General features: G+C 39.9%; 61 protein-coding genes and 1 tRNA gene (2 of these 62 only partly in view). 19 read left to right on the forward strand and 43 right to left on the reverse strand.

Going from position 1 to position 57671, the window contains the following annotated elements:
• A protein-coding gene (locus CKV69_RS09940) for a DMT family transporter (RefSeq protein ID WP_015702683.1) crosses the window boundary here: on the reverse strand, nt 1–488 show its 5' portion. Its footprint begins 418 nt before the window's first position; only the first 488 of its 906 coding nucleotides appear in the window; its start codon is at nt 486–488; its stop codon lies off the left edge, out of view.
• On the reverse strand, nt 485–841 hold the full coding sequence (gene folB / locus CKV69_RS09945) for a dihydroneopterin aldolase (RefSeq protein WP_015702684.1): 357 nt from the start codon (nt 839–841) through the stop codon (nt 485–487). Before folB ends, CKV69_RS09940 begins: the two co-directional genes overlap by 4 nt.
• Before the next feature lie 105 nt (nt 842–946).
• Between folB and plsY the strand changes: the two genes are divergently transcribed.
• On the forward strand, nt 947–1552 hold the full coding sequence (gene plsY, locus CKV69_RS09950) for a glycerol-3-phosphate 1-O-acyltransferase PlsY (protein WP_005718674.1): 606 nt from the start codon (nt 947–949) through the stop codon (nt 1550–1552).
• A gap of 55 nt (nt 1553–1607) precedes the next feature.
• Here the strand turns inward: plsY and zipA are convergent, their stop codons facing one another.
• Nucleotides 1608–2630, reverse strand: a complete 1023-nt coding sequence (zipA, locus tag CKV69_RS09955; protein WP_370470654.1) for a cell division protein ZipA — start codon at nt 2628–2630, stop codon at nt 1608–1610.
• Nucleotides 2631–2750: 120 nt separating this feature from the next.
• On the opposite strand from zipA, the gene cysZ reads away from it, so the two are divergent.
• Both cysZ and cysK read left to right on the forward strand, forming a co-directional pair.
• A complete protein-coding gene (gene cysZ / locus CKV69_RS09960; RefSeq protein ID WP_025248558.1) occupies nt 2751–3554 on the forward strand; it encodes a sulfate transporter CysZ in 804 nt (267 codons plus the stop codon).
• A gap of 109 nt (nt 3555–3663) precedes the next feature.
• The gene (gene cysK, locus CKV69_RS09965; RefSeq protein ID WP_005724573.1) at nt 3664–4611 is read left to right on the forward strand and encodes a cysteine synthase A; all 948 of its coding nucleotides are present in this window, start codon (nt 3664–3666) and stop codon (nt 4609–4611) included.
• Nucleotides 4612–4686: 75 nt separating this feature from the next.
• On the opposite strand, the gene hemB is transcribed toward cysK, so the two are convergent.
• The 34 genes from hemB to murJ form a co-directional block, all read right to left on the reverse strand.
• Entirely contained in the window at nt 4687–5712 is a 1026-nt protein-coding gene (gene hemB, locus CKV69_RS09970) for a porphobilinogen synthase (protein WP_015702685.1), read from the reverse strand.
• A gap of 71 nt (nt 5713–5783) precedes the next feature.
• Nucleotides 5784–6521 carry a twin-arginine translocase subunit TatC gene (gene tatC / locus CKV69_RS09975; RefSeq protein ID WP_005724568.1) on the reverse strand — a complete coding sequence of 246 codons (738 nt, stop codon included), beginning with the start codon at nt 6519–6521 and terminating at the stop codon, nt 5784–5786.
• On the reverse strand, nt 6521–7096 hold the full coding sequence (gene tatB / locus CKV69_RS09980; protein ID WP_005724566.1) for a Sec-independent protein translocase protein TatB: 576 nt from the start codon (nt 7094–7096) through the stop codon (nt 6521–6523). Before tatB ends, tatC begins: the two co-directional genes overlap by 1 nt.
• Nucleotides 7096–7326, reverse strand: coding sequence for a Sec-independent protein translocase subunit TatA (gene tatA, locus CKV69_RS09985; protein ID WP_005755277.1), 231 nt, complete (start codon nt 7324–7326; stop codon nt 7096–7098). The genes tatB and tatA overlap by 1 nt, the downstream gene beginning before the upstream one ends.
• Nucleotides 7327–7434: 108 nt before the next feature.
• Entirely contained in the window at nt 7435–9018 is a 1584-nt protein-coding gene (ubiB, locus tag CKV69_RS09990) for a ubiquinone biosynthesis regulatory protein kinase UbiB (RefSeq protein WP_015702686.1), read from the reverse strand.
• Between the two features lie 17 nt (nt 9019–9035).
• A complete protein-coding gene (locus CKV69_RS09995) occupies nt 9036–9668 on the reverse strand; it encodes a ubiquinone biosynthesis accessory factor UbiJ (protein WP_005755273.1) in 633 nt (210 codons plus the stop codon).
• Nucleotides 9669–9828: 160 nt separating this feature from the next.
• On the reverse strand, nt 9829–9984 hold the full coding sequence (locus CKV69_RS10725) for a hypothetical protein (protein ID WP_005755272.1): 156 nt from the start codon (nt 9982–9984) through the stop codon (nt 9829–9831).
• 18 nt (nt 9985–10002) lie between these two features.
• On the reverse strand, nt 10003–10809 hold the full coding sequence (ubiE, locus tag CKV69_RS10000; RefSeq protein WP_005718653.1) for a bifunctional demethylmenaquinone methyltransferase/2-methoxy-6-polyprenyl-1,4-benzoquinol methylase UbiE: 807 nt from the start codon (nt 10807–10809) through the stop codon (nt 10003–10005).
• A gap of 74 nt (nt 10810–10883) precedes the next feature.
• Nucleotides 10884–11585: a pirin family protein gene (locus CKV69_RS10005; protein ID WP_015702687.1), complete on the reverse strand. Its 702-nt coding sequence runs from the start codon at nt 11583–11585 to the stop codon at nt 10884–10886.
• Between the two features lie 129 nt (nt 11586–11714).
• The gene (gene nhaA, locus CKV69_RS10010) at nt 11715–12896 is read right to left on the reverse strand and encodes a Na+/H+ antiporter NhaA (RefSeq protein ID WP_005724556.1); all 1182 of its coding nucleotides are present in this window, start codon (nt 12894–12896) and stop codon (nt 11715–11717) included.
• Nucleotides 12897–13075: 179 nt separating this feature from the next.
• A complete protein-coding gene (locus CKV69_RS10015; RefSeq protein WP_015702689.1) occupies nt 13076–15025 on the reverse strand; it encodes an LTA synthase family protein in 1950 nt (649 codons plus the stop codon).
• Nucleotides 15026–15256: 231 nt separating this feature from the next.
• Nucleotides 15257–16618, reverse strand: coding sequence for a sulfatase-like hydrolase/transferase (locus CKV69_RS10020; protein ID WP_005752203.1), 1362 nt, complete (start codon nt 16616–16618; stop codon nt 15257–15259).
• A gap of 13 nt (nt 16619–16631) precedes the next feature.
• Nucleotides 16632–18128 carry a tripartite tricarboxylate transporter permease gene (locus tag CKV69_RS10025; protein ID WP_015691118.1) on the reverse strand — a complete coding sequence of 499 codons (1497 nt, stop codon included), beginning with the start codon at nt 18126–18128 and terminating at the stop codon, nt 16632–16634.
• An 8-nt stretch (nt 18129–18136) separates the two neighbouring features.
• Entirely contained in the window at nt 18137–18589 is a 453-nt protein-coding gene (locus tag CKV69_RS10030) for a tripartite tricarboxylate transporter TctB family protein (protein ID WP_005724548.1), read from the reverse strand.
• A 64-nt stretch (nt 18590–18653) separates the two neighbouring features.
• Nucleotides 18654–19613, reverse strand: a complete 960-nt coding sequence (locus CKV69_RS10035; RefSeq protein ID WP_005724546.1) for a tripartite tricarboxylate transporter substrate binding protein — start codon at nt 19611–19613, stop codon at nt 18654–18656.
• 129 nt (nt 19614–19742) lie between these two features.
• Nucleotides 19743–20834 carry an anaerobic sulfatase maturase gene (locus CKV69_RS10040; protein WP_005752200.1) on the reverse strand — a complete coding sequence of 364 codons (1092 nt, stop codon included), beginning with the start codon at nt 20832–20834 and terminating at the stop codon, nt 19743–19745.
• 307 nt (nt 20835–21141) lie between these two features.
• A complete protein-coding gene (paeA, locus tag CKV69_RS10045; RefSeq protein WP_014668520.1) occupies nt 21142–22446 on the reverse strand; it encodes a polyamine export protein PaeA in 1305 nt (434 codons plus the stop codon).
• Between the two features lie 90 nt (nt 22447–22536).
• Complete coding sequence (locus CKV69_RS10050; protein WP_015702690.1) at nt 22537–23061, reverse strand: DUF1523 family protein; 525 nt, start codon at nt 23059–23061, stop codon at nt 22537–22539.
• Between the two features lie 44 nt (nt 23062–23105).
• Nucleotides 23106–23888 carry a YchF/TatD family DNA exonuclease gene (locus tag CKV69_RS10055; RefSeq protein WP_005718583.1) on the reverse strand — a complete coding sequence of 261 codons (783 nt, stop codon included), beginning with the start codon at nt 23886–23888 and terminating at the stop codon, nt 23106–23108.
• Nucleotides 23889–23891: 3 nt separating this feature from the next.
• Complete coding sequence (locus tag CKV69_RS10060) at nt 23892–24875, reverse strand: DNA polymerase III subunit delta' (protein ID WP_014668519.1); 984 nt, start codon at nt 24873–24875, stop codon at nt 23892–23894.
• A gap of 4 nt (nt 24876–24879) precedes the next feature.
• Nucleotides 24880–25509: a dTMP kinase gene (tmk, locus tag CKV69_RS10065; protein ID WP_015702691.1), complete on the reverse strand. Its 630-nt coding sequence runs from the start codon at nt 25507–25509 to the stop codon at nt 24880–24882.
• Between the two features lies 1 nt (nt 25510).
• Complete coding sequence (gene mltG, locus CKV69_RS10070) at nt 25511–26557, reverse strand: endolytic transglycosylase MltG (RefSeq protein ID WP_015702692.1); 1047 nt, start codon at nt 26555–26557, stop codon at nt 25511–25513.
• Between the two features lie 132 nt (nt 26558–26689).
• Entirely contained in the window at nt 26690–27922 is a 1233-nt protein-coding gene (gene serA / locus CKV69_RS10075; protein WP_005718573.1) for a phosphoglycerate dehydrogenase, read from the reverse strand.
• Between the two features lie 17 nt (nt 27923–27939).
• The gene (gene rpiA / locus CKV69_RS10080; RefSeq protein WP_005718572.1) at nt 27940–28599 is read right to left on the reverse strand and encodes a ribose-5-phosphate isomerase RpiA; all 660 of its coding nucleotides are present in this window, start codon (nt 28597–28599) and stop codon (nt 27940–27942) included.
• Between the two features lie 151 nt (nt 28600–28750).
• The gene (gene hemW, locus CKV69_RS10085; RefSeq protein ID WP_170349461.1) at nt 28751–29899 is read right to left on the reverse strand and encodes a radical SAM family heme chaperone HemW; all 1149 of its coding nucleotides are present in this window, start codon (nt 29897–29899) and stop codon (nt 28751–28753) included.
• Between the two features lie 5 nt (nt 29900–29904).
• Nucleotides 29905–30228, reverse strand: a complete 324-nt coding sequence (locus CKV69_RS10090; RefSeq protein ID WP_005718569.1) for a YbjQ family protein — start codon at nt 30226–30228, stop codon at nt 29905–29907.
• 9 nt (nt 30229–30237) lie between these two features.
• Complete coding sequence (locus CKV69_RS10095; RefSeq protein ID WP_015702694.1) at nt 30238–30918, reverse strand: hypothetical protein; 681 nt, start codon at nt 30916–30918, stop codon at nt 30238–30240.
• Between the two features lie 2 nt (nt 30919–30920).
• The gene (gene rdgB, locus CKV69_RS10100; RefSeq protein ID WP_005724531.1) at nt 30921–31529 is read right to left on the reverse strand and encodes an RdgB/HAM1 family non-canonical purine NTP pyrophosphatase; all 609 of its coding nucleotides are present in this window, start codon (nt 31527–31529) and stop codon (nt 30921–30923) included.
• Between the two features lie 120 nt (nt 31530–31649).
• Nucleotides 31650–31997 carry a ComEA family DNA-binding protein gene (locus tag CKV69_RS10105; RefSeq protein ID WP_005752194.1) on the reverse strand — a complete coding sequence of 116 codons (348 nt, stop codon included), beginning with the start codon at nt 31995–31997 and terminating at the stop codon, nt 31650–31652.
• Nucleotides 31998–32275: 278 nt separating this feature from the next.
• Complete coding sequence (gene ispH, locus CKV69_RS10110) at nt 32276–33220, reverse strand: 4-hydroxy-3-methylbut-2-enyl diphosphate reductase (protein WP_010907279.1); 945 nt, start codon at nt 33218–33220, stop codon at nt 32276–32278.
• A gap of 12 nt (nt 33221–33232) precedes the next feature.
• The gene (gene lspA / locus CKV69_RS10115; RefSeq protein ID WP_005724521.1) at nt 33233–33730 is read right to left on the reverse strand and encodes a signal peptidase II; all 498 of its coding nucleotides are present in this window, start codon (nt 33728–33730) and stop codon (nt 33233–33235) included.
• A gap of 110 nt (nt 33731–33840) precedes the next feature.
• The gene (ileS, locus tag CKV69_RS10120; RefSeq protein WP_015702696.1) at nt 33841–36639 is read right to left on the reverse strand and encodes an isoleucine--tRNA ligase; all 2799 of its coding nucleotides are present in this window, start codon (nt 36637–36639) and stop codon (nt 33841–33843) included.
• 33 nt (nt 36640–36672) lie between these two features.
• Entirely contained in the window at nt 36673–37608 is a 936-nt protein-coding gene (gene ribF / locus CKV69_RS10125) for a bifunctional riboflavin kinase/FAD synthetase (RefSeq protein WP_015702697.1), read from the reverse strand.
• A gap of 88 nt (nt 37609–37696) precedes the next feature.
• Nucleotides 37697–39271 carry a murein biosynthesis integral membrane protein MurJ gene (murJ, locus tag CKV69_RS10130; RefSeq protein WP_005757846.1) on the reverse strand — a complete coding sequence of 525 codons (1575 nt, stop codon included), beginning with the start codon at nt 39269–39271 and terminating at the stop codon, nt 37697–37699.
• 311 nt (nt 39272–39582) lie between these two features.
• Here murJ and rpsT point away from each other — a divergent pair, with 311 nt between their 5' ends.
• The gene (gene rpsT / locus CKV69_RS10140; protein ID WP_005718552.1) at nt 39583–39846 is read left to right on the forward strand and encodes a 30S ribosomal protein S20; all 264 of its coding nucleotides are present in this window, start codon (nt 39583–39585) and stop codon (nt 39844–39846) included.
• A 56-nt stretch (nt 39847–39902) separates the two neighbouring features.
• Here rpsT and CKV69_RS10145 read toward each other — a convergent pair whose 3' ends face one another.
• Nucleotides 39903–40583, reverse strand: a complete 681-nt coding sequence (locus tag CKV69_RS10145; RefSeq protein WP_005755258.1) for a YtjB family periplasmic protein — start codon at nt 40581–40583, stop codon at nt 39903–39905.
• Between the two features lie 79 nt (nt 40584–40662).
• Here CKV69_RS10145 and serB point away from each other — a divergent pair, with 79 nt between their 5' ends.
• Complete coding sequence (serB, locus tag CKV69_RS10150; RefSeq protein WP_005755255.1) at nt 40663–41625, forward strand: phosphoserine phosphatase; 963 nt, start codon at nt 40663–40665, stop codon at nt 41623–41625.
• A 6-nt stretch (nt 41626–41631) separates the two neighbouring features.
• The gene (locus tag CKV69_RS10155; RefSeq protein WP_005718544.1) at nt 41632–42123 is read left to right on the forward strand and encodes a YajQ family cyclic di-GMP-binding protein; all 492 of its coding nucleotides are present in this window, start codon (nt 41632–41634) and stop codon (nt 42121–42123) included.
• An 83-nt stretch (nt 42124–42206) separates the two neighbouring features.
• On the opposite strand, the gene CKV69_RS10160 is transcribed toward CKV69_RS10155, so the two are convergent.
• The 5 genes from CKV69_RS10160 to CKV69_RS10180 all read right to left on the reverse strand — a co-directional run bounded on the left by CKV69_RS10160 (nt 42207) and on the right by CKV69_RS10180 (nt 46172).
• Entirely contained in the window at nt 42207–42470 is a 264-nt protein-coding gene (locus tag CKV69_RS10160; RefSeq protein WP_005718542.1) for a GlsB/YeaQ/YmgE family stress response membrane protein, read from the reverse strand.
• A gap of 475 nt (nt 42471–42945) precedes the next feature.
• A tRNA-Ile gene (locus CKV69_RS10165) sits at nt 42946–43022 on the reverse strand.
• 299 nt (nt 43023–43321) lie between these two features.
• The gene (locus CKV69_RS10170; protein ID WP_005752188.1) at nt 43322–44602 is read right to left on the reverse strand and encodes a TRAP transporter large permease; all 1281 of its coding nucleotides are present in this window, start codon (nt 44600–44602) and stop codon (nt 43322–43324) included.
• Entirely contained in the window at nt 44599–45159 is a 561-nt protein-coding gene (locus tag CKV69_RS10175; protein ID WP_005724517.1) for a TRAP transporter small permease, read from the reverse strand. The genes CKV69_RS10170 and CKV69_RS10175 overlap by 4 nt, the downstream gene beginning before the upstream one ends.
• Before the next feature lie 23 nt (nt 45160–45182).
• Nucleotides 45183–46172: a DctP family TRAP transporter solute-binding subunit gene (locus tag CKV69_RS10180; RefSeq protein WP_016504390.1), complete on the reverse strand. Its 990-nt coding sequence runs from the start codon at nt 46170–46172 to the stop codon at nt 45183–45185.
• A gap of 352 nt (nt 46173–46524) precedes the next feature.
• Here CKV69_RS10180 and CKV69_RS10185 point away from each other — a divergent pair, with 352 nt between their 5' ends.
• The 13 genes from CKV69_RS10185 to tkt all read left to right on the forward strand — a co-directional run.
• Entirely contained in the window at nt 46525–47538 is a 1014-nt protein-coding gene (locus tag CKV69_RS10185; protein ID WP_005718533.1) for a 4-hydroxythreonine-4-phosphate dehydrogenase PdxA, read from the forward strand.
• Nucleotides 47539–47558: 20 nt separating this feature from the next.
• A complete protein-coding gene (locus CKV69_RS10190) occupies nt 47559–48563 on the forward strand; it encodes a dihydroxyacetone kinase subunit DhaK (RefSeq protein WP_015702700.1) in 1005 nt (334 codons plus the stop codon).
• Nucleotide 48564: 1 nt separating this feature from the next.
• Nucleotides 48565–49191 carry a dihydroxyacetone kinase subunit DhaL gene (dhaL, locus tag CKV69_RS10195; RefSeq protein ID WP_014668511.1) on the forward strand — a complete coding sequence of 209 codons (627 nt, stop codon included), beginning with the start codon at nt 48565–48567 and terminating at the stop codon, nt 49189–49191.
• Nucleotides 49192–49369: 178 nt separating this feature from the next.
• The gene (locus tag CKV69_RS10200) at nt 49370–50230 is read left to right on the forward strand and encodes a sugar phosphate isomerase/epimerase family protein (RefSeq protein WP_015702701.1); all 861 of its coding nucleotides are present in this window, start codon (nt 49370–49372) and stop codon (nt 50228–50230) included.
• Nucleotides 50223–51176 carry a sugar-binding transcriptional regulator gene (locus CKV69_RS10205; protein WP_005718523.1) on the forward strand — a complete coding sequence of 318 codons (954 nt, stop codon included), beginning with the start codon at nt 50223–50225 and terminating at the stop codon, nt 51174–51176. The genes CKV69_RS10200 and CKV69_RS10205 overlap by 8 nt, the downstream gene beginning before the upstream one ends.
• Nucleotides 51177–51197: 21 nt before the next feature.
• The gene (gene rpiB, locus CKV69_RS10210) at nt 51198–51653 is read left to right on the forward strand and encodes a ribose 5-phosphate isomerase B (RefSeq protein ID WP_005718521.1); all 456 of its coding nucleotides are present in this window, start codon (nt 51198–51200) and stop codon (nt 51651–51653) included.
• A gap of 48 nt (nt 51654–51701) precedes the next feature.
• Nucleotides 51702–52679, forward strand: coding sequence for a TRAP transporter substrate-binding protein (locus tag CKV69_RS10215; protein WP_005718520.1), 978 nt, complete (start codon nt 51702–51704; stop codon nt 52677–52679).
• Nucleotides 52680–52732: 53 nt separating this feature from the next.
• Nucleotides 52733–53209 carry a TRAP transporter small permease gene (locus tag CKV69_RS10220; RefSeq protein WP_005718519.1) on the forward strand — a complete coding sequence of 159 codons (477 nt, stop codon included), beginning with the start codon at nt 52733–52735 and terminating at the stop codon, nt 53207–53209.
• Nucleotides 53209–54501, forward strand: a complete 1293-nt coding sequence (locus tag CKV69_RS10225; protein ID WP_005752182.1) for a TRAP transporter large permease — start codon at nt 53209–53211, stop codon at nt 54499–54501. The genes CKV69_RS10220 and CKV69_RS10225 overlap by 1 nt, the downstream gene beginning before the upstream one ends.
• 10 nt (nt 54502–54511) lie before the next feature.
• Nucleotides 54512–55183: a cyclase family protein gene (locus CKV69_RS10230; RefSeq protein WP_005718518.1), complete on the forward strand. Its 672-nt coding sequence runs from the start codon at nt 54512–54514 to the stop codon at nt 55181–55183.
• Between the two features lie 12 nt (nt 55184–55195).
• On the forward strand, nt 55196–56245 hold the full coding sequence (gene tpiA, locus CKV69_RS10235) for a triose-phosphate isomerase (protein ID WP_005724499.1): 1050 nt from the start codon (nt 55196–55198) through the stop codon (nt 56243–56245).
• Nucleotides 56246–56262: 17 nt separating this feature from the next.
• Nucleotides 56263–57213 (forward strand): transaldolase, encoded by a 951-nt coding sequence (gene tal / locus CKV69_RS10240; protein WP_005724498.1) that lies wholly within the window; start codon nt 56263–56265, stop codon nt 57211–57213.
• Nucleotides 57214–57240: 27 nt separating this feature from the next.
• On the forward strand, nt 57241–57671 hold the 5' portion of the coding sequence (gene tkt, locus CKV69_RS10245; RefSeq protein WP_015702702.1) for a transketolase. The gene runs 1576 nt beyond the window's last position; the window shows 431 of its 2007 coding nt (coding positions 1–431); its start codon is at nt 57241–57243; its stop codon lies beyond the right edge, outside the window.

Raw genomic sequence — 57671 nt, forward strand, 5'->3', positions numbered from 1 at the left:
CCGAGTGCCCATAAATCCCCTTGATTCACTTCTAATTGAGTTAGACGTTGTATATCGCCTTGGCTAAGTAGCCAAAGAACTCCAACAAAACTAAACAATGCACCAGTCAATCCCGTAAAATCAATAGGATCACCAAAGACAAGGCGGTTGAGAAATAAGACAAAAATAGGGACTACCGCGAGGTAAATACTGGCATTGAGCGACGTTGTGGTTTGTAAACCCTGATATAAAAATACTGGGAAAATCACAATACCCAGCAGAGAAAGTGCGATCAAAATTCGCCAATGTTGACGGATCACGGGCGTAAATTGGCAGCTACGTTTACTAAATAATAGCAATAAGATTAAGGCAGCCGGAAACCAACGAGCATAATTTAACACAATGGGTGGAATGTCCGTGCTGAGTATTTTGCCAAATAGGTAGTTACTGCCCCAAAAGAGGGTGGCTAACAGTAAGCAAAAATAGCCATAACCTTGTTTGTTCGTCATCGTATTCCGCGCTCAATAATGATGCCGACATTACGTGCTTGTGCCACGGCTTTCGGTTTACTCAATTTTAAACGTAACCAGCGGATGCCAAAGCGTTGTTGTAATTGCTCCGCCATTTCATATGCCACGCGTTCAATCAATAAGAAGGGTTTTGATTGCACATAATCAAGAATAAACGCACTCACTTCAGCATAATTTAAACAATATTGCACATCGTCAGTTTCTGCCGCTTGACGGCAATCCCATGCCATTTCCAGATCAAACACTAATTTTTGTTTAATTTGCTGTTCCCAGTCATATACCCCAATTTGAGCGAAAACGGTCAGTTCCTCAATGAAAATGTGATCAATCATTCATTTATTCCTTCCAATATGAAATTTCATTAGGCTTATGCTATCAACTTTATGTACAATAGACGAATAAAATTTTTCCATGCCGACCACTCTAAAGGACAAAAAATGAGCCTATTTGCGATTTTCTATCTGTTCCTGGCGTATTTATTAGGATCTGTTTCTAGTGCAATTTTATTGTGTCGTTTAGCGGGGTTGCCTGATCCAAGAGAAAGTGGTTCTCATAATCCCGGTGCAACCAATGTCTTGCGTATTGGTGGGCGTTGGGTGGCATTGAGTGTACTCCTGTTTGATATGCTCAAAGGTATGTTACCTGTTTGGTTAGGCTATTATCTTGGTTTGACTCATTTTGAATTAGGGATGGTGGCATTAGGTGCTTGTTTAGGGCACATTTTCCCAATCTTCTTTAAATTTAAAGGCGGAAAAGGGGTGGCAACGGCATTTGGTGCTATTGCGCCGATCTCATGGGGTGTCGCTGGCAGTATGCTGGGCACTTGGTTATTGATTTTCTTCGTGAGTGGTTATTCTTCGCTCAGTGCAGTGATGACCGCGCTTCTGGTACCTTTCTATGTGTGGTGGTTTAAGCCCGAGTTTACTTTCCCTGTCGCTTTAGTGTGTTGCTTGTTGATTTATCGCCATCATGACAATATTCAGCGTTTGTGGCGTGGGCAAGAAGACAAAGTGTGGAATAAACTGAAAAACAAAAAAGATTAAGTTAGCTAAGTAACAAAAAAGGACCAGACGGTCCTTTTTTATTGCGCGTTTTAGGTTATCTGACTTTATCAAGATAGGCTTTTTCCGCTTGGTCATCAAAAATGGCTTGTTGATCAGTTAAGACAAAGCCGCCAAGATCTTCCGCAATACTTTTCGCTGCACGGATCATCATGCGTAAATTCATCAGATCATTGCCTTCTGATGGCAACTGCATAAAGAGGGCGATCCCAACGGTACTAAAGTCATGCATATTGTAATCAAATGTCCCAGGTTGTTCGATGTTGGCAACACTAAATAAGACTGGGCTGTTGACACTTAAATCAGAATGGCGGTGATAAATATTATGTTCACCAAATAAGAAACCTAATTCATCTAAAATTTTAGCCAGTCTTGCGCCTTGGAATTGATAATTTTCAGGTGCAACGACGTACATCATAATAAAAGTGGCATCCGTGTCTTGGCTTACATTTTCGCTTGCTTGTTGCTGAGCTTGACTTTCCATTAAGGCTTGTTCTTCCTGTAATGCAGCTAATGTCACGGAAGGTGATTGTTGTGCGAGATCAGCCAATTGTTGGCGTAATTGTTCGGAGTGAGTATCGATCCCTTCTTCTTGATTTGCATAATTCTCAACCTCTGCAATGGTGGTTAACGCGGGAGAGGTTGGTGGGGTATCGGGTTCAATTTTAGCTTGATAAGGTTGCTCTTCTTTAGGCAAAGTAATTTTGATATTTTCAATCGCTTGTTCAACGGCTTGTTGTTCATGGGCGAATTGTTTTTCTGCTTCAAAAGCAAAGGTACGTTGTGCCGGAGAAACCTCGGCGGTAGGTGTACTGGTGTTCGCATCCTTTTTTTCTTCTGATGCTGATTGGATATGCGCCGGAGGTTCTCTTAGACGAGAATCTCGCGTAAAGGTATTCGCACTTTTAAAGTATTGTGACTTTTCGCGGCGATTGGCCCATAAGCCATGAACCACCAAAATAATTAATGCGATAATGCCTAAAATAATTAAAATTGTATTCAAATCCATTATCCATTCCTCATCATTATTAAAAGGATAAAACTCGCATAAGCTTATCATATTTTCTAGGGCTTGTTGATCATTTGTTATGACAATCCAAGGATGAAAAAAACAGCAAAAAATTGCTTTTTGAGTGCTCGCTTTGTATGCTAGCGCTTTGTTAATTTATCGGGAGAACTTATGTTATCGCATGCTGAACTGAAGCAAGGCTTTCATTATTTTATGATGGGGTGGCATTTAATTACTCAGAAAGGGCTACGCCGTTTTGTGATTATGCCAATCCTACTAAACATCGTGTTACTAAGCGGATTATTTTGGCTTTTTATTACACAAATTGAAAAAATGATTGGAATGCTCATGCTCTCGATTCCAGATTGGTTAAGTTGGTTGAGTAGCATTTTGCTGATATTTGCTATTTTGATGATTTTAGTCCTGTTTTATTTTGTCTTCACGACCTTGTCAGGCTTTATTGCTGCACCTTTTAATGGTTTGTTAGCGGAGAAAGTCGAAAAAATGCTGACAGGTGAAAATCTGGTGGAGGGCAGTGTATGGGATTTTATGAAAGATATTCCACGGATGCTTGGGCAAGAATGGCAAAAGTTAGTGTATAGTTTACCAAAACTGATTATTTTATTTTTATTAGGTTTTGTGCCGGTTTTAGGGCAAAGCGTTATTCCGATTATTGTGACATTATTTACGGCATGGATGATGGCAATTCAATATTGTGATTATCCTTTTGATAACCATAAAGTGCCTTTTTTTGTGATGAAAGCAGAATTAGCAGAAAAGAGAGCACTTAGCTTAAGTTTCGGTGGTTTGGTAATGCTGTGTACTTTTATTCCTTTAGTGAATTTGGTGGTGATTCCTGTTGCTGTTTGTGGTGCGACGGCGATGTGGGTGACACATTTTCGCGAGCATTTAGCCATGAAACCGGTTAATCAGGAAGGCGTAAGTCGAGCGAGTACAGTCAGCATTGTAAAATAGTATTTTGTTATAAAATATAGCAAATGGCTATTTTTGTGGGGATTGGAATTATGGTAGAACTAAGCTATGGCTTAATTACTCAATGGATTGAACACAGAAGGAATACAAGATGACCATTTACTCAGATAATTCTTATTCAATTGGTAATACACCACTTGTGCGCTTGAAACACTTTGGTCAAGGCAATATTGTGGTCAAAGTGGAAGGGCGTAATCCCAGTTTTAGTGTGAAGTGCCGTATTGGGGCGAATATGGTATGGCAAGCAGAAAAAGACGGCATTTTGACGAAAGAAAAAGAAATTGTCGATGCTACCAGTGGGAATACTGGGATCGCCTTAGCCTATGTGGCAGCTGCACGCGGTTATAAAATCACTTTAACGATGCCAGAAACCATGAGTGCAGAACGTAAACGTTTATTACGTGGATTGGGCGTCAATTTAGTTTTAACGGAAGGTGCATTGGGCATGAAAGGGGCAATTGCCAAAGCAGAAGAAATTGTCGCGTCTGATCCACAACGCTATGTGATGTTAAAGCAGTTTGAAAATCCGGCTAATCCAGCCATTCACCAACAAACAACTGGACCGGAAATTTGGCGTGATACGGATGGTCAAATTGATGTGCTGGTTGCCGGTGTTGGCACCGGCGGGACGATTACAGGGATTAGCCGTTATATTAAACAAGATAAAGGTAAAGCGATTCTCTCTGTGGCAGTTGAACCTGCGGAATCACCGGTGATTAGTCAAACTTTAGCCGGTGAAGAGATCAAGCCTGCCCCACATAAAATTCAAGGCATTGGCGCGGGCTTTATCCCTAAAAATTTAGACCTTGCATTAGTGGATCGTGTTGAAACCGTGAGTAGTGAGGAAGCCATGCAAACTGCACGTCGATTAATGGCAGAAGAAGGCATTTTAGGGGGGATTTCATCAGGAGCGGCGGTGGCTGCCGCAGATCGTTTGGCAAAATTACCTGAATTTGCCGAGAAATTAATCGTAGTTATTTTACCGTCTGCGTCAGAACGCTATTTAAGTACGGCATTATTTGAAGGCATTGAGGCTTAATTCCTTCCCTTTATTACAAGCAAAGTGCGGTCAAAACGTATGAAATTTTGACCGCACTTTTTATTGCAAGAGACATTATTGATGTTGTTTGTCCCAATATAGCCATTCTGCTACTTGTTTGGCGTAATACGTCAAAATCCCATCGGCGCCAGCACGTTTGAAGCACAATAAAGATTCCATAATACATTCTTTTTCTTTGAGCCAGCCGTTTTGGATCGCAGCTTGATGCATGGCATACTCACCCGATACTTGGTAAGCGAAAGTTGGCACGCCAAAATGGGTTTTCACGCGATAAACCAAATCTAAATACGGCATGCCGGGTTTGACCATCACCATATCTGCCCCTTCTTGTAAATCTAATGCCACTTCTTGTAGTCCTTCATCACTATTGGCCGGATCTAATTGATAAGTTTTTTTATCGCCCCCTTTTAAATTGGTGGCAGAACCGACGGCATCGCGGAAAGGTCCATAATAATGAGAAGCATATTTGGCAGAATACGCCATAATGAGTGTATTGATAAACCCCTTTTCCTCGAGGGCATGGCGAATTTTGCCAATTCTACCATCCATCATATCGCTTGGTGCTACAATATCTGCGCCCGCTTTCGCATGGGAAAGCGCTTGTTTGACTAAAATATCGCTAGTGACATCATTTAATACATAGCCATGTTGATCAATTATCCCGTCTTGTCCATGTGTAGTATAGGGATCGAGGGCAATATCAGTAAGTATGCCAAGTTCAGTTGGGAATTTGTCCTTTAATGCTTTTACCGCGCGCTGTACTAAGCCATCAGGATGATAAGCTTCTTCTGCCATTAAGGATTTTTTCTCTTGTGCAATCACCGGGAAAAGCGCAATCACCGGTACCCCATATTTGACTAAAAGTTCGGCTTCAATTAATAGCTCATCAATGGTTAAGCGTTCTACACCAGGCATGGAAGGTACGGGTTCCCTTTGCTTTTCGCCTTCAATAATAAAAACGGGATAAATTAAATCCTCTACGCTGAGTTTATTTTCTGCCATTAAACGGCGACTGAAAGCTTGTTTCCGCATACGGCGTAGGCGACGTTGAGGGAAACTGGCAAAAATTTGTTGTGTCATGAATAGCGTCCTCGTGTTTAAGTCAGTCTTCGCGCTAAAAATAAGGCAGACACGTTGGTCTGCCTCGTGAACTATTGCGTTTCTTCATCCTCTCTAGGGCGATAAAAACGTGCAAAAATCACACCAACCTCAAACAATAACCACATTGGGATAGCAAGTAGGGTTTGCGAGAAAATATCGGGTGGTGTTAATAGCATGCCAATAATAAAAGCAGCAACAATAATATAGGGGCGTTTGCCTTTAAGATCCTCGGGTGTAGTGACGCCTGTCCAACATAATAAAATAATCGCCACAGGCACTTCAAAACAGACTCCAAATGCTAAGAAGATCGTCAATACAAAATCCAAATAGCTACTGATATCTGTAGCAATCGCGACACCTGTTGGGGCGGTTTTGGTTAAGAAACCAAACACGAGAGGAAAGACAACATAATAAGCGAAAGCCACCCCAAGATAAAACAGGACAGTACTGGAAAACAGGAGCGGGTAAATCAAGCGTTTTTCATGTTGATAGAGGGCAGGTGCCACAAATGCCCAGACTTGATAGAGTAAATAAGGCACGGAGAGAAAGACGGCAACCACCGCAGTTAATTTGATTGGTGTGAAGAAAGGGGTAGCAATATTGGTGGCGATCATACTGGCGCCAGCCGGTAACACATCAATTAAAGGCGAGGCCACAAAGTTATAGATGTCGTTGGCAAAATACACTAAGGCACAAAAAACGACCGCAACAAAAATGATCGCTCGTAGTAGGCGATCACGTAATTCCATTAAGTGGCTGATCAGAGGTTGAGAATCTTCAACACGCATTAGGCTTTCTTATCTTGTATTTCTTCTGTTTGAGGTTTTACTTTTGAGGCAAATACCGGCTCATCATCGTCATCGGGATAATATTGCTGGATATAAGCCATTTCATCGTTTTCTTCGGCAAGTTCTGCTTGTTCTGCAGGAGACAGGACATCATCGGTTGTTGCCTCCGTCACTTGTTCAGACGGGGTGAGTTGCTCCGTCAGTGTTTGTGATGTGCTCTCTGTTGCATTTTTTATCTCTTTGATCTGTTCTTCCAGTGTTGTATTGGTCGCTGCGGCTTTTTGTTCTAGCGCGGTACGCATTTTTTCAGCCGAGGCTTTCAATTCTTCAACCGTTTTACTGAGTTCAGGCGAGAGTTGTTGGAAATTGAGTTCTTCTGCTTTTTTTATGCTTTCTTGCAGCTCTTGTAATTTCAGTTCTTGTTTTAGTTCATTTTGCACATTGGAGGCTAAACCACGAATTGTTGCAACCCAGCCCATGACGGTGCGAATTGCCACAGGCAAACGTTTCGGTCCGAGCACAAGCAGACCGATGACTAAAATAAGAAATAACTCAGAAAACCCAATATCAAACATTATGCTTGTTCTTTGTCTTTTGCTTTTTCAGTTTTTGCTGTAGTTTCGCTGTCATCGTTTAATGACTTGAATTCGGCATCTTTTTCTTTGTTATCATCTGCCATGGCTTTTTTGAAACCTTTTACGGATTCGCCCAAGTCAGACCCTAATGTTCTCAATTTTTTTGTACCAAATAATAAAACAACGATTGCTACAATAATAAGTAGTTGCGTAATACTAATGCCACCCATATTTTATCCTTCTTTAGTATGTTGAAAAATGAATGTTGGTGAATATAGCTTTTTTACTGCGTTTGAACAATAGCCAATTCACATTATTTTCTCTTCTTTTGCGTTTGATCAGCTTAGTAAGTAAATTAAAAGCCAGATCACTAAGCCAGTGCATAACCCCAGAATAAAGGAGGTGAAGTGAGGAATGTTACGTTTTTTGGCTAAGGTGCGATTTAAATGGATTAACTCATCAGCGATAATTTTTTGTTGCGCGAGGGCATCCATCACATTTTCTGGTAAATCAACCAAATGTTCACGCCAATATGGCAGTTTTTGTTTAACAGATTTAGTAAAGGCTTTTATGCCCATTTGCTCATCGAGCCATTTTTGTAAGAAGGGCTTCGCGGTATCCCATAAATCTAGTTGTGGATAAAGCTGTCTGCCTAACCCTTCAATGTAAAGTAACGTTTTTTGTAGTAACACCAATTGTGGCTGGACTTCCATATTGTATTCGCGTGCCACATTAAACAGGTTTAAGAGCACATGTCCAAAGGAAATCTCGGATAAGGGTTTAGCAAAAATTGGCTCACACACCTCACGAAAAGCTTGCTCAAAATCATCAATATTCGTGTCTTTGGGCGTCCAACCCGATGCAACATGCATTTCCGCAACACGGCGATAGTCGCGATTAAAAAACGCCACAAAACTTTCCGCTAAATAACGTTTATCATGATCATTGAGGCGTCCCACAATACCACAATCGATCCCAATATATTGGGGATCGTCAGGATGTGCTCGATTGACAAAAATATTACCCGGGTGCATGTCGGCATGGAAAAAGCTATCACGAAAAACCTGAGTAAAAAATACCTGTACACCACGCTCCGCCAGTAATTTCATATTGGTGCCATTAGCATGGAGTTCTTCAATATTGGAAACCGGTATCCCATAAATACGTTCCATGACGATGACGGTTTGATGACAAAATTGTTTATACATTTCGGGAATGTATAACATTGGGCTGTTTTCAAAATTGGCACGTAATTGAATCGCATTCGCCATTTCACGGCGTAAGTCTAATTCATCGCGTAGGGTTTTTTCATATTCGCGCACGACTTCCACAGGGCGTAGTCTGCGTCCTTCTGCTTTTATGCGCGGGATCCAACTTGCTACTTTGTACATTAAACTTAAGTCAGCATTAATCATTTGTTGGATGTTAGGGCGTAAAACCTTTAATACCACTTCTTTTCCTGCCAAACGGCTTTCTAAGTGCGGTGCGTTTTGCTTAAATTTTGCCGTATGGACTTGTGCAATCGAAGCTGAAGCTAAGGCTGTTTCGTTAAATTCATCAAACCATGTTTCGAGTGGCGCGCCTAGCGCTTTTTCAATTTGTGCTCTGGCGATCTTGCCATCAAAGGGATCGACTTGATCTTGTAACAACGCTAATTCATCAGCAATGTCAGGGGGGAATAAATCACGACGCGTGGAAAGCATTTGTCCTAATTTGATCCAAACTGGTCCCAACTCTTGTAGCGCAAGGCGTAAACGCAAACCAAATGTTTTGTCCTTATGTTGATTTCGTAGCCAAAATAGGGTTTTTCGCCAGCAGCGGATTGCACGTGTATAGCGGTGCTGGGGTAGGGCCTCATCAATCCCGTAAAGTAAGAAAGTTTTAATGATGTTATATAAGTGGGAAATATCTTTAATTTGCATGGGTTGTCCCTATTGGGCTATTTCTTTTTGAAAAGCATTTCAATTTTTTGTTCTAAATGCGCGGTTTGGTGTTCTAAGTGTTTAACTTGATCACAAAAATCCGCGATAGCCAAACTTGGTGAAATAACTTGCCATTCTTCCGTTAAGCGCTCACCCCAAAATTGTTGGCTTTGGTTAAGTTTGTATTTTATCGAACGGGTTAATTTCGTCAGAAAATCTACTGCCGTTTGTGCAGGGACATCGCCAAGATAAGGAGAAAGCAATTCTGCGGGATCTTTCTCTAAAAATTCAATCAGGGCGACAAAATCTTGTAACACCTGTAAATCGCCTTGCAGGTAAATGGACTTATCATTAATAAATTGGCTTAACTGCGATTTCTTCGGCAAATGAAACAGTAAGCTTGGCGCAATATCCACAGCACAGTCAGTTTCACCTTCATATCGGCTGAGTAACTCAATCCGTTGTGAAGAAAAGAAAAAATAGATTGGTAAGTCTATTTTTTGTAATTTGACTGCTAAAACCTTGTTATTGAGCTTGCGTAAATAGGGCGCGCAATAAGCGGTCTGTTGAATCAATTTATTAAGCAGTGTTTCTACACCTGCGCATAGATATTGTGGCAACATCAGTTGCTGAAAAAAGGTGAATTGCATAGATACTCTTTAGCTCACTAAGGCACTCTGGGTGATTTTTTTGTTGCTGTTTGCTTCTTTGGGTTGATATTTATTCTGAATTTGTTGTACCTGGATGACAATTAAGAAAATAGCAAGGCAAGGGGAATTGCTAATATACTGTCAAACATCGTGATTGTCGCTAAATCATGTTAGCGATGTTTTTATTTACGAATAAGAGCGCATCAGTTGCTTGCATAATTTCACGGCTTAGCCCTATTTGTACCACATAAATCAGAATATCGAGTCCTAGTAATATCAAGACCTGTTTTGAATGATTTTTAGCTCGATATTTCATGTGGGTCTCCCCTCAATGTTAGAACTTATAACCTCGGTGTAATGCTACAATGCCTGCACTTAAATTATAGTAATTAACTTGTTCAAAGCCAGCGTCAATCATCATTTGTTTTAAAACATCTTGTGCGGGGTGCATACGGATAGATTCAGCAAGATAGCGATAACTTTCACTATCATTGACCACCACTTCGCCAATTTTAGGCAAAATATTGAAAGAGTAGAAATTATAAATTTTACTGAGTGGATCTAAAATCGGTTTGGAAAACTCCAACACCAATAAGCGACCACCGGGTTTTAACACGCGAAACATAGAACGTAGTGCTTTGTCTTTGTCTGTGACGTTACGTAAACCAAAGCTGATGATCACACAATCAAAAGTGTTGTCAGGAAAAGGCAGTGCTTCAGCATTAGCTTGTACATAATTAACATTGCCGACAACGCCGAGGTTACGCAGTTTTTCCCGACCGACCCGTAACATCGAATCATTAATATCAGCAAGGATCACTTCACCGCTAGGTCCTACAAGGCGCGAGAATTTTGCCGTAAAATCTCCCGTTCCACCCGCCAGATCTAACACCTTATGTCCTTTACGTACCCCACTGCAGTCAATGGTAAAGCGTTTCCAAACGCGATGAATACCAAATGAAAGTAAATCATTCATTAAATCGTATTTGCCCGCGACGGAATGGAAGACATTGGCAACCATTTTTTGTTTTTCCGATTTTGCCACAGTTTTAAAGCCAAAATGCGTGGTTTCTTCTGTGGTAGGAGATAAAGTCGGGTCGAGTTGCACTTGTTCGGTCGCAAAAGCGTGTTGATCTGTCATAGCAAATATCCATAGAGCTTAAATTAGACTAAGGATAACAAAAAATAGCGGAGAATTCCGCTATTTTTCTTGTGTTATACTAAATCGAACAATAAAAATTCGCTGTTTTGAATCAGTTCAATCTGTAAGGCATTTTCGTGTGTAATTGCTAGACCGTCACTGGTGTTGAGTAGGACGTCATTCACACGGAGTTGTCCTTTTACCAGTTGTAGCCAATAGCGCCGCGTTGGCAAAAGTGGAATCGTTTTGACCGCACTTTGTTCTAAACTAAGTTGCCAACGCCATAAAGACATGTCTTGATGAATATAAAAGGCGCCGTCTTTTGCCTCAGGGGATAAAATTAAGGTTGCCCCTTCTGTGTCAGCAAAGCGACCTTGCTCATAACGCGGTGCAATGCCTTTTGACTTCGGTAAGATCCAGATTTGGTATAAATGGACATCATGCTCACTACTTGGATTGATTTCAGCGTGATGCACGCCTGATCCTGCCGACATGATTTGAAATTCGCCAGCATGTAATTGGGTGTGATTACCCATACTATCTTGATGTTCAATTGTGCCAGACAAGATATAGGTTAAAATTTCCATATCTTGATGCGGATGCATACCGAAACCGTGTTGTGGGGCAATAATATCTTCGTTAATCACACGTAAATGTGAGAAGTGTATATGTTGGGGAGAATAATAATCAGCAAAGGAAAAACTATGATATCCCCTTAGCCAGTGGATTGCGGGATGACTTTTTCCTCTTTCATGTGCATAGCGTACGCGTAACATAATCTATTCCTGTGTTTGTGAAGCACTGGAGGCTTGTCTGATTGGCAGCATGCCTGTCGTCAATGCTCTTTTTTCTAATGGATAAAAAAACACCACTCTTATATTTGTTGGTGGTGTTTTTTATTTGATTTATTGTGCCTCAATGGGGTCTTTTGTGGACATTTTCAACAGTAAATAACCTAACACTGCGGAGAAACCAGAACCAATCAGAATACCTAAACGGGCGAGTGCAGTGACATTTTCGCTATCACTTTCTCCACCAAAGGCGAGACCAGCAAGGAACATGGACATGGTAAATCCAATTCCACAGAGTACAGACACAGCAAAAATTTGTTTGAAATTAATGCCTTCAGACAGCTTAGCAATGCCTAATTTTACTGCCACAAAACAGAATGAGAAAATCCCCAGAGGTTTACCTAAGAGTAAGCCAAGGGCAATCCCCATTGGTAACGTAGAGGTTAAGTTATCCATTCCCATACCAATTAATGAAACCCCAGCATTACAGAAAGCAAACAGTGGGAGAATCGCAAAGGCACTCCAAGGTGATAAAGTATGTTCAAAGTCATCTAGTGGGCGCTCGCCTTTCTTACCGTTTAATGGGATACAAAAACCGATAATCACTCCCGCCAAAGTGGCGTGTACACCTGATTTGAGTACGGATGCCCAAAGAATAATACCGACAATGCCGTAAGCCGAGAGTGCAGTAATTTTTAAACGGTTCATTGTGATCAAAATTGCCACAGCAACCCCCGCGAAGATAAAGGCTTGTGGACTTAAATCATGAGAGAAAAATAGCGCAATAACAACAATCGCCCCTAAGTCATCAATAATCGCCAGTGCCAACAAGAAAATTTTCAGCGCGAGTGGAACACGTTTACCTAATAAGGCGATGACGCCAAGGGCAAAAGCGATATCCGTTGCCATCGGAATCGCCCATCCCTCTTGAAATTCAGGATGTGTTGCGTTAAACACAAGAAAGACAATTGCAGGAACAACCATACCGCCTGTTGCCGCAATGGCGGGAAAAACAGCACGTTGATAACTGGATAACGAGCCTTCTAGTAATTCACGTTTAACTTCCATTCCGACGAGCATGAAAAACACGGCCATAAGACCATCGTTGACCCACATTAAAAGCGGTTTATTGATGATGAATGCACCAATTTGGACACTCACTGGTGTTTGCAAAAAATCAAAGTATAAATAACTTAATGGGGTATTGGCTAAAATAATGGCTAAGGTTGCAAAAATGAACAGCAGAATACCACCTGCCGCTTCTTGTTTCAGAAAGTTTTGAATTGGTGTTAACATTTTTCCCCTCAATATCTTTTTTTTATGATGATTATATTTATATCACTTTTTGTGCTGAAAAATGAAATAAAATGATCGATTACGCCGTAATTTTTCATTTTATTTCAATTAATAAGCCTTTCTAAAAGATAAAATTCAGTATGTAGGACGATTTTTGTCCTATTATTGCTTAGTGTTGTTTATTTTTTATCCTCTGATTTATATAACCTATTTTTATATAAATAACTACCCAAGAGTGAATGTGCCAGTGCTTCTTTTTTTAGCGCTTCTGATAAATTCGCCTCTGTAAAACGATTGGTTTGTTTATCATAGAGATAACCTTTGGCTTCAACTTTGGGGGCAAGGATGACAACCTCGTTACCTTTCATCATGGCGAGAGTTTGATCATATTGCATAAAAGCACGATTTGGATTGTCTTCTTTGGTTAAGTCATAACCAATCATCGGATAATCGCCACTGATGCCAGCTAAAGACAGCAACGTTGTAGGCATATCAATTTGGCTGACGAGACGGGCATCACGTTTTATTTCTACATGATCGCCTAACAATAAAGCAGGGATATGAAAGTGCTTAATCGGTACTAACGCAGCACCGCCGACACGAGAATCATGGTCAGCAATGACTAAAAACAGCGTATCTTTCCAGTAATCTGCTTGTTTAGCTAATTTAAAGAAATGACCAATCGCATAGTCTGCATATTTCGCCGCATTATTGCGGGTTTGTTTTGGTTGTTCATAAAGTTCAATTTTACCGTCAGGGAACTCAAACGGATCATGGTTACTTGAGCTAAACACTAAACTAAAGAACGGTTTACCTTCTTTATGTAAGGCGGTAAAAGTTTCATGGGCTTTATCAAATAAGTCTTCATCACTCACTCCCCATGTCGCTTTGAATTTAGGATTGACGTAATCCAATTCATCAATAATGTATTGGAAGCCATTGCCATAGAAGAAGCTTGCCATATTATCGAAATGCTTTTCACCACCGTAAATAAACGAGGTATGGTAGCCTTGTTTAGCTAATAATTCGGCAATGGTAAAGAAACCATGTTGGCTGTTACTGAGTTTGACGACGGCTCGTGCCGGTGTTGGAGTAAAGCCCGCGGTAACGGCTTCAATCCCACGTACAGAACGGGTTCCTGTCGCATACAGGTTCTCAAATAACCAGCCTTCTTGTGCTAATTTATCGAATTCTGGAGAAAGGGGTAATCCGCCTAAACTGCCAATAAATTGTGCGCCAAGACTTTCTTCTAAAATAATCACAATATTTTTAGGTTTGCCTTGGTAAGTGGCTTGGTTTCTGGTTAAGGTTGGATATTGACTAGAAATATAGTCACTTTCTGGACGACCACGCGTTTGTTTTACAATACGTAGCATTTCATCATCTGCCATTTTGCCGTATAAAGAGGCAGCATTGTCTTCATCTTTAAATTGTTGTGCAGCATAAATAACAGAATAGCCTGAGTTGAGGACTAATGAATTGACTAAACCGTCGGAAGAGAAGGCAACCATCGCCGGATTAATACCGCGATGCGCAAAAGTTGATCGGGCACCGATAAAGGCAATAGCGATCACTAACAGAGCAACAACTGGACGGAATTTCCAACTCGGTGAAGATAAGTTTTTCACTGCCCATCCCGCTAATTTCCAATAACAGAGTGTTGCAGTGGCAGTGACAACTAAGCTAATTACCATGGAGAGCAAATGCCCCTCAAATAGCATAGTAAACACTTCTTTTGGATAAATGAGGTATTCAATGAAAAGGCGGTTTGGTCGGAAATCATAGGTCTCAATAAATGCAGGTGTGGCAATTTCCATGAACAAGATAAAGACACTGCCAAAGGTTAACCAAACACGTAATATTTTTTGCCAAACGCGACCGAGCGCATTATGGTGATAAAGTAATACTGTGAATAAGGCAGGGACGCCAAATAAATAACACAGTGACACAATATCAATGCGTAGCCCTTGCACAAATAGCTCGACCCAGCCATTGACTGCGCTCACACGCTCTGCTTGCCAGAGTGACAGCCCTAAACGCGAAAGCGTGAAAACGATGAGATTAACGAAGACAAAAAAGAAAATGGGGAACAGCAAAGTGCGGTGATTTTTTTCAGAATTTGAATACATAACAGAACCTAACGAATTGGGATAAAAACAAAGGAACAGATTGGATCTGCGCTTTGTAGGTATTCATGTATTATTAAACTTTTTTTTATGTTCTGCAATTTTATTCCATGTGCTTTCAGTGTGGTTTGCTGTAGATAAGCGCAAAATGGATAGACATCCGAGGAGATGAAATGTCGAAAAGACAAGAAGATCAGGCTTTTTGGATCAGCATGATCTTCTTTTATTATCGTGCTACGCGGCAGGAAGAATCGTTGGACGTTCTTCTTTTGCTTTTAGCATATGCTCACAGAGTTTTTCACGTAATTCAACACGTACTTGTTCGTAGGCAGGATCACGCACGAGGTTATTAAGCTCATAAGGGTCTTTCTCTAAATCATAGAGGAAGTCTTCTTGATATACATCACTGCCCGCGTGTACACCACCATGTTTATTCGGTGCGAAAACACTATATAAGTATTTTTCTGTGCGGATACAGCGACCTACTCGGCTTTCGCTGATTTGTGCGAACACTTCATTTACTCGGTTTGGAATGTTATTTTCTACCACGTCTTGTAGGTTTTCACCAATCATCGCATCACCCACATCAATGCCCGCCATGGCAAGGAAGGTTTTTGGCAAACTTGCGGTACTGACTAAGTCTTTGACGCGTTTTCCGCCTTTAAATGCGCCGCCAGCAATGACCAGCGGGACATGCAACGCAGAAGAATGGCAAGAGCGTTTATAGTCATCATAACCATTGAGGTTTTCATCAGTGTTGCGAGTCATAAAGTGCGAACCATGATCAGAGGCGAAGACAATAATGGTATTGTCATAGAGTCCTTTCTCTTTTAATTTCTCAATTAAACGCGCTAAGTTGTCATCTAAGCTACGGCAGCAGCCAAGGTAATCCGGATACATTTCTGCCGCATTACCTTTTAATTCTGCTAAATCTTTTGGTAACTCAAAATCTTTGAAACGGATTTTTGAGCCATCCGGTCCTTCATAGCAATGACGATCGTTTTGGTGATGAGGTTCAATATGTGAGATGGTCATGAAAAACGGTTTATCGCCTTGATATTGATCGAGATATTCCAGCGCAAAGTCGGTAATACAATCAACGCGATAGCCTTTGAATTCACACTTGTTCATATTCTCGTCAAAAACATAACCGTCATAGCCGTGAGAGGTGAATTCTAAGACATCTGAGGCTCGCCAAAAGCCTTTATATCCGCCACGACGTTCTGGTGGAATCGCACTGGTGGTGTAATCAATCGTTGGCTCTTCTTCAAGTTCGCCATCACTAGCTAAATGCCATTTGCCAATATAGGCAGTGTCATAATCATTTTCATTAAAATAATCCGCGATGGTTTTAACCCCTTCTGGAAGAGCAATATTATTACGGAAACAGCCCGTTTCGGTTGGGTATAATCCCGTTTGGAAAATTGAACGACAAGGACCACAAACCGGTTGTGAAGAGTAGGCTTCTTCAAACACCACACCATCCTCGGCTAATTTATCTAATGTTGGTGTAATATCAAGTGGTTGCCCATAAGCACCCACGGTATCCCAACGCTGTTGGTCAGTGAAATAAAAAATAATATTAGGTCTAGTCATAATGCTTCCTCGTTTAATAGCCCTTTTTCGCTTTTTTGTAATTATTGAACACAATGCTCATGATGGTTACTAAGATTAAGAGACAGAACGCCAGTGAGAACGGTCTTTCTAAAAAGAGGGTCCAGTCTCCGTCAGAAATGAGTAACGCACGCCGGAGATTTTTTTCAGTCAATGCGCCTAATACCAGACCAAGTAAGGTTGGTACTGCGGAGAACCCAAGCTTATCCATCAGATAAGCAATAATGCCAAAGACCAATGCAGCACCGACATCAAACATGGATTCTTTGAGAGAATAAGCGCCAGCAAAGCAGAAGACCGCAATGATAGGAATTAAAATTTGTTGCGGGATTTTCACCACTTTGGCAAAGAATTTCAGTAAATATTTGCCTTGGATAAGCATGAAAATATTAACGAAAATCAGTCCAATCATAATCGCATAGACCGCCGTGCCATGATTCTGGAATAAGTTTGGACCAGGTGTTAAGCCGTTAATCATGAGAGCGCCTAACATTAAAGCAACTGCGGCATCGCCCGGGATACCTAAGGTTAATAAGGGAACAAGTGCGGTACCTGTGATCGCATTATTAGCGCATTCAGCGGCAGCAATTCCTTCGACAGAGCCTTTGCCAAACTCTTCGGGCTTTTTAGACACTTTTCTGGAAAAGTCATAGCTGAGGAAAGACGCGATAGAGGCGCCAGTTCCGGGAATGATACCGACTAAAATACCCGATAATGAACCAATGGCAAGGGGTTTCGGTAAACGCAACCATTCACTTTTCGACACGGTGCCTTTATCGAGTTTAGGCGGTTCGACTTGCTTATTTCCATGGCTTTTTAGATCACGCCCTTTATTGATAATTTCGATTAAGGCAAATAACCCAATTAAGACCACAACCAGATCAAAACCACCATATAAATTAATGTTATCAAAGGCAAAACGCATTGTACTGCCGCTGATCAGATCCATACCAATGAAGGACAGGAATAAACCCAAACAGCCCGAGATAATCCCTTTTAATAAACTTTCTCCACTGACACCGGCAATAATGGTTAAGCCAAAGGCACAAATCAGAAAGTATTCCGGTGAACCCATTTTGAGGGCGACTTTGGCGACTTCTGGTGCCAAGAAGAGCAATACCAGCGCACTGACAATTCCTCCAACAAATGATGCGTACAGGGCAACGTTTAAGGCTTTTTGTGCCATACCTCGGTTCGCTAATGGATTACCATCTAACATGGTGGCGGCAGCGTGTGGGGTGCCGGGGGTTTTGATGAGAATCGCAGAAATGGATCCCCCGTAGCTTCCCGCACAATAAATGCCCAATAAAAACATAAAAGAATGAATCGCATTTAAAGAATACGTAATGGGGAGAAAGAGGACTAAACAAAGCATGACAGTCAGTCCCGGAATCGAACCAAAGACGATACCTAAAAATAGGCCTAGATTAATATAAAGAAAGCTTCCCCAAGTAAAGAACTCGTTAAACCCCGCAATGATTTGGTCAAACATAAACACTCCTACGGTAACGAAATATTAAGTAAATACTCGAAAATAAAAGAAACAGCCGTAATCACCGTGGCAACAATGGCGTAGTATTGCCAATTCCGGCAACGGAAGAACAGTAACATTAAGAAGGCAAAGATAATGGAGGAAACCATAAAAGGTAACCAATACAACATAAACCAATACAATACCAATAATAGAATAACAATCGAGGCGTTTAACTCCTCGCTTAAGGTTAAGGTCACCATCTTGCTTGGTTGTTTGCGAATAATTTTGATGATTTCTTTGACAAGCAAAATACAGCTACAAAGTGCCATCAGACCAATAATCAGGCGAGGAAAGGTTTGTGCAGTAATACCATCATCTTCATCAATGACAATTTGTAAAGGGACTAACAACCATAATGTGATGGATAAAATAAGGAAAACGGCAGCACCGACTAAATCTTGGCGAAAAGTTATTTTCATCACAATATCTCCAAAAAAATAACCAACATAGTGGGAGAGTCAACACTATGCTGGCTATTGTGGGTTATTTAACGAGTTTAGAATATTTAGCCGCTTTATCCATGGTGGAGTCAATATAGGCTTTGACTGCTGCGCCATCTTTGATATCTAAACGGATACCAATATTTTTCGCGGTTTGTTGTAGTTTTGGATTTTCTAAGATGTTTTTAAGAGCTTGATAGTTTTTATCAATGATCGCTTGGTCTGTGCCGGCACGAATAAAGACAGCACAAGTGTTGATCATCCAAGTATCATAGCCGTGATCGACAACACTGTCTAAGTTATACACGTCATCAACCAATTTTTTCTCATCAAAGGCCACGACCGCTTTTGCATTTCCTGCTTTGACGAATTCTTTTGCTAAAGAGGCGTGTGTTGTTGCAAAATCAACTTCCCCTGAAATGACAGCGGTTAAGGCTTCATTCGCACCGTCATAAGGAATGATTTGGTATTTTGCCCCCATTTCATTGAATAAAGCGGCAGATTGTAATGCTTCAGAGGAGTTTGTACCGTTGGTCGCAATTTTGATTTTTTTCCCTTTTGCAATGTACTCTTTTAAGCTTGGGATACTGTCTACTTTTGTTCTTGGATTGGTGACTAACACAAAAGTGGAAGAGTAAATGTTAATGACTGGTACGAAATCTTCAAATTTGTATGCCACTTTCATTGTTAAAGGTGCAATAGCAAAGCTCCCTTCACCCCCTAAAATTAATTTGTGTGTGTTTGGTTTTTCTTTTGTATATTCTGTTAATGCGACTGCACCACCTGAGCCCAGAATATTATCTGCCAGTAATGGTTGACCATATTGCTCTTTTCCATATTCCGACATCGCACGGTTAATTTGGTCTGCAAGTCCGCCTACCGCCCAAGGCGTAATAATTGTGACGGGGGCTGTTGGCCAATTTGTTTGCGCCATAGAATTGATTGAAACGAGACCTAATAAACCAATTAAGCTCGCTTTAATTGCGGATTTCCACGTTTTCATTTCACTTCTCCTTATATTATGAGCGGTTAAATAAGAGGGTATTTTTGAAAAGTTGTAAATAGCATATAAAAGAAACACCAAAATGAGTATGATTATTGTCATATCTGTAGGGTGAACTGGATCACAAAATCATAACAATCTTTGTTTTTTTGTTAAAAAAATGGCTAATTTCTTCAAGTAAGGCGACATATGGCTTAATGCACTGTAGTAAGACTCACATAAAATATTATGTGCTTCACCGAAACCTTGTACTGTGCGATGCTTAGGACAGCCTCCATGACAAGCAAAGTAGAATTGACATTGCTGACATTTATGGGACACCTTTTGTTTATCTGCGCCGAATTTTTGTTGTTGTGCGGAATAAACAATTTGTTTGAGTGGGGTTTCAATTAAATTACCGATTTTATAGTGAGGATACACATAGTGATCGCAACTAAAAATATCGCCGTTTTGTTCGACGATCATTTGATCACCACAGGTTTTACGGAAAATACATAAACTCGGTTGCATGCCTAAAAACGCCATGAGCCACTGCTCAATAAACTGCACCCCAATCTTACCAATATCATGCGCATACCATTCGTCAAAAATCTCAATCATAAATTGACCGTATTCTTTCGCCCCCGCTTGCTGTTCCCATTCACCCATTAAAGGGATGAACTGCATATACGTCGAGCCAATTTGTTTTAGAAATTGGTAAACTGCTTTACCATGTAACACATTTTGTTTATGGACAACAGTGAGGGTATTGAAAGACACGTTGAAGGCAATCAGATTTTCCAGTGCATGCATGACCTGATGAAAGGTGCCTTTTTGACTTTTAGTTACGCGGTACACATCATGCAAATGTTCGGGACCATCAATAGATAAGCCCACTAAAAACTGGTTTTGTTGCAGAAATTGACACCATTGTTTATCTAAGAGGACACCATTAGTTTGTAGGGCATTATAGATTGTTTTACCGTTAGCATATTTTTGTTGGAATTCAACGGCTTTTTGGTAAAACGCAATGCCCGCAAGTGTTGGCTCACCACCTTGCCAGAGAAAAGTGACCTCTTTTTGTGGGGCAAGTTGTAAATATTTTTTGACATACGCTTCAAGCATGTCATCACTCATCGCGCGTTGCTGTAGATGTGGTTTTTCGAGATAGAAACAATATTTACAATCTAAATTACACAATGAGCCTGTTGGCTTTGCCATTAATTGAAAAGGAGTTTGCATTACCACCTCAATCCGAGAAAATGAATTTATCATACAAAGAGAACGGACATTTTAATATGATAGTGATCATAACAACATGAAAAAACTGTCGTACTATCAAATGACGCTGTTTATGCTTTGTAGGGATTTTTTCTTTTCAAGTGAGAAATAGTCTCAAGGGATTGATCTCAGGAAATGGGGAGGAAAGGCATTTGGTGGTGGGATTTTTCGCTAACCTACGCCTTTCGCCCTGAGTACTGCAACAAAACACTTAGATCGGATAAGAATTATGATCTATTTGTTTCTGTTGCAGTGGGAATGTGAGCATTTAAGCGGTAGGGTCAATGTCCTTTCTGAGAGAAACTAACAGTTGGTCAATTTTCACATTTTCGGTATCAATAATTTCAAATTTGTATTTATCATACAATACAAAATCGGTTTTTTTCGGAATCTTACGCAGCATATACATCATAAAGCCACCGATTGTTTCGTAATTTTCTTCGCCCGGAAAATGACTTAAATTGAGGGCGCGCATGACATCTTCCAAGGGCGTTGCACCATCAATCAACCAAGAGTCTTCATCACGGCGCACGATTTGTTCTTCTTCATTCGACACTAATTCACCCATAACAATGCTCATCACATCATTTAAAGTAATAATCCCGACCACCAGTGCGTACTCATTAACAATCACAGCAAAATCTTCCCCTGTCGATTTGAATAATTCAAGCACTTCAAATAACGAGAGCGTATCTGGAATAAATAGGGCTTTACGTAAAAGACGACTGTCTGTTAATGAGACCCCTTTTTCAACTTGGAGATACATTGTCAGTAATGTGTGCGATTCTACATAACCGAGAATGCGATCTAAGCCGTTATCACAAATTAATAATTTAGAATGCGAATTGTGCGTGAGGGTATCTAGCACGGCTTGGCGATCAAAAGAGCGGTCTAAAAACACAATATTTTCACGCGTTGTCATCGTTGAAGTGACTGTACGTTGTTGCATCTCAAAAATATTTTCGATCAAATAATGCTCTTGAGCATTAACAACCCCAGCCTCTGCTCCTGCCCCGACAATCGCGACGATATCTTCTGGAGTCATATTTTCTTCACGTATGGTCGAAATTCTAAAGAGCTTAAAAAAGCCATTGGCAATAGAATCAAAAATCATCACCAAGGGTTTGAGTAAGAAAATACAGACAGACATAATACGTACAGTACGCAGTGCCACTTTTTCAGGATTAATCATCGCTAAACGTTTAGGCACGAGATCCGCAAGCAGCACAAATAAGGTTGTGACTAAAGCGAATGCCAACCAAGAGGCGGCGCTATCTAGCCATTCGACACTGACGTGTTGGGTTAAGACGAGGGCTAAGTAGGGGCGAATCGCACTTTCGCCAATAATTCCACCTAAAATGGCGACCATATTTAAGCCGATTTGGACAACGGTAATAAAGCGTCCCGGTTGGCTTTGTAGCTCAAGTACTAATTGCGCGCGAGCATCACCGTCGTTGACTAAACTTTGTAGTTTGATTTTTCGCGCACCGGCGAGTGACATTTCAGCGGCTGAAATCACCGCACTGATAATGATCAGTATGCCTAAACTTAGAATTGCTTCAAATAAACTCATAAAATATCTCTGTTTTGAACGGTAAGGGAGGCTAGGAAGAAACAAAACGTGGCTTAATGTGAGATTAAACCACGTGAGAGAAAAGAGGCGCTAGTTTTCGCTATCAAACCAGCCACGAATGAATTGGACTGAAAAGAAAAGCGTAATGAGTAATATAAAATACAAAATGTAGGCGAAAATTGGATGTGATGGTGAGGCATGTTCATCCATTGCTTTAATATTGAGCGCATTACGGAATTCATCAAACATCACTAAACGCCATCCATAGTATTTAATTTGTACTTTCTGTCCTTCTTTAATTAATGCTTCTGCCTCAGCATGTAAATTGGCTGAGCCAAATTTGAAATAGAATGGGAAACCCCAACGCGTGTCCTCATTGCGGTAAACCATAATCTTGCCATCTTGGTTTTGTGTATTAATAAAATAGACGTCACGGGTTGGACCATCGGCTGGATTGGCTTTCGTGATCGGACCATCTTTATCGACCCGTTTCACCTCGACCCCCGTCACTTTAGTCACTTCATAACTTGGTGTGACGAAATTCACGGTTGCGAATAAGACGAGGTGAAAAACAAAAATCACCGTCAGAAAAAAGTATTTAAAAAATTTTCGCATCGTATTTCCCTTAATAAGTATTATCCACCCAGTATATAGTTGATTTATTGTACATTAATTTTGAACAAACGTTCAAAGTTTTGTGTAGTGAGTTGGGCAAACTCTTCAAAAGACACGCCTTTTAATGTCGCCACATACTCACAGACTTCGCGTACATAAGCAGGTTGATTTTGTTTGCCACGATAAGGGACTGGCGCTAAATAAGGGGAATCTGTTTCGATTAATAAACGGTCAAGAGGTACACGGCGTGCCACATCACGAATTTCTTCTGCATTTTTAAACGTGATGATACCCGACAGCGAAATATACAGTCCTAAATCTAAGCCTTTTTTCGCCATGTCCCAATTTTCAGTAAAACAATGTAATACGCCACCGCACTTATCCGCATGGTTTTCAGCCAGCAAACGAATGGTATCTTCTCGGGCACTGCGAGTATGCACAATTACCGGTTTATTCAATTGGTTAGCAATTTGAATTTGGTTGGCAAAAATCGCCTGTTGGGTTGTTTTATTTTCTGCGCTGTAATAGTAATCTAATCCGGTTTCACCAATCGCGACAACTTTGGGATCATCAGCTAATTTCAACAGACGATCGGCATCAAATGGCTCATCATCCAGATCGAGGGGGTGTACACCACATGCTAAAGAAACATTCTTAAATTTAGCCAATGTGGCATAAATTTGCTCAAAACGAGTTAAGGTAACCCCTACAGCAAGTAAATGTTTCACTTCTCTTTCCATGGCTTTGTTAACCACGTCATCAACACTGCTGTGTAAGTTTTCATAATCCAGTGCATCAAGATGACAGTGGGAATCGACAATAAACATATTTTATCCTTCAAATACATCGGTAATTAATTGAGTGAGACCGTCTAATAAGATGAGTTCTTGGTTGACGGCATTAATTTGCGTTAAATCGGTACGTACTTTCTGTATGATGTGTGTGGCATGAAGTAATGCCTGTGCGCTTTGTTGTTGACTTAATTGCAGTACGCCAGCAGCGAGATCCTGACATAACCAATCGCTTTTAATCTGTAATTTTGCTTTGAGAGCATCACTTAAAAAAGCGAGTAACCAGTCAAGTTGGTGGAGGAGAATGGCTTTATCAAAAAAAGGTAACAGTTCTAACGGAGAACGTTTCCGATAAAATAGCCAGAATTGACGCAAAAACTCACGACGTTTTTCCAATAAATCTTGTTGTAGTACCGTTAAGGCATGCAATGGTCGCCCATAGCTAATACGAAGTGCGGTCTGGATTGCTGCAATTTCTTGTGTCGTTTGTTGCTGTAACCAAACGATCGCACTGGTTTCAGCTGGGAGCGCCAATTTTTGCGTTTGGCAGCGACTATAAATCGTCGGCATCACTGAGTCGGATGCTTCTGCGTATAGCAGAAAATAAGTATTTGGACGTGGTTCTTCAAGGGTTTTTAACATCGCATTGGCAGCGGCTTCGGTTAAACGCGAAACACCCAGCACATAGATGATCTTATTGCCTCCTTGTTGGGCATGTTGATTAATTTTCTCATTCACTTCACGCACTTGATCCACACCAATATCTTTATTTTCAATCGGGGTCAAGGTATAGATATCAGGATGAGTTTGGGCTTGAAACAAATGACAATGATGACATTGTTGGCAAGGTTGTTGGTTTTGCGGTTGCTGGCAAATGAGCCAATGACCTAAGGCAAATAATAGCTGTTCAGTGCCTAAGCCTTGCTCGGCTTGAAACAAGAGCGCATGATGCCCATGTCCTTGTTGGAAGGCATCAATACGTTGTTGATAGTAAGGCAACAGCCAAGGATACAATGTCATCATCTGTTTAATGTGTAGTCAACCAAGTCTCTATCGCACTTTCCACATCTTCTGCCACTTTGCTCATCGTCTGGGAGGCATCAATGGTCACGGCTTTCGGGTTATGGCGCACCAACTCTTGGTAGCGTTGGCGAGTGCGGTGGAAAAAATCCAAATTTTGTTGTTCGATACGATCTAAAGCCCCACGCCCTTTTGCGCGGCTTAAGCCGAGGACGGGATCGATATCTAAATAAAGGGTTAAGTCGGGTTCAAACTCACCTAAAATAGTTTGCTTGAGGGTATGGAGCAAATGTTGATCGAGTTGGCGTCCTCCGCCTTGATAGGCTTGTGATGACATATCATGACGATCACCAATTACCCACTTTCCTTGTGCTAAAGCAGGTTTGATCACATTCTCGACCAATTGAATACGTGCGGCATACAACATGAGGAGCTCTGCTTTGTCGGTCACGGGTTCTTCTGTTTCATGTTTAATCAGCTGGCGTAATTTCTCTGCTAAGGGGGTTCCACCAGGTTCTCGCGTAAATACAATGTCATGGATACCATGAGCATGCAATGCACGCACTATGCTATCACGTGCCGTTGTTTTACCTGCACCCTCAATGCCTTCAAGTACAATAAATTTTCCTGTTGTCATATTAATTTCCATTTTTTTGACTACGATACCAGCGTAAATACTGTTGTACGGCACGATTGTGTTCAGCCAGCGTTTTGCTGAATTTATGTCCGCCAGAACCATCGGCAACAAAGTATAAATAATCAGTTTTTTCTGGTTTTGCCACCGCGAATAAAGCACTTTCACTCGGCATCGCAATGGGGGTTGGCGGTAAGCCGCTAATGATGTAAGTATTATACGCAGTTGGGGTTTCTAAATCTTTTTTACGGATATTGCCATCATATTTTTCGCCCATACCATAAATCACAGTGGGATCTGTTTGTAAGCGCATATTTTGTCTTAAACGATTGATAAACACGGAGGCAACTTTCCCGCGTTCCGCTTCAATCGCAGTTTCTTTTTCCACAATAGAGGCAAGAATGAGCATCTCATAGGCATTCGCAAGGGGTAAATCAGCATCTCGTTTTTCCCATGCCTGTGCCAGAACCTTTTTCATCCGCTCTGACGCACGTTTAAGTAATGCAAGATCCGTAGAATTGGGCGTGTAGTGGTAAGTGTCTGGATAAAGCCAGCCTTCCACTTTTTTCCACTCTTGAATTTGTTTTACGTCGTGAGGTAACTCTAATAACGCAAAAATGTCGGCTTCCGTTTTGCCTTTTAAGCTTTGTACTAAGTGCGGTGCTTTTTCCAAATTTTTTCGCCAATTCGCAAAGTTATCACCTTCAATAAATTGAATGCTGAATTGGGCTTCTTTACCTTGATTGAGTACATGAATCAAATCTGCGACGGTATTGACCCCTTGCATTGAATACGTTCCCGCTTTGATTTTATTGAGTTGGGGATTTAATTTAAGCAAGTAAGGGAGCAAATTGGCGTTATCGAGGATCTTCTCTTGTTCTAAAAGCGTAGCAAGTTTATTGCCTGTGGTGCCGCGTTCGACGGTTAAAAGCTGATCCGCTTTGACGTTGACCGGCGTGTCCATAAATTGCTGAATATGTTGGTAAGCAACAAACAAAATCCCTAACCCCACGAGAATGAGCAGGAAAAACGAAGTAAGCCATTTTTTCATCGATACGAATTATCCGTCCACAGTAAAGTCACAGTTTGGCGATTATAGCATAAAGCTGGGCAGAAATTGATAAGCCCTAAAAGACAAAATGCGATCTGAATGATCGCACTTTGCATGAGATGAAGTCTATCACTAGTACAAGACGCGTGCGCGAATCGTGCCTTCAATCTCTTTTAATTGCGTTAATAAGCTGTGTGTGTCTTCTGTCTCAACATCGATTACGACATAACCGATCGCTGGGTCTGTTTGTAAATATTGTGCGGCGATATTCACGTTAGCATCCACAAACACTTGGTTAATCTTATTGAGTACCCCTTGTTTATTGTGGTGAATATGTAATAAGCGTTTAGTACCAACATGTTCAGGGAGTGACACTTCAGGGAAGTTGACCGCAGAAAGGGTAGAACCATTATCTGAATATTTGACAAATTTACCGGATACTTCTGCACCAATGTTTTCTTGTGCTTCTGACGTGGAGCCACCGATGTGCGGCGTAAGAATCACATTATCAAAAGCACGCAACGGTGAAACAAATTCCTCTTGAATGGAGGCGGGTTCTTCTGGGAAGACATCTAAGGCTGCGCCACGGATTTTGCCAGCCTCTAAGGCTTGTGCTAAGGCATCAATATCTACTACTGTTCCTCTTGCCGCATTAATTAAGATGGCGCCTTCTTTTAATTGTGCGATGCGTTCTGCACTGATGAGGTTTTTGGTTGAGGCATTTTCAGGCACATGTAATGACACTACATCACAGCTAGACAGAAGTTCTTCTAATGTACGTAATTGCTGCGCATTGCCTAATGGCAATTTATTCTCGATATCATAGAAGAATACGCGCATCCCGAGTGACTCCGCAATAATACTTAACTGTGAACCGATATGCCCGTAACCAATGATACCCAGTTTTTTACCACGTACTTCATGTGATCCATTGGCTGATTTATTCCAAATCCCACGGTGTACTTCGGCATTGGCTTGGGGAACGTTACGCATTAACAGGAGAATTTCCCCTAACACTAACTCTGCTACAGAACGGGTATTTGAAAACGGCGCATTAAACACTGGAATACCACGTAATTTTGCTGCTTGTAAATTGACTTGGTTAGTACCGATACAGAAACAACCAATCGCAATTAATTTTTGTGCATGGGCAAGTACTTCTTCCGTTAAGAACGTGCGTGAGCGGATACCCACAAAGTGCGCATCTTTAATGGCTTCTTTTAATTCATCATCATCTAAGGCTTTTTTATGGTATTCAATGTTGGTATAGCCAGCATTTTGTAGCACTTCCAATGCCGTTTGATGGACACCTTCTAATAAGAGAAATTTAATTTTAGATTTATCTAAAGACACTTTGGTCGTCATGTTTGCTTTCCTTTTTGTTATTCAATGACTTTGGCACCTTCAGGCGTGCCGACAATAATAATATCTGCTGCGCGTAGAGCAAAAATGCCATTGGTGACCACGCCCGGCACATTATTTAATTCTTTTTCCATTTCAACAGGATTCATAATAGCAAAATGATAGACATCTAAAATCACGTTACCATTATCTGTAACAACACCTTCGCGGTATTCTGGTGAGCCACCTAAGGCGACTAATTTACGCGCCACTTGGGAGCGCGCCATTGGAATCACCTCAACTGGTAAGGCGAAAGTTGAGCCGAGCACATCAACTTGTTTACTTGTATCAACGATACAAATGAATTTTTTTGCCAACGCTGCCACAATTTTTTCACGGGTTAGTGCGGCACCTCCGCCTTTGATCATCATTTTCTGTGGGTTAATCTCATCGGCACCATCGACATAGATATCAAGGCTTGAAACCTCATTGGCACTAAACACTTCAATCCCTTGTTTTGCTAATAAGGCTTCTGAGGCTTTTGAGGCCGCCACCGCCCCTTTAATTTGATCTCGCATACTCCCTAGCGCTTCAATAAAACAATTGACTGTTGAGCCACTGCCTACCCCAATGATTGAATCGGGCTTCACGTATTGCAGTGCGGCTGCCGCAGCCATTTTTTTCATTTCAAGTTGATCCATGTTGATTCCTTTAAATTGCAAATAATCCTGTTTAACGTCGTGCTAAAAGCAATGTAGCACGACATCTTTTGATTGATATATAACTTGCGTAATCGTTTGCGCATGGTGTAATAACGCCTTACTTTAATCTTATTCAAGCGGATTAACAAGCCTATTTTGGTAAAAATTCTGCTAACAATTCATTTAAAAATAACTTGCCTTGTTCGGTCACTTGCCATGCAACTTCCGTTTCAACAAGATATTTTTTGGCTAATGCCCATTGAATTTGTGGCTGAATACTTTCTTCACACAGTCCAGTGAGTCGGGTGAAATCTGTTTTGGGGACCGCTTCTAATAAACGAAAACGGTTCATAAAAAATTCAAAAGCCAGATCTTCTGTGGCAACGGTTTTTTCTTCGTACAAATAGTCCCCACGCATATAACCTTTTGGATGTTTGGTTTTTGAATAACGTTTAATTTCGCCGTTGGGTTGTGTGATTTTACCATGTGCACCACAACCAATTGCTAAATAATCACCAAAACGCCAATAATTCAGGTTATGCCGACATTGAAAAGCGGGTTTCGCATAAGCAGAGGTTTCATATTGCACATAACCTGCCTCCGTTAATAGTTGATGACCTTGTTCAAAAATATCCCAGAGTGCGTCATCATCAGGCAAAACGGGCGGACGATAGGCAAACATCGTATTAGGTTCAATAGTGAGTTGATACCAAGAAAGGTGGGGAGGCTCGAGCGCAATCGCTTGTTGTAAATCAGAGAGCGCTTCTTCTAAGGTCTGGTTAGGTAGCCCGTGCATCAGATCTAAATTAAAACTTTTTAGCCCGGAAAGTTTGGCAAAACCAACCGCACTTTTGGCTTCTTGTGCATTATGGATGCGACCTAAACGTACTAATTTATCATCATTGAAGCTTTGAATACCCATTGAAATGCGGGTGACACCTGCTTGGACATAACCTTTGAAACGTTCTGCTTCGGCTGTACCGGGATTAGCTTCAAGCGTAATTTCAATGTCGGGTTGAAAAGGGAGACATTGTGCAACGCCAGATAAGAGCGTATGAATTCCTTCCGCAGAAAATAGACTAGGTGTTCCTCCCCCAATAAAAATCGAATGGAGAGAACGATCTTGAATACTGTCTTGAAAACATTGCCGATCTTGATGTAGATCTTGCAATAAGTGGGCAATATAGTCTTGTTCAGGAATATGTCCTTTTTGTGCATGAGAATTAAAATCACAATAAGGGCATTTTTGTACACACCAAGGAATATGAATATACAGGCTTAGTGGGGGAAGGCGGTTTATATTCACTAACGTACCACCACGGCTGTTCCACTTGCCACAATCATAAACATACTTTTGCCTTCACCATTGATTGATGTGTAATTGACTTCGACACCCACAACCGCATTGGCGCCTAAACGTTTTGCCTGCTGTTGTAATTCTTCTAAGGCTTCTTTGCGAGCACGCGCAATTTTGGACTCGTATGCCCCAGAGCGTCCACCAATGATATCAGTAATGCCCGCAAAAAAGTCACGGATAAAGTTTGAGCCAGCAACCACTTCACCGAATACCACCTCTTTGTATTCAATGATTTGTTTTCCCTCAATGCTTGGCGTCGTGGTAATAAGCATAGGTATTCCTTATTTAAGTTGGTCTAACAGTGAAAAAAGTGCAGTTGGTTTTTGTTTAATTTCAGCTGCCATTTTGTTGGCTAGTTTTTGTGCTTGTGGCCAATCAGCCCGATTGAGGACATCGCCACTGCATAAATACTCCATATCTTCTTTATTGATATCACCATGGCGCAAATTGTTATACGTTGCTAGAGTGCAGGCCTTAATGGTAGAAAATGCTACACCATAATTTTTGGCTAGCCGACTGTCACCGTAAATCCAGCTTAATTGGGCAAGTGCCGTGTAGTTTTCTAATTCTGCGGCTTGTTTGAGTTTGCTCACAATCAGCGCGTAATTTTTAGGTTGCTGTTTATCTAATTGATACACTTCATCGAAGATTTTTTGACTCCCATTTGGTGCCAAGTCTTGTAATAATCTCGGATCATATTCTGCCAAAATATCGTCTAATAAATCTTGCGCAACGTCGTATTTATTATTGGCAGCTTGCTCCAACCAGTAGAAAAAGTCACTTCGTTTTAAGTGTGCCATATCAGTAGTTGTCTGCAAACTCATGGCTAAATCATACTGTGCTTCTGGATTGCCTTTTTGTGCCTCTTTTAGTAATTCAATTTGCTCAGGTAAATAATCTAGTCCATAAACTGTGTGAGATAAAGTAAAGCTCATTAAAAATAGACCGCACTTTTTCCACATAACTAAGCTCCTTTTGTTGCTAATTTAGTTTGTAACACAGATAGCGCTTTTGCTCGGTGGGAAATTTTTTTCTTTTCACTTGTTGCTAACTCCGCAAAAGTGCAGTTTACTTCAGGACTAAAGAATAGGCTGTCATAGCCAAAGCCATTTTCGCCTTTTTCTGCAAAACCAATTTCACCATAACATTCTCCTTCGGCAATAATCGGAGAAGGATCGTGTTCGTGTTGTAACATGACGATACAGCTGACAAATTTTGCTTGTCGATGTGTTGGCGCGATATGATGTAGCGCGTGTAATAATTTTGCGCGGTTTTTCGCGTCTGCATCAGGACCATCTACCCCCGCATAGCGTGCAGAGTATAAACCCGGTGCGCCACCAAGGGCAGGCACGACTAACCCTGAGTCATCAGCAATGGCGGGTAAGCCTGACATTTTACTGGCATAGCGTGCTTTTAATAGTGCATTTTCCACAAATGTCAAACCAGTTTCTTCTGGGCTTTCAATGTTGAGTTCTGTTTGAGCAATCACTTCAAAACCAAAATCAGCCAAGACATCTGACATTTCTTTGACTTTTCCTAAGTTGCCTGTTGCTAAGACGATTTTTTGTTTCATTTGAGACCTTGTACTGAAGAAAATGTGAGGAAATTATACGCTTTTCTACGACATAAAGCCAAATGACAAAAGCGGAATCCTAAGATTCCACATGTGAATAAAATGAGGTGATGAGGAGGGTTAGAGTTGAAGGCGTGTTTTATTTTTTTCCAAGATAGCTTGACCAATACCTTGAATATCACGTAATTGTTCAATATCGGTAAACGGACCATGCTTTTCTCGGTGTTGGATAATGGCTTCAGCTTTTTTCGCGCCAATGCCAAGTAGCTTTTGTTGCAAGTCAGTTGCGCTGGCTGTATTAATATTCACTTTTTCATTAAGTGTATCCTGTGGTTTGCTTTGTATGTTTTGTACTACAGCGTGTTCTGTTTTCGCTTTTGTCATGTTTGCTGATTCAGCACATACATTGCTACTGTTAGAAAGAGAAACAAAGACAAAAACAGAAAATAAAAGAGATTTTAATTTCATAAGTCTTCCTTAAAAATATTTGAGGTTAATAAGAAGAAGGTGTTGAACAAATTCAACAGGGGCTATTTTCTCGATCAGAAAGGTCTTTGACTAAAATAGGGTGTTTTTTTGAGATGAAGATCGAAAAAGAAAATTATTGTTGCCAGAATTTTTCATCCTTGAGTGAAAGATCGCCATCTGATGATAGGATTGAATCATGTTGTTGAGCCAATAAAAAAACCACGGGTATTCAATCCGTGGTTTTCATCATGTCTGGATAAATTAAGCAATGAGGGAGGCTAATTGACTTCGGTAATACGCAGTTCTCTCGGCACTTCAAACACCGTATTTTCTTCACACCCTTGTAGCTCTTCTACACGGGTAACACCTAATTCTTGCAAACGTTTGACGACCGATTGGACTAACACTTCTGGAGCAGAGGCACCAGCAGTAATCCCAATGGTAGTTACATTTTCTAGCCAAGTTGGATCAATGTCATTTGCATCATCAATCAGTTTGGAGACGACGCCCATACGAGAGGCAAGCTCAGCTAACCGGTTAGAGTTAGACGAATTTTTAGAACCAACGACAATGACTAAATCGGATTGTTGTGCCAGTTCACGCACGGCTTGTTGGCGGTTGGTGGTGGCATAACAAATATCGTTTTTACGCGGACCTTGAATAGCCGGGTATTTTTGTTTGAGTGCTTCAATCACTTCACTGGTATCGTCAATTGACAAGGTAGTCTGTGTCATAAAGGTTAAATCATCTTCTTGTCTTAACCCTAACTTAGCAATATCTTCCACACTTTCCACCAAGAAAATGCCCCCTTCAGGGTTGTCATATTGCCCCATCGTGCCTTCGACTTCTGGATGCCCCTCGTGACCAATTAAGATCGCCTTGGTACCTTTACGGCTTGCCCTTGCCACTTGCATATGGACTTTTGTCACTAAAGGACAGGTCGCATCAAACACTTTGAGATTGCGATTTTTGGCTTCTTGGCGGACCGCTTGTGAAACACCATGGGCTGAGAAAATCACAATCGCACCATCCGGTACTTCATGTAATTCTTCTACAAAAATTGCCCCACGTTCGCGTAACCCATTAACAACAAAGCGGTTGTGTACCACTTCATGACGCACATAAATAGGTGAACCGTGAATCTCTAACGCAGATTCTACGATACTAATCGCACGATCAACACCGGCACAGAAACCACGTGGATTGGCTAAAATAATTTTCATCATCGTCCTCTATTATTCTGTACGTTGTTCAGGCTCATGGCGATTTTTGAACGCATCAAGAATCATCAATCCTGCACCAAGGGAAATGGCGATGTCGGCAACATTGAAAACTGGGTAGTGATAAATATCCCAGTAAAAATCAAAGAAATCGACAACAAAACCATGATATAAACGATCAATCATATTACCTAATGCCCCACCAATAATCAGTGCGTAGGCAATATTCTGTAATTTCTGTGTTGCTTGATTTTTTGCGAGAAAATAACACAACATCAGTGAAATCGCGATGGCAAGCACAATAAAAAAGTATTTTTGCCAACCATCGTGATCGGCTAAGAAGCTAAATGCTGCGCCATAGTTCCGCACATAAGTTAAATTAAACACGGGAAGAATATTGATACTTTCATACAGTTCAAAATTTTTTACGACGAAATATTTGCTGCTTAAATCTAATAAAAATGTCACCGCACTTAACCAAAGAAATGAAAGCCCACTTTTCGATTTTGTCATAATAACCTTTACATCGTTTCAATATTGCAAGAGGCGAACGTTCATGTTCGCCTGTAAGAATAAATTCGAGCATGCACAACAAAGGCAGGATAAACTGCCTTTGTGCAAGATTATGCGAATTGTCTGACTTCGCCCTGACCGTTGACGTTTTCATCACAGCGAGAGCAGAGCGATTCAGCATCTTTGCTGTCAGAATAATGCCAACAACGAGGGCATTTGTGATTCGCTGAACGTACCACTTTTACTGCAAAGCCTTTCACTTCACCTTCCGCCACATCAGCGTCTGCCAATGGTTTGACTTCTGCTTTTGAGGTAAGTAACACAAAACGCAATTCATTTTGTAATTTGGCTAAGAGTGGAGCGTAAGTGTCATTCGCATAAATGGTCAATTCCGCTTCAAGGGCAGCCCCGATAATTCTATCGTTACGTGCTTGCTCTAATACGCGGTTAACTTCATTACGTAAAGTGATGACTTGTTGCCAGTAAGCATCATTCATTTGTTCATTTGCATCTAACGCAAATAAACCGTTGTAGAATTCTTCAGTAAACACAAATTCACCACGCTCACCCGGAATATACTGCCAGATTTCATCCGCAGTGAAGGATAACACTGGGGCAATCCAACGAACAAGCGCTTCTGCAATATGCCATAACGCCGTTTGACAGCTACGACGTGCAAGGCTATCTGCTTTAGTGGTGTATTGACGGTCCTTAATAATATCTAAATAGAATGAACCCATTTCAATTGAGCAGAATTTCATTAAACGTTGAATTACTGCATGGAATTGATAGTTATCGTAGGCATCTTTAATTTCATTCTGTGCTTGGTATGCACAATCCACTGCCCAACGATCGAGCACCATCATCTCTTCAGGCTTAACCAGATCATGTTTTGGATCAAAACCATTTAAGTTCGCCAGTAAGAAACGTGCGGTGTTACGAATACGACGATAAGCATCGGCTGCACGTTTTAAGATTTCATCCGACACAGAAATCTCGCCAGTATAGTCAGTGGAAGCAACCCATAAACGTAAAATATCGCCACCGAATTTATCCATTACCTCTTGTGGCGTCACAATGTTACCGATAGATTTTGACATTTTACGACCTTGACCATCAACGGTGAAACCATGCGTTAAGACTTGTTTATAAGGCGCTTTATTGTCGGTTGCGGTAGAAAGCATTAAGGAAGACATAAACCAACCACGGTGTTGGTCAGAACCTTCTAAATACATATCCGCTTCTTGACCATTAAATTCAGGACGATCTTTCACCACGGAATAATAGGTTGATCCCGAGTCGAACCAGACATCAAGGGTATCTGGTACTTTGATGTAGTTGTCGGCATCTGCACCTAATAATTCTGCCGTATCTAAATCCCACCATGCTTGAATCCCTTTTTGTTCAACACGTTTTGCTACTTCTTCGACAAGCTCAACGGTGCGTGGATGCAGTTCTTCTGTTTCTTTGTGGATAAATAACGCAACTGGCACGCCCCATGTACGTTGACGAGAAATACACCAGTCTGGACGATTTTCCACCATTTTTTCAATTCGCGCTTGCCCCCAATCTGGAATCCAACGCACTTTTTTGATTTCACTTAAGGCTTGTTGGCGTAAGCCTTGTTTTTCCATGCCGATAAACCATTGTGGTGTGGCGCGGAAGATAATTGGGGTTTTATGACGCCAGCAGTGTGGGTAACTGTGTTTGATTTTGCTGAATTTCAGCATTGCACCCACTTCTTGTAATTTGGCGACCACTAAATCATTCGATTCAAACACGCCTTTGCCCGCAAAGAACGGCACATCAGCTTTAAACAAGCCATCGTTACCAATTAAGCCCGCCATTTCGATGCCATTTTTTTGCGCAATAATGTAGTCGTCATGACCATGATCTGGTGCGGTGTGTACTAAACCGGTACCGCCATCAGTGGTAACGTGATCACCTAAAATAAAGGGCACGCTAAAATCATAAAACGGATGTTGGAAACGTAACCATTCAAGATCTTTCCCTTTGCTTTCGCCTAAGATGACAACTTGTTCTACCCCCGCCGCTTTTGCTACTTCTTCTACTAAGTCTTTGGCTAAAATCACACGCTCATCATTGAATTGAACGAGTTGGTAATCCAAATTTTCATGAATAGCGATAGCGCGGTTAGACGGAATGGTCCAAGGCGTAGTCGTCCAAATAACCGCTGAAATGTTACCTGTACCTTTGTCTGTCGCATTGAATTTCGCTAAAACGGCGTCAGAATCCACCGCACTAAAACGCACATAGATAGAAGGGGAGACTTTGTCTTCGTATTCGACTTCGGCTTCAGCCAATGAAGAGGCGCAGTCTAAACACCAGTGAACCGGTTTTGAACCTTTGTATAGATGCCCATTTTCCACGGCTTTACCAAAGGCGCGAATGATATTCGCTTCGGTGTGATAATTCATGGTTAAGTAGGGATTGTCCCAGTCACCTAATACGCCAAGACGGATAAAATCTTTTTTCTGACCTTCAACTTGTTCTGCCGCATATTGACGGCATGCCTCACGAAATTGTGCTGCACTGATATTTTGGTTTGGTTTACCCACTAAACCTTCAACTTTTAATTCAATCGGCAAGCCGTGGCAGTCCCAACCCGGAATATAAGGAGAGTCATAACCTAATGCCGTTTTGGATTTCACAATAATATCTTTCAGGATTTTATTGACGGCGTGACCAATATGGATAGTGCCGTTTGCATAAGGAGGGCCGTCATGCAGAATAAATGATTTTTTACCTTTGGACGCTTGACGGATTTTTTGGTAAAGATCTTTCTCGTACCAGCTTTTTAACATATTTGGCTCACGTTTAGCCAAATCCCCACGCATAGGAAAGCCTGTTTCTGGCAGGTTAAGAGTGTTTTTATAATCAACTGTCATCTTGATATCCTAATGAATAAAATAAATTAATTTTTAAATTTGTTGTGTTCTGAAAAAATGCTTTGCGGTTTCCACATCTTGGGCGATTTGCTCTTTTAATGCCTCAAAAGAGGGAAACTTAAATTCGTTACGGATTTTGTGGCAAAATTCGACTTCTAAGCACTGTCCATAAATAGTTGAATGAAAATCAAAAATATGCACCTCTAACAGCTGTACAACGCCATTAATCGTGGGACGTTTACCAATATTCGCAACACCGTGATAAATCTCTTGATTTTTTAACCGCACTTTTACCGCGTAAACCCCTTTAACGGGGTTCACTTGCCGATGTAATGGAATGTTAGCTGTCGGAAAACCGATAGTTCGACCTAATTTATTGCCGTGTGCAACACGCCCTAAGATGCGATAAGGTTTACCTAACATTTTTTCAGCATAGGCTAAATCATCCTCGGCTAAGGCTTCTCGGATCGCAGTGCTACTAATACGTAACTCGTCACAGCAAAAACTGTGGTTATCTTCCACGAAAAAGCCAAATGCCTCGCCTGACTTCTGTAACAGGGCAAAGTCACCTTGTCGTTTCGCCCCAAAACGGAAATCATCACCAATACTTAAAAAGCGGACATTCAACTTTTTGATGAGCCAATCTTCAATAAATTCTTCGGCGGTTTGGCTAGCAAAATTTTCATTAAAACGAATACAAAGCACATAATCTACTTTTGCTTGAGCGAGATAATGTAATTTATCACGTAGGCGCATCAGGCGTGCGGGAATGGCTTCGCCAGTAAAGTATTCGCGCGGTTGTGGTTCAAATAACATCACGACCACCGGCAAATTCAACGCATCGGCTTTTTGACGTAAATGGCGCAAAATGGCTTGATGACCTAAATGTACACCATCAAAATTGCCAATAGTCAGCGCACAACCAGATAAATTTGGGGGTAAATTGTGAATGCCACGAATCAGTCGCATTGAAATCGTTATCCGTTCGAAATTTATAAGCAAAAATAATTCGGACATTATAAGCATAAATCAAGCAAATAGGCGATATTTTTTTAGCTTATCCTTTAGTGGTTAAATGATGTTTACGAATACCGACCAAGGCTAGCATTGAGAAGTAAATCACCACGGCAAAACCAATCAGCCAAATCAGCCAATGTAGGCGTGTTAAGAAGGTCATTGCATGCCATTCAAGTAAAGTGGGCGTGTTATACCAAACTAATCCGCCCATGACACTTGCGGACAATAAAACTTTGCCAAAAAACACCGCACTTTGACGACTAAAATGGTAAACCTCCTCTTTTACTAAGCCACGATAAAGGAGATAAGCGTTAAGGGTAGCAGACATGGCGGAAGCCATCGCTAATCCTACATAGCTAAAGGGAATTGCCAGTAAATTAAAGCCCATGTTACTGACCATAGCAATGATCCCAATTTTGACAGGGGTTTTAGTGTCCTGACGGGCGTAATAGCCGTTAGCCAAAATTTTGATGAGCATAAAACTGAGTAACCCAGCATTAAATGCCCAGAGTGAAAGCGAAGCGGCTTGTACATCATTTAAGCCAAAGTTGCCACGCATAAATAACACTAACAGTAACGGCTGCGCTAAAATTGCAATGCCGACCATCGCAGGCACACCTAAGAGTAGAATCATGCGAATGCCCCAATCTAGAGTATGACGGAAATCAATAGCACTTTGGCTTGAATGATCATGACGATTGACATGGTGGCGTGCGAGAGTGGGAAGGATAACGGTGGAAATCGCAATCCCAAAGAGCCCTAATGGGAATTCCAGTAAGCGGTCGGAATAATATAACCAACTGATTGAACCCGTCATTAAAAAGCTCGCAATTAAGGTGTCTAATAATAAATTAATCTGACTGACAGACACACCAAATAATGCAGGGATCATGAGTGTGCGGATTTTCTTTACCCCTTCATCGTGCCATGCCCATTTGGGTTTGACGAGTAACCCGGCTTGTTTTAAAAAAGGAATTTGAAACAGAAATTGTAATAACCCGCCAGTGAAAATACCGATCGCTAACGCTAAATCGGGGCTATCCATATGGGGGGCGAGGAACAAAGCGGTAGCAATCATCGCAATATTCAGTAAGACGGGAGAAAATGACATCACCCCAAATTTCCCAATCGTATTTAAGATTGCGCCAGAAAGGGCGACAAAGGTAACAAACCAAAGATAAGGAAAGGTGATTTTGAGTAGGAAAGAGGCTTGCTCAAATTTTTCCGCATTGGGTCCTTCATTGACCCAATCAATGAACCAACCCGTGCCAAACAGGGCGGCAATCAACGGGGAAAAGACCATCGCCAAAATGGTGACAATGGAAACTAACCCGCCTAATGTGCCAGAGACTTTGCCGATAAATTCGCGAGTCTTATCCAGATCACCGCTTTTTCGATATTCTGCCAAAACAGGAACAAAGGCTTGTGAAAATGCGCCTTCGGCAAATAAACGTCGTAAAAAGTTAGGGATTTTGTTGGCAAATAAAAAGACATCTGCTGCCACACCCGCCCCCAGTAAATTTGCAATAACGACATCTCTGACTAAGCCTAGAATGCGTGATAACAACGTCATTGTACTGACGACAATGCCCGATTTTAATAATCCTTTGCTCAAAATAATATACTCGTCAGGTTTTGTTTGGATAATTAGTGAGGAAAATTTGCTTAATTGTATAGAAATTTTGTTTTTACGCTATATTCTACGTGAAAAAACTGCTAAAATCTCGCCCACATCGTTTGGTGAGCCTATCTTGAAAGCGCTTGATTGATATAACGATGCTTAACTTTCGGTTGTGTCTCACCGAAATCAATAACAAATTTTCAGTGACTAAACGCAATTAGTCATTGACAAAAGCATAGAAAATAGGCATATTTTACGCCTTTAATTTATCTCGTTTACTAACAAATAATTTTAGGAGTTTGACCTTGGCTAATATCAAGTCAGCTAAAAAACGTGCGATTCAATCAGAAAAACGCCGTCAGCACAATGCAAGTCAACGCTCAATGATGCGTACTTACATTAAAAAAGTTTACGCAGCAGTCGCAGCAGGTGATAAATCAGTCGCAGAGAAAGCATTTGTTGAAATGCAAAAAGTGGTGGACAGAATGGCTTCTAAAGGCTTAATCCACGCAAATAAAGCGGCGAATCACAAAGCAAACTTATCTGCACAAATCAAAAAATTAGCGTAATTTTTCGATTCTAAGCAAATTAAAAAACCGCATTATCAGGTGCGGTTTTTTTATTTCTATTTATTCAAACGTCTGCGACGTCGGTGGTAGTTTCCTACATTTTGCTTGGTTTTTAACACCTTAACCGCTTTATTTTCAGTGACTTTACGGTAAGTTCTTCGGTAATGGCTCAGGAAATAATGTATAGAGCTTGCCAATAATACCCCAGCCAGAAAAATAATAATTAATTCGCCATATAACTGATGAAATAAATGATCAATTTTGCTTTGTGTCGTTTTGCCATATTTGGAGTCAAAGGTCACCCGCAAAAAGCCTTCAATCCCATTTAGCGAATAAATAGGTTCTACAATTTGTTGCGTATTTTCTTCATCAGGTTGAGTGGGACTATTTAAGCCGAGTGTGAGGCGCAAATTTTGAAAATGACTGGTGTGCGCTAAAAGTTCCCCTCTATTAGAATAAATTGAGGCATCCAACACAAATTCCTCTTTTGCGAACGCATCTAAACTTTCCGTTAATTGTTCTGTACTTGCATTATTTACTAATAGCATAGAAAGTAAATTAGCCTGTTGACGGATTAATAAATGTGACAAATTAGACACTTGGTTAACACTGGCTAATTGTGAACCAATTTTGAATTGCTGAACACCAAATAAGATCACCGAAACAATCGCAATACATAAGATGATGATCGATGAAATCATGCTTAATTTAATGAATTTTTCTTTGGTTAAATGCAAGTTATTTTTTCCTAAAGATAAGTAAATGGGCTAGAATACCAACACGTTATTTTCAGCTCGACAATTTACAGGATTTTCTATGCAAACACAAAATCTTGCGACGATTACGCAATTTTTTTCTTCTTTCCCTTGTTCGATTACGAGTAGTGAACCAGTAACGGAAGGGAAAACACACATGGTTGTCTATGGAGAAACCTTAAATCTGCTCAAGCTTCGTCAATTTCAACAAAAGTGCGGTGAAAATTTCATTATTTTAGAAGCTTGGAATGTATTACACAATACAGTCGTATTATTACGAGGGGATTGGCACACACAATGGCTCGATTATGCACATGAATTGGGCCTTGATTGTGCATTATTGGATTTTAGTCCTCGTTTAGCACAAGCCGGGTTGTTAGTGATGGATATGGATTCCACAGCAATTCAAATTGAATGTATTGATGAGATTGCAAAATTAGCTGGAACAGGGGAGTTGGTTTCTTCCATTACGGCACAAGCCATGCGTGGCGAGTTAGACTTTGAACAAAGTTTACGTCGTCGTGTGAGTACTTTAAAAGGGGCGCCTGAAACGATTTTAAAGACAGTACGTGATAACTTACCTTTAATGCCCGGTTTAGAAGACACATTAGCAGTATTACAACAATATGGTTGGAAAACGGCGATTGCTTCAGGTGGTTTTACGTATTTTACTGATTATCTCAAACAGCGTTTGAAGTTAGATTATACCGTTGCAAATCAGTTTGCTATTGAAGAAGGGATACTGACTGGTGACGTCGCGGGTGACGTGGTTGATGCACAGTATAAAGCACGTACTTTAGGCGAGTTAGCAGAAAAATTTAACATTGCTTTACAACACACGGTGGCGATTGGCGATGGCGCAAATGATCTGGCTATGCTAAGTGTAGCAGGCATGGGTGTTGCATTACATGCCAAGCCGAAGGTACAACAACAAGCCAAAGTTGTGGTAAACTTTGCAGACTTTAGCGCACTGTTATGTTTACTGAGTGCAAATGATAAATTGGTTAAAGCAAATAAGGAGTAATGATTTATGCCTTCTTTTGATATCGTATCTGAAATTACCTTACATGAAGTGCGCAATGCCGTCGAAAATGCCAATCGTGATTTGACGAATCGCTGGGATTTTCGCAATGTACAAGCCGCGATTGAATTGAATGAAAAAAATGAAAGTATTAAAGTATCTAGTGAGTCTGATTTTCAAGTTGAGCAATTAGTGGATATTTTACGCAACGCTTGTATTAAGCGTGGCATTGATTCAGGTTCCTTAGATATTCCAACAGAATATGAGCATAGTGGGAAAACCTACAGTAAAGAGATTAAATTAAAACAAGGGATTGCGTCAGAAATGGCGAAGAAAATCACCAAGTTAATTAAGGATTCCAAACTGAAAGTACAGACGCAGATTCAAGGTGAACAAGTTCGCGTGACTGGAAAGTCAAGGGATGACTTGCAAGCGGTGATTCAATTGGTGAAAGGCGCAGAATTAGGACAGCCATTCCAATTTAATAATTTTAGAGATTAGCATGTAATGCTGTGATCTAGAAAGCCGAGTGAGAACTCGGCTTTTTTGTATCATGATACGCAATCTCGTGTGATTGCTCTTCATTATTTACTCATGATTTTAAAGAATCTTAAGATAAAGATCAGAACACTTGCACCTAATACACCAAAGAGTAAGCCTGCAAATGAGAAACTGCCTGCTGCCTGTGCTGAGCCAATTTCAAGAACATCACCAAATAACCAACGACCAAGTGATGAACCGATAATCCCGATGATGATATTCATTAACAGACCCATGTCACTTTTCATGACTTGCTCTGCAATCCAACCGATTAAAGCCCCAACAATAATAGCTGAAATCCAACCCATATTTTTCTCCTCTATGAGTAGTTTATATACAAAAAAATTAAAATCGATTCATGATTTTAAAAAAAGAAAAATGATATATAAAAGATAGTGGAGTATGTTATGCATCAATCACACCATTTCTTATATAAAAATAACATAACAGAAATTTACATTATTTCAACAAAATGACGTATTTATGTACAATAATCATGCTTGATGATGTTTATTTAATCAATTTCGATGGGTTGAAAACGTTTGTTCAGTGCTTTTTGTTATAAAGAGATGATGGATATTATTAGTGAGTCTCTTCGCCCTTCCGGCATTTTACAGTACATTTGAGATTTTATCTGGTATTACTCTATTTTGAGGCACGACGAGAATCAGCAACTTAACTATCAGTGAATACAGGGTAATTAAACTCGAGTCGTTGTACTCAATTCGAAAACATTAACGGATTTGAGAGGAGGCTGTTGGATGAGGTTTAGGATAAGGGCTTTGGTGCCCCCAACAGGACTTGAACCTGTGACCAATCGATTATGAGTCGACTGCTCTGACCGACTGAGCTATGGGGGCTATATGAAATATGAAAGCTCGACGATTATAGAGAAATCTTGTTGTAAAGTCTAGGGAGTGACTTTTATCTGTTTTAAATTTAAGCAAGAGAGAGGGCACATATTGCATATCTGTTTTCTTAAATTTAAGTTTACTACGCGTATTTTTTCCTTATTACGACAGGAACAAGTAGTGTGGTGCTGTTTTATTTACGCTTATGCCTGTAACACATTCTGCGGTGTGTTGTGTTCAAATTGGGTTGAAAATAATAAAGCCTGCGATCAACTTCCTCTGATGGCAGGCTTTATTTCGTTTCATCATTAATAGAATAGGTCCACCATACCAACCGTCAATGCAGGAATATAAGTGACCATCATTAAAGAAATTAATAATACAACAATAAACCAAACATTATCCTTAGTGACACTCCAAATATCTTTTTTCGCGATAGATGAGGCTGTGATTAATACACTTGCCACCGGTGGTGTTTGCTGACCCACTGCAATGTTTAACGTTAAGATGATACCAAAATGAATCGGATCAATGCCCAATTGTGTAATCAGAGGCATAACAATAGGGACGACTAAAATAATGGCCGCCGCGCCATGTAAAAACATACCAACAATAAATAACATGACATTTAGCATCATTAAAACGATATATTTATTGTCCGAGATATTTAAAATTGCTGCAGCCATTTGTTGAGGTACTTTCTGTTCTGTTAAAAACAATCCCAAAACAGCTGACGTCGCAACCAGTAGCATGACAACGGATGTTCCATTTACACTTTCTACCAATGCTTTATATACTGCATTGAGTGTGAGCTCTTTGTAAATGAAAAAACCAATGATTAATGCTAAAAGTACAGCTAAGCCGGCCGCTTCTGTTGCAGTGGTAAAACCTGAAATAATCCCACCTAAAATCAGAACAGGTAACGTTAACGCCCAGAACGCATTTTTGAATGCTGTGCATAATTTAGACAAGCTGAAGTGTTCTTCCCTCGGTAAATTATATTTAACCGCATAATAATAACATACAGCAAACATACCTAACGAAGCTACACCACCTGCGGCAAGTCCTGCCACAAAAAGCTTAGAAATAGAAACATCCGCCATCGCACCATAAATAATCATGGGGAGTGAGGGTGGGATAATCACCGCTAAGGAAGCCGATGATGAAGTAACAGCAGCAGAAAAGCTTGATTTATAACCTCTTTTTTTCATTGCAGGAATGAGGATAGAACCCAGTGCGGCAACATCCGCTACAGAAGATCCGGAAATTTCAGCAAAGATCATGGAAACACCCACATTGACCATTGCAAGCCCACCTCGGACGAAGCCGATTAAAGCATTAACAAAATTAATCAGCCTAACCGATATTCCGCCTGTATTCATTAATGCTCCTGCTAAAATGAAAAGCGGAATAGCAAGTAATGAAAAATTAGAGGCGCCATCAAAAACAGACAGTGCGACGTTATATATTGCATCAAAACTATTTGTAATTAACATACCTATGAGTGAAACAATACCAATTGCTACTGCGATAGGCACATTAATCATAACAAGTAGAACAAGTGCAATTAAAACTAAGAATGCAATCATTGTAATTTCTCCCTTGCTATCTTCATACCTTCATTACTGTCCACATCTCGTAATGCTTGTTCTATTTCCTCATCATCTTGGGTTTTACCTTTGCTGAGAGAATTAAACGCTTTCGGTATGGATAAAAGTTCTGCAATGATGAATAACACACAACCTATAGGCAAAGCAGATTGTGCAACAGATAACGGAATAAAATCGAGGCTGGTGAGTGTTTCATCACCGAAAATAGAAAGCACATAAAAACCAGCCCAAGTTAATAAAATAAAGAAACTAATAATTAATACTTCTGTGATGCAGAAAAGAACCTTTCTTGTGGTGAGCGGTAACGAAGCGATAAAATTCCCGAATCCCATATGACAACGATTTAACGCACTTAGTGCCGCACCATAAAAAGTGAGCCAAGCGAGTAATATCGCCGAGATTTCATCATACCAATATAATGATTTGCCTAAGAATCGGGTAAATATAGAAATAATGATAATAATGGCCAATGCACTTAAAATAAGTACTGAAATCAGCGTTAAAATTCTTTTCGTTAGGTTAAAGAGTGCGTCCATAAAAACTTACCCCCGGTTTCTTTTTACTTAAGCGTATCCTTCATTTTCTCTAATAATTCTTTTCCATTTGGAACTTCAGAAATGAATTCATCGTAGATAGGTTGGCTCGCTTCGATAAATGCTTGAATATTTGCATGATTAAGTGTCATGCCACTTTCTACTAATTTCTTTTCCAGTTCACTTTCTCGTTTTTCGGCCTCCTGATATCCCCATGTTTGTGCTTCTTTTGCCCCAGCTTCAATAATTTTCCGAACATTTTCAGGTAATTTTTGATATGTGTTTTTGCCTACCGTAAGGTAAGCAGGAGAATAAACATGGTTAGTGATACTGAGATATTTTTGAACCTCTTGGAGTTTGGCTGCATAGATGTTTGTTAGTGGGTTTTCTTGACCGTCTATGACGCCGGTTCTTAAACCAATAAACACGTCTCCGAAAGGAATTGGTGTTGGGTTAGCACCCCATGCTTTAAACATTTTTAAACGCCAAGAGCTACTTGGGGTACGAATTTTTAATCCTTTCAAGTCTTCAGGGCGATTGATTGGGCGTGTATTGTTAGTAATACTTCTAAATCCATTCTCCCATAACCCAATGATTTTATATCCTTTTTTCTCTACTTCTGGTGCAACGAAAGGATAGAAGACTTGTTGCTCAATTTTATTCAGCTGTTGACGGTTTGTGATTAAGAAAGGTAATTCAAAAATCGCCATTTGAGGAATGTTCGTAGCGAGTGTTGAAGAGAGAAGGGCTATATCAATCGTCCCTAATTTTAATTTTTGCTGCGTGTCTTTATCATTCCCTAGTTGACCAGAACCAAAGAAATTTAAACGGTAGTCTAATTTAGCTTCCGAAAGTTTTTGGTTTGTGACATCCACAAAATATTTTGTCGTGTCATATTGTAAAGAACCTAGACTAGCCGTTGTGGATACAACGAGATCTTTAGCCAGAATACTATTCGCAAATAAGAGTGATAAAGATGCCACAATGGTTAATCTTTTTAATAATGATGTACTCATAGTGAAAGTCTCCATTAGTAGTTTTATGTTTGTGGAAGGATAAAACAGCCTAATAAATCCTCAGTGTTGAAAAGTGATTGGGATATGCGAATATTGTTCAATATAACCAAAGGTGATCGTTTGTTCAATCTATGTAATTTTGAATATGTGATCGTATTCACGTTTTTGATGTACTATTAACACAAAACCTTTTAAAGAACGGGGTTTTTATTTGAAAAAGTTTTAAAAAAGAAATTCAATTATGTGATATTCATCACACTATAAAGGTATGAAATTTGTTTTAATACATTTAACAAAAGTTAAAATATTGATCTTTTGATCATTTCGTTTATTTGTTATTAGGAGAGTTATCATGACGAAATCTACAGTGGCATTGACGTTAGGTGATCCTGCCGGTATTGGTCCAGAGTTAGTTGCTAAATTACTAGCAAAACAAAATATCAGAGAGAAAGCGAACATTGTGCTAGTGGCAGATAAAGATGAATTAGAAAAAGGGATGGAGATCGCTAAAGCACAGTTTGTATATGAAGAAGTATCTTTTCATCAATTAGGTCAATATGAATTCAAAACAGGTGTACCCGTTTTAATTTCTCATAAATCTTCACACCCAAAGCCTTTTGAGTACGGCAAAGTTACTGAACAAAGTGGTGTCTATATTTTAGAAACGCTAAAAGTCGCATTAAATTTAGCAAAAATGGGGTATGTGCAAGCGATTTGTTTTGCACCACTAAATAAACAAGCGATGCATAAAGGTGGACTGCGTTATCGAGATGAATTGCATTGGTTTGCCGAGCAAACAGATTTCAATGAATTTGTTTGTGAGTTAAATGTGGTTGATGATATTTGGGCTGCACGAGTGACTTCTCATATTCCATTTAAAGATATTGTGCCTAATCTATCAATTAAGGGTGTATTTGATTGTATTCATCTTCTCTATCGCTCGTTAGTTCAAGCTGGTGTTGAAAATCCTAAAATCGCTGTTCAGGCATTAAATCCTCATGGCGGGGAAGGGGGTGTTTTTGGTGATGAAGAAATGACGATTATTCAACCAGGAATGGAACAAGCACGTAAAGCAGGAATTGATGTTTATGGCCCATTTCCTGGTGATACCACAATGCGTGAAGTTGAACGTTTAAAAATTAATGGCGTTGTTTCCATGTACCATGATCAATTTTCTACTGCGTTGAAGATTTTAGGTTTTGAACGTGGTGTGACAGTACAAGGTGGCATTCCGATTCCTATCACAACAGCTAACCACGGTACCGCATTTGATTTACATGGTAAAAATATTGCTATTCCGACTGCATTTGAAGCAGCGTTTAACATTGCAGTTAGAATGGGACAGGGTGTTTTAAATCAAAAGTAATCTTTGCTGAGGACTCAAAAATGACTAGAAAACCAAAAAAACTCCTTAATCATCCAAATGATGTGCCTGCGGAGCAATTAGAAGGGTTGCTCTATGCATGCCATGGGAAACTTTCAAAAGTAGAGGGTTATAGTGGAGTGATTCGTACAGATATTGCAGATCAGCAAGTCGTCGTGGTTACTGGTGGTGGTAGTGGACATGAACCGATGTTTGCGGGCTTTGTGGGGAAAGGATTAGCAGACGCTGCGGCACTGGGTGAAATTTTTACTTCACCTTCTCCAGATATTATTATCGAAACGACTAAAGCCGCACAAAAAGGTCAAGGTGTTCTTTTCGTCTATGGTAATTATGCTGGGGATAATATGAATTTTGATATTGCGGCAGAATTATTAGAAGAAGAAGGTATCACTGTCAAAACCGTACGTGTGACAGACGATATTTCTGCGGCACCGCCAGAAAGAATGCAAGAACGTCGTGGTGTTGCTGGTGATATGTATGTCCTTAAAATTGCAGGTGCAGCCGTTCAGTCCGGTTATGACCTTGACGCCTTACATGAAGTGACGAGTAAAGGGAATTTTAATACTCGAACTATGGGGGTTGCTTTAGCGGCATGTTCTATTCCTCAGACAGGAAAATTTAACTTTGAGCTTGCAGATGACGAATTAGAGCTCGGTATGGGGATTCATGGTGAAACGGGCGTAAGACGTCAGAAATTAACAAGTGCGGATGAAATTAACCAAGAAATTGTTGATCGGATTTGTGCGGATATCGGGTTGCAAGCAGGAGATAGGGTGTGTGTCACAATCAATAATTTAGGTGCGGCAACTTATACTGAGTTATTGATTTCAAACCGCAAAGTCCATCAAGAATTAACAAAACGTGGTATTCAGGTGCATGACACTTTGATTGGTTCTTATTGTACGTCTCAGGAAATGGCGGGGTATTCTGTGACACTTTTCCGCTTAGATGATGAATTACAAAAATTATATGACTTGCCTTGTGATGGTTTTGCATGGAGAAAATAAAATGAATGTAATTGAAACAAAAGCATTATTGCTATATACCGCAGAGAAAATGATGGCAAGCGAGCCAACACTTACTGAACTTGATCTCAAGATCGGTGATGGTGATCATGGTTTAGGCATGTTACGTGGATTTACGGCAGTAAGAGATCTGTTACAGCAAGAGAATTTTCAACCTAAAGACATTGGCGAGTTATTTGTGACAGTTGGGACGAAAATGATGTCAAGTATGGGAGGCGCTTCTGGCGCGATATTTGGCACCCTCTTTCGTGCTGGAGGTAAGGCGATTATTGGAGAGAATGAATTCGATACTTCGGTTTTTGCTAAATTTCTTGTAGCGGGTTCAAGTGCTGTATTTGCGAGAGGTGGTGCTAAGCCGGGTGATAAAACAATGGTTGATGCTCTTGTTGCCGCAGAGAAAAAAGCGGAGGAAGTTAGTCATGAGCCACTTAATGTTGCTTTATTAAGTATTGCAAAAGCTGCAGAAGAAGGCGCTGAAAATACCCGTCACCAAGTTGCTGTTTTTGGTCGTGCCAAAAGTTTGGGGGAGCGTTCATTAGGTTATGTTGATCCCGGTGCTGTTTCAATGTCATTCATCATTAAGTATATGGCTGAATTTGTTAACCAATAATATTTTTAAGTATAGAAGATAAGAGCGGAAGAAAGTCGTGTACTAAAAAAGCATCATATAAATATGCCTTTTATACATTTTCTGCTCTATCTCTTGATGGCTATTGCACTGTTTCTATTCGGGAAATAAATAACCTAGAAAGTCAAGTTAGCGTTAAATTTTATCATTGGAATACAGAATGGAAAGTAAAATAAAACTCGCGGTCAACACGTCAATCTATGACGGCTATGATTTAGAAACGATCTTTTCGTCAATAAGAAAGTGCGGTTTCCAGTTTTTCGAATTAGCATATAATCAGGGTTATGTCAGTGATTTTAAAGAAGACCGCTTTAGCGAAAAACATGCGGGTGAAATTAATCTCTTAAAAGATAAATATCAATTAAATACGTTGGCGCTTGGCTGTACAATGGATTTAGCAACAGATGATTTATCTTCAATTTTTTTACCTCGTCTCCAGTTTGCTCATTTAATTGGTGCAAAATATATCAATGTCTGTACGACACAATTAGTTAATAAAAATAAGCTTATTCAAAATCTTATTTCGCTCAAGCCTTTGTTAGCGCGTTTTGATTGTATTTTATGCTTAGAAAATGCGGGCGATTATAATTTTAATGCGTTTACGACGTTAGAGGATGGTATTGAATTATTACATTTATTAGGTGATGAACGTTATGCCTTAAATTTTGATCCCGGTAATATGATGACTTATCAACCTCATCTGGATATTGTCCAACAAGCATTGGATTCCATGCAGTACTGCAGATATTTTCATGTTAAAGATGTGGTTGTTCAAAAAGATAAATTTAATTTTGTGACTATTGGACAAGGTGAAATAGATTATTCACTTATTGTGAATAAGTTAATTGAAAGCGATATCCCTTTTAGTTTTGAAATTCCATTGCGTATATATAGAGAGCTTGATTCTACACCGAAGAAAATAGAAGGTTTGATTCCTTTGCCGTTAATTGAAACGACATTGATTGAATCAAAAAAATACATTGATGATATTTATAAAGGATTAGTGAATAAAAATGAGTGAAGAAGAAATGGATTTATTAACCGAGATTGCAGTTTCTTACTATGAACATGAGTTAACGCAAGAGGAAATTGCAAACCGATTTAATATCTCTCGAGTTAAGATTGGTCGGTTATTAAAGAAAGCCCGTCAGGAAGGGATTGTTGAAATTAATGTGAAATATCACCCGATTTTCACATCAAAATTAGAACAGCGTTTGATAGAACAGTTTGGTATTCATCGCGCCTTAATTGCTATTGATACTCAGAATGAAGTAGAACAGCGCAAACAAGTCGCTGCGTTAGTAAATGCCTATTTATCCAGTACGTTAAAAGACGGTATGACAGTAGCAGTTGGGCAAGGACGAAATGTAGCCGCCGTTGGAGAATATGTGGGCGTTTTTCCTGAGCGAAATTGTAAGTTCATTTGTGGTATCGGTGGTACACATCGAATAGGTCCACCAATAGATGCTGACCATATTTGCCGTAACTTAGCGCGTAAATTTAATGGCACTAACGAAACGTTGTATTCCCCTGCTTATTTAGAAAAGCCCGAATTTAGAGATATTTTTTTACAAAATGGGGTAATAAAAGAAACGCTTGATAAAGCTCGCAAAGCGGATATTGCTTTGGTTGGCATCGGTGATATGAATGAGAATAGCTATATGGTTCAGTTGGGATGGTTTACTCCTCAGGAAATTACGCATGCACGCATGAATTTAGGTGTGGTAGGTGAGATTGCAGGCTATGGCTTTTTTAACTTTCAAGGAGAGCCTGCGGATACAGTGATGAATAACCGAGTGATTGGTTTAAGTCTTGAAGATTTAAGAAAGATACCTTGCGTGATAGGCATCGCTTCTGAAAATACAAAAGCGACGGCAATTTTGGGCGCTTTAAGAACAGGAATTATTAATATTATTGCTACAACCGCCAGCAACATTAACACAATTTTGAGTTTAACGAAAAGTTAAGATACTGATAAGGAGCTAAAAATGAAAATCGCCATTGGCTGTGATGATGCGGCTTATAATTTGAAGGTGGAATTAATTAAGTTTTTAACTTCCCTTGGCATTGAATGTGATGATTTTGGTGCGGGTGCTGGTGATACAACACTGTATCCGAATGTTGCTGAGAAAGTCGCAATCGCTGTCGCAAAAGGAGAATATGACAGAGGCATTTTAACCTGTGGAACAGGAATTGGTATGTGCATTACTGCGAATAAGATTCCTGGGATTCGTGCTGCTGTGTGTCATGATGTTTTTTCTGCAGAGCGAGCAAGAAAGAGTAATGATGCGCAGATTATTTGTTTTGGTGAAAGGGTTATCGGTGTCGAATTGGCCAAAGCATTATTAAAAACGTGGTTAGCGTGTGACTTCGCAGGTGGTGGTTCTACACCTAAAGTTGCGCAAATTAATGAAATTGATTCTAAATATCATCGCTCTTTATAGCGATATTAGAATTGAATGTGTTCTTATTTTAACAATAGGGTGTGACTTATGAAAAAACTTAATCTTATTTCTTCTGCGATAGTATTAACAATGTTTTCTAGTGCGTCTATTGCGGCCAGCAACTACACATTTGCTTTGAGTCATTATGGTTCACCAAGTGATACGGTGACAAAAGCGACAGAGTTAATGGCAAAAAGAGCGCATGAATTATCTAATGGTCGCATTACCATAAAATTACATCCGAATAGTGAATTAGGTAATTCAGGTGCACAAATTGATGGTGTGCGTATGGGGACAATTGATATTGTGGTTGTGGGAAATCCATATTATACCACTTTCAATGAAGAGCTAAATTTACTTGATTTACCTTTCTTATTCCGTGATGAAGCACATGTTGAAAAAGTTTTAGCAGGCGATGTTGGTGAGCATTTGTTAGCTTCTTTTGAAAAAGTGGGGCTTAAAGGTCTAGCGTTTTATGAAGTCGGCTTTAGAGATATTACCAATAATAAACGCCCTATCAGTACAGTCAAAGATTTATCCCATTTGAAATTAAGAACGACACCAAATCCAGCACATATTTCTGCATTTAAAGAATGGGGTGTGAATCCAACACCAATGCCATTTAATGAAGTCTATTTTTCTTTAAAAACAGGGGTCATCGATGGCCAAGAGAACCCAGTTCATCATATTTATAACAATAACTTACAAGAAGTTCAAAAATATCTTTCTCTGACTCACCATGCCTATACAGCCGCGCCAATGACCATGAATTTAGATACCTTTAATTCTTTGGATAAAGAAACGCAGCGTATTTTATTACAAGTGGCTAAAGAAGGGGCAGAGTTAGAAAAACAACTCAACATTGAAGAGAATAAAATTTATCTTGGTAAATTGAAAGAACAAGGAATGGAAATTGAGTATTCCCCAGATACGGCGTCATTCCAAGAAGGTGCTAAAAAAGCATGGCATGATTATGCGAAAAAATTTGGTGACAAATTAATTAATAAAGTGGTTGAAACTCAATAATAGGTAAAAGGCTACTAGTAAATAGTAGCCATTTTTACATTCAAGAGGGAATTATGATTGAACGTTATAATAAATTTATTAGTAATACTTTCCTTTCTTTAGGATGTGTATTCTTTTCAATCCTCGTCATTATGACCTTTATTCAAGTGATTACAAGATATGTTGTGAATATCTCTTTCCCTTGGGCAGAGGAGTTTTTGCGATTTTGTTATACATGGATGATTATCTTTGGCATTTTGACAACCACACAGATCCAAGTGCCCTTACTCAGAATCATGATTTTTGAGAAGTTTAAATTTGGTTGGGTTTTATCCTCTTTACTTTATTGCATTATGTTGTTTTGTTTATTCCTATTAGTTAAAGGTGGAATAAAGCTTTATACAATGAATGTAAATAGCTATTACTCTGCATTCAAAATTTCTATTTCTTGGGTTTATGTGCCATTTATTATTTGTTTATCTCTAGAAGCATTCAGAATTGTATTGGCTTTAATTGCGTTAATTCAAACTAAAAAAGTGAGGGATCTATAATGTCATTCATTCTTTTATTAGGGACAATGTTTTTATTAACAGTTTTTGGCTTGCCACTATTTTATAGTATTATTTTTGCTTCAATTGTGACATTGTTTTATTTCTTACCTAATATCCCTGTTACGATTGTTGCACAACAAGTGATGCAAGGGTTAGACACCAATGCATTACAAGCACTCGCATTTTTCTTTTTAGCCGGTGAACTGATGAGTGTGGGCGGCATAACTAATCGTATTATTCGATTTGTCACCTCGATAATTGGTCGTTGGAAAGGTTCTCTGGCATATATCAATATTTTCTCCAGTTTATTTTTTGGTTCTATCAGTGGTTCCGCTGTGGCATCTACTGCCGCGATTGGAAGCTCATTAATCCCTGAAATGAAAAAAAGAGGTTATCCCGCCCCTTTTTCTGCTGCATTAACGCAGTCGGCTTCTATCATTGGTCCCATTATTCCGCCTAGTGTGCCGATGATTGTATTTGCTGCATTAGCAGGAGCAGGTGTTTCCGTTGGGAAGATGTTTATGTCTGGGATTATTCCTGGGCTTATGATCGCATTAACATTAATCTTAATTACGTTCATCATTTCAAAAATTAAAGGTTATGGTAATCATTCAGTAGAATTTAGCCTCAAAGAAGTTAAAGAAAGCGCGAAAGATGCAGTATGGGCGTTACTCTGTCCGATTATCATTCTCTATGGCATTATTTCAGGTATTTTTACGGCAACAGAAGCAGGCGCAGTTTCGGTCGTTTATGCCTATTTAATTGGTACGTTTGTTTATAAAGAATTAAATCTGGAGCGATTAAAGAAAGCTTTTATTTCTTCTTTAAAAGGTACCATTACAGTAATGTTAATTGTTGGCGCGTCTTCTATTTTTGCGTGGATGATTGCGCGTTTGCAAATCAGCCATCAAGTCGCAAGTTGGGTATCTTCTGTGTGCAGTAGCCCATTAGAGGCGCTTATTCTTATTAATGTGATTGTTCTTTTTATTGGCATGATAATGGATCCTACCGCGGCATTAACCATTTTAGTTCCTGTATTTATGCCAATCGTTAATCAATTTGGTATTTCACCTATTCATTTTGGGTTAGTTGTTATTTTAAATCTGATGATAGGTCTCATTACCCCGCCTGTCGGTTATTTAATATTCTTGTCAGCAAATATCGCAGAGTGTGAACCCATTAAGGTATTGAAAGAAAGTTTACCTTTTTTACTGTCATTACTAGGTTTACTTATTTTACTCATTTTAGTACCTGAATTTAGTACATTCTTACCCGATTTATTATTTAAATAAGGAGTAAATCATGAGTAACTGGATTGATTTATCAATGCCGATTGCTAACAACCATGTGCGTTGGCAAACCCATATTGAGAAAAAAGGTAATTTTGATTCGGGGGATTTATTTGAAGCGACACAGCTCCAAGTCTCTTGCCATGCATTCACACACATGGATGCACTCAGTCACATTCAGAAAGGCGCTTATAATATTTTAGATATTTCTCCAGATGTATATATTGGCAAGTTTCATGTATTGGATTTATCTAAACAAGTGACAGAAAATTTGGCGATTACAGCAGACGTACTTGATGCGATTTGGCCTGAAGGTGATGTAGAGAGAATTATTTTTAAAACTTGTTGGGATCAACACCACCATTATAACACGGTTTGTTTTTGGACCAAGTCTCCCTATATTACTGAAGATGGTGCTAAGTATTTAGCGGAAAAGAAACTGAAACTCATTACTTTCGATTTTCCTCAAGATTATCCTATTCGAAGATGGGTTGATGGCATCATAGAAAAACCTTTGTCAAAACATGTCACTCACCAGCACTTATTAATGCAAGGCGTGACATTGGTCGAATACATTTGTAATACACATAAAATTACAAGTCACTGTGTGGAAGGGTTAATGATACCTATTGCTATTGAACATGCAGATGGCGCGCCTTGTCGCGTTTTGGTCAAAAATCTTTAAAAGGTAAATGTTATGGAAAAAAAAATTTACTTTGGTACAAATTTAAAAATGTATAAAGGTAATTGTGAAACAGTCGATTACCTTACTCAGTTACTTGCCCTCAGAGAAAAACTTCAATCTGATTATGATATTGAATTATTTGTCATTCCTTCTTATATCGCCTTAAAAGATGCTGTACATGCAGCGGCATCAGAGACAACGCATAAAATTCTTATTGGTGCACAGAACATGAATGCTAAGGATAAGGGGCAGTTTACTGGCGAAATTTCACCACTCATGTTGAAAGAGCTAGGGGTTCAGTTGGTCATGATTGGGCATTCTGAACGTCGCCATGTTTTGAAAGAAACCGATCAGGAAGAGAATGAGAAAGTATTGTCAGCGTTGAAGCATGGCTTTAAAACATTACTCTGTGTTGGTGAAACGTTAGAACAGAAAAATTATCAGATTTCCGATGAAGTACTTCGGACACAATTAAAGATCGGTTTGCACGGTGTATCAGTGAAGCAATTACCTCATTTATTCATTGCATATGAACCCGTTTGGGCAATTGGTGAAGGTGGTATTCCTGCAACAGCGCAATATGCAGATGAGAAACAGAAGATCATTAAACAATGTTTATTTGAAATGTTTGGTGAGGAAAGTAAAAAGATACCGGTATTGTATGGGGGAAGTGTGAATTTAGAAAATGCAAATGAATTAATTATGCAGCCTCATATTGACGGATTGTTTGTTGGGCGTAGCGCCTGGGATGCACAATGTTTTTATACTTTAATAGACGGTGCGTTAAAAGCCTTGGCGGGTACAACACATCAATTTAGCCCTATTGCTACTCAGCTCATTAAACACTTAGGAGGAAAAGAAAATATCAGTGCGTTAACGCATTGTGCGAGTCGGATTAGAGTGATGACGCGGAATGAAAATCATATAAATAAAGTAGCAATAGAAAAAATAAATGGGGTGAGCGGGTTATTTTCGATCGCTAATCAATATCAAATTATTGTAGGTCCTAAATGGGTAGAAAAAATTTATAGCGAAATGAAAGCGTTATTAGAAACAGAATAGATGATAGGGAGAAGAGCATGACACAATTAGATTCATTACGCAGTATGACGGTTGTTGTCGCAGATACTGGTGATATTGAAGCAATTAAGCAATATCAGCCACAAGATGCAACAACAAATCCTTCTTTGATTTTAAGTGCTTCTGCATTGCCCCAGTATGCGCCATTAATTGATGACGCCATTGCTTATGCGAAAACAAAAAGTGATTGTCCACGCCAGCAATTGGTTGATGCTGAAGATAAACTGGCCGTTAATATCGGCTTAGAAATACTCAAAATTATCCCCGGACGGATTTCTACAGAAGTCGATGCAAGGCTTTCGTATGATACACAAGCGACTATTGAGAAAGCGCGTAAATTGATCAAGCTTTATAATGAAGCGGGAATAGAGAATCATCGGATCCTCATCAAAATTGCTTCAACTTGGCAAGGTATTCGAGCTGCAGAAGTGCTTGAGAAAGAAGGAATTAATTGTAACTTGACGTTGTTATTTTCTGAAGCACAAGCGAGAGCTTGTGCTGAAGCTGGTGTGTATTTAATTTCGCCGTTTGTAGGGCGAATTTTAGATTGGTATAAAGCAAATACGGGCAGACAAGATTATCCGGCTGCGGAAGATCCAGGTGTGATTTCCGTGACTCAAATTTATAATTATTATAAACAACATAATTATAAGACGGTTGTCATGGGCGCAAGTTTCCGAAATGTAGATGAAATTATTGAGTTAGCAGGATGTGATCGTTTGACGATTTCACCTACTTTATTGAGTCATTTACAAGCAAGAGAAGGGGAACTTGTTCGTAAGTTAGCATTCAGCGGCGAGTTAAAAGACAGACCTCAACCTTTAACAGAGAGCGAGTTTTATTGGCAACATAACAGCGATCCAATGGCTGTTGCAAAATTAGCAGAAGGCATTTGTAAATTTGCAGAAGATCAAGAAAAACTAGAAAAAATGCTCTTGGAAAGACTATAACATGTTGAATAAGAGGGAGTAATCACTATGGCAACACGTAGAGAACTGGCCAATGCCATTCGTTTTTTAAGTATGGATGCAGTGCAAAAAGCAAAATCAGGGCATCCAGGTGCACCGATGGGGATGGCAGATATTGCAGAAGTCTTATGGCGTGACTTTTTAAAACATAACCCAAGCAATCCACACTGGGCCGATCGCGACCGTTTCATTTTATCCAATGGTCATGGTTCAATGCTGATTTACAGTTTATTACATTTAAGTGGTTATGACCTTTCTATTGAAGATTTAAAACAATTCCGTCAATTACATTCCAAAACACCGGGACACCCAGAATATGGTTATGCGCCGGGTGTTGAAACCACAACAGGACCATTAGGTCAAGGGATTACGAACGCAGTGGGTTTTGCGATTGCGGAGAAAACCCTTGCCCATCAATTTAACCGTCCAGGTCATGAAAT

It is taken from the genome of Pasteurella multocida, assembly GCF_900187275.1.
GTDB lineage: Bacteria > Pseudomonadota > Gammaproteobacteria > Enterobacterales > Pasteurellaceae > Pasteurella > Pasteurella multocida.

Bases quoted from the DNA above. Each gene is read 5' to 3' on its own strand.
- folB (WP_015702684.1), bottom strand. From the start codon at position 841: ATGATTGATCACATTTTCATTGAGGAACTGACCGTTTTCGCTCAAATT.
- plsY (WP_005718674.1), top strand. From the start codon at position 947: ATGAGCCTATTTGCGATTTTCTATCTGTTCCTGGCGTATTTATTAGGA.
- zipA (WP_370470654.1), bottom strand. From the start codon at position 2,630: ATGATAAGCTTATGCGAGTTTTATCCTTTTAATAATGATGAGGAATGG.
- cysZ (WP_025248558.1), top strand. From the start codon at position 2,751: ATGTTATCGCATGCTGAACTGAAGCAAGGCTTTCATTATTTTATGATG.
- cysK (WP_005724573.1), top strand. From the start codon at position 3,664: ATGACCATTTACTCAGATAATTCTTATTCAATTGGTAATACACCACTT.
- hemB (WP_015702685.1), bottom strand. From the start codon at position 5,712: ATGACACAACAAATTTTTGCCAGTTTCCCTCAACGTCGCCTACGCCGT.
- tatC (WP_005724568.1), bottom strand. From the start codon at position 6,521: ATGCGTGTTGAAGATTCTCAACCTCTGATCAGCCACTTAATGGAATTA.
- tatB (WP_005724566.1), bottom strand. From the start codon at position 7,096: ATGTTTGATATTGGGTTTTCTGAGTTATTTCTTATTTTAGTCATCGGT.
- tatA (WP_005755277.1), bottom strand. From the start codon at position 7,326: ATGGGTGGCATTAGTATTACGCAACTACTTATTATTGTAGCAATCGTT.
- ubiB (WP_015702686.1), bottom strand. From the start codon at position 9,018: ATGCAAATTAAAGATATTTCCCACTTATATAACATCATTAAAACTTTC.
- CKV69_RS09995 (WP_005755273.1), bottom strand. From the start codon at position 9,668: ATGCAATTCACCTTTTTTCAGCAACTGATGTTGCCACAATATCTATGC.
- CKV69_RS10725 (WP_005755272.1), bottom strand. From the start codon at position 9,984: ATGAAATATCGAGCTAAAAATCATTCAAAACAGGTCTTGATATTACTA.
- ubiE (WP_005718653.1), bottom strand. From the start codon at position 10,809: ATGACAGATCAACACGCTTTTGCGACCGAACAAGTGCAACTCGACCCG.
- CKV69_RS10005 (WP_015702687.1), bottom strand. From the start codon at position 11,585: ATGTTACGCGTACGCTATGCACATGAAAGAGGAAAAAGTCATCCCGCA.
- nhaA (WP_005724556.1), bottom strand. From the start codon at position 12,896: ATGTTAACACCAATTCAAAACTTTCTGAAACAAGAAGCGGCAGGTGGT.
- CKV69_RS10015 (WP_015702689.1), bottom strand. From the start codon at position 15,025: ATGTATTCAAATTCTGAAAAAAATCACCGCACTTTGCTGTTCCCCATT.
- CKV69_RS10020 (WP_005752203.1), bottom strand. From the start codon at position 16,618: ATGACTAGACCTAATATTATTTTTTATTTCACTGACCAACAGCGTTGG.
- CKV69_RS10025 (WP_015691118.1), bottom strand. From the start codon at position 18,128: ATGTTTGACCAAATCATTGCGGGGTTTAACGAGTTCTTTACTTGGGGA.
- CKV69_RS10030 (WP_005724548.1), bottom strand. From the start codon at position 18,589: ATGAAAATAACTTTTCGCCAAGATTTAGTCGGTGCTGCCGTTTTCCTT.
- CKV69_RS10035 (WP_005724546.1), bottom strand. From the start codon at position 19,613: ATGAAAACGTGGAAATCCGCAATTAAAGCGAGCTTAATTGGTTTATTA.
- CKV69_RS10040 (WP_005752200.1), bottom strand. From the start codon at position 20,834: ATGCAAACTCCTTTTCAATTAATGGCAAAGCCAACAGGCTCATTGTGT.
- paeA (WP_014668520.1), bottom strand. From the start codon at position 22,446: ATGAGTTTATTTGAAGCAATTCTAAGTTTAGGCATACTGATCATTATC.
- CKV69_RS10050 (WP_015702690.1), bottom strand. From the start codon at position 23,061: ATGCGAAAATTTTTTAAATACTTTTTTCTGACGGTGATTTTTGTTTTT.
- CKV69_RS10055 (WP_005718583.1), bottom strand. From the start codon at position 23,888: ATGTTTATTGTCGATTCCCACTGTCATCTTGATGCACTGGATTATGAA.
- CKV69_RS10060 (WP_014668519.1), bottom strand. From the start codon at position 24,875: ATGATGACATTGTATCCTTGGCTGTTGCCTTACTATCAACAACGTATT.
- tmk (WP_015702691.1), bottom strand. From the start codon at position 25,509: ATGACAACAGGAAAATTTATTGTACTTGAAGGCATTGAGGGTGCAGGT.
- mltG (WP_015702692.1), bottom strand. From the start codon at position 26,557: ATGAAAAAATGGCTTACTTCGTTTTTCCTGCTCATTCTCGTGGGGTTA.
- serA (WP_005718573.1), bottom strand. From the start codon at position 27,922: ATGACGACCAAAGTGTCTTTAGATAAATCTAAAATTAAATTTCTCTTA.
- rpiA (WP_005718572.1), bottom strand. From the start codon at position 28,599: ATGGATCAACTTGAAATGAAAAAAATGGCTGCGGCAGCCGCACTGCAA.
- CKV69_RS10090 (WP_005718569.1), bottom strand. From the start codon at position 30,228: ATGCTTATTACCACGACGCCAAGCATTGAGGGAAAACAAATCATTGAA.
- CKV69_RS10095 (WP_015702694.1), bottom strand. From the start codon at position 30,918: ATGTGGAAAAAGTGCGGTCTATTTTTAATGAGCTTTACTTTATCTCAC.
- rdgB (WP_005724531.1), bottom strand. From the start codon at position 31,529: ATGAAACAAAAAATCGTCTTAGCAACAGGCAACTTAGGAAAAGTCAAA.
- CKV69_RS10105 (WP_005752194.1), bottom strand. From the start codon at position 31,997: ATGAAATTAAAATCTCTTTTATTTTCTGTTTTTGTCTTTGTTTCTCTT.
- ispH (WP_010907279.1), bottom strand. From the start codon at position 33,220: ATGAAAATTATTTTAGCCAATCCACGTGGTTTCTGTGCCGGTGTTGAT.
- lspA (WP_005724521.1), bottom strand. From the start codon at position 33,730: ATGACAAAATCGAAAAGTGGGCTTTCATTTCTTTGGTTAAGTGCGGTG.
- ileS (WP_015702696.1), bottom strand. From the start codon at position 36,639: ATGACAGTTGATTATAAAAACACTCTTAACCTGCCAGAAACAGGCTTT.
- ribF (WP_015702697.1), bottom strand. From the start codon at position 37,608: ATGCGACTGATTCGTGGCATTCACAATTTACCCCCAAATTTATCTGGT.
- serB (WP_005755255.1), top strand. From the start codon at position 40,663: ATGCAAACACAAAATCTTGCGACGATTACGCAATTTTTTTCTTCTTTC.
- CKV69_RS10155 (WP_005718544.1), top strand. From the start codon at position 41,632: ATGCCTTCTTTTGATATCGTATCTGAAATTACCTTACATGAAGTGCGC.
- CKV69_RS10160 (WP_005718542.1), bottom strand. From the start codon at position 42,470: ATGGGTTGGATTTCAGCTATTATTGTTGGGGCTTTAATCGGTTGGATT.
- CKV69_RS10170 (WP_005752188.1), bottom strand. From the start codon at position 44,602: ATGATTGCATTCTTAGTTTTAATTGCACTTGTTCTACTTGTTATGATT.
- CKV69_RS10175 (WP_005724517.1), bottom strand. From the start codon at position 45,159: ATGGACGCACTCTTTAACCTAACGAAAAGAATTTTAACGCTGATTTCA.
- CKV69_RS10180 (WP_016504390.1), bottom strand. From the start codon at position 46,172: ATGAGTACATCATTATTAAAAAGATTAACCATTGTGGCATCTTTATCA.
- CKV69_RS10185 (WP_005718533.1), top strand. From the start codon at position 46,525: ATGACGAAATCTACAGTGGCATTGACGTTAGGTGATCCTGCCGGTATT.
- CKV69_RS10190 (WP_015702700.1), top strand. From the start codon at position 47,559: ATGACTAGAAAACCAAAAAAACTCCTTAATCATCCAAATGATGTGCCT.
- dhaL (WP_014668511.1), top strand. From the start codon at position 48,565: ATGAATGTAATTGAAACAAAAGCATTATTGCTATATACCGCAGAGAAA.
- CKV69_RS10200 (WP_015702701.1), top strand. From the start codon at position 49,370: ATGGAAAGTAAAATAAAACTCGCGGTCAACACGTCAATCTATGACGGC.
- CKV69_RS10205 (WP_005718523.1), top strand. From the start codon at position 50,223: ATGAGTGAAGAAGAAATGGATTTATTAACCGAGATTGCAGTTTCTTAC.
- rpiB (WP_005718521.1), top strand. From the start codon at position 51,198: ATGAAAATCGCCATTGGCTGTGATGATGCGGCTTATAATTTGAAGGTG.
- CKV69_RS10215 (WP_005718520.1), top strand. From the start codon at position 51,702: ATGAAAAAACTTAATCTTATTTCTTCTGCGATAGTATTAACAATGTTT.
- CKV69_RS10220 (WP_005718519.1), top strand. From the start codon at position 52,733: ATGATTGAACGTTATAATAAATTTATTAGTAATACTTTCCTTTCTTTA.
- CKV69_RS10225 (WP_005752182.1), top strand. From the start codon at position 53,209: ATGTCATTCATTCTTTTATTAGGGACAATGTTTTTATTAACAGTTTTT.
- CKV69_RS10230 (WP_005718518.1), top strand. From the start codon at position 54,512: ATGAGTAACTGGATTGATTTATCAATGCCGATTGCTAACAACCATGTG.
- tpiA (WP_005724499.1), top strand. From the start codon at position 55,196: ATGGAAAAAAAAATTTACTTTGGTACAAATTTAAAAATGTATAAAGGT.
- tal (WP_005724498.1), top strand. From the start codon at position 56,263: ATGACACAATTAGATTCATTACGCAGTATGACGGTTGTTGTCGCAGAT.